At 71.4% G+C, this 57,671-nt stretch carries 48 protein-coding genes and 1 riboswitch (2 of these 49 cut by a window edge); of the genes, 27 read left to right on the top strand and 21 right to left on the bottom strand.

What is annotated here, in order from left to right; all coding sequences use genetic code 11:
* From ABZ406_RS16320 to ABZ406_RS16295, 6 genes are all read left to right on the top strand, one after another.
* Positions 1-876, top strand: the 3' portion of a protein-coding gene (locus tag ABZ406_RS16320) for a pyridoxal-phosphate dependent enzyme (RefSeq protein WP_357761623.1). 9 nt of this gene lie to the left of the window's left edge; the window shows 876 of its 885 coding nt (coding positions 10-885); the start codon falls outside the window, past its left edge; its stop codon occupies positions 874-876.
* 216 nt (positions 877-1,092) lie between these two features.
* Positions 1,093-1,722 (top strand): VOC family protein, encoded by a 630-nt coding sequence (locus tag ABZ406_RS16315; RefSeq protein ID WP_357761620.1) that lies wholly within the window; start codon positions 1,093-1,095, stop codon positions 1,720-1,722.
* Positions 1,723-1,987: 265 nt separating this feature from the next.
* Positions 1,988-2,749, top strand: coding sequence for an ABC transporter permease (locus ABZ406_RS16310; RefSeq protein ID WP_357761617.1), 762 nt, complete (start codon positions 1,988-1,990; stop codon positions 2,747-2,749).
* A 33-nt stretch (positions 2,750-2,782) separates the two neighbouring features.
* Positions 2,783-3,829: an ABC transporter substrate-binding protein gene (locus ABZ406_RS16305; RefSeq protein WP_357761614.1), complete on the top strand. Its 1,047-nt coding sequence runs from the start codon at positions 2,783-2,785 to the stop codon at positions 3,827-3,829.
* Positions 3,813-4,592 carry an ABC transporter ATP-binding protein gene (locus ABZ406_RS16300; protein ID WP_357761611.1) on the top strand — a complete coding sequence of 260 codons (780 nt, stop codon included), beginning with the start codon at positions 3,813-3,815 and terminating at the stop codon, positions 4,590-4,592. Before ABZ406_RS16305 ends, ABZ406_RS16300 begins: the two co-directional genes overlap by 17 nt.
* Before the next feature lie 19 nt (positions 4,593-4,611).
* Positions 4,612-5,493: a TauD/TfdA family dioxygenase gene (locus ABZ406_RS16295; protein WP_357761608.1), complete on the top strand. Its 882-nt coding sequence runs from the start codon at positions 4,612-4,614 to the stop codon at positions 5,491-5,493.
* Between the two features lie 11 nt (positions 5,494-5,504).
* Here ABZ406_RS16295 and ABZ406_RS16290 read toward each other — a convergent pair whose 3' ends face one another.
* Complete coding sequence (locus ABZ406_RS16290) at positions 5,505-6,113, bottom strand: TetR/AcrR family transcriptional regulator (protein WP_357761605.1); 609 nt, start codon at positions 6,111-6,113, stop codon at positions 5,505-5,507.
* 113 nt (positions 6,114-6,226) lie between these two features.
* On the opposite strand from ABZ406_RS16290, the gene ABZ406_RS16285 reads away from it, so the two are divergent.
* Positions 6,227-7,237 carry an aldo/keto reductase gene (locus ABZ406_RS16285; protein ID WP_357761602.1) on the top strand — a complete coding sequence of 337 codons (1,011 nt, stop codon included), beginning with the start codon at positions 6,227-6,229 and terminating at the stop codon, positions 7,235-7,237.
* 66 nt (positions 7,238-7,303) lie between these two features.
* On the opposite strand, the gene ABZ406_RS16280 is transcribed toward ABZ406_RS16285, so the two are convergent.
* Entirely contained in the window at positions 7,304-8,875 is a 1,572-nt protein-coding gene (locus ABZ406_RS16280; RefSeq protein ID WP_357761599.1) for a helix-turn-helix transcriptional regulator, read from the bottom strand.
* Between the two features lie 197 nt (positions 8,876-9,072).
* On the opposite strand from ABZ406_RS16280, the gene ABZ406_RS16275 reads away from it, so the two are divergent.
* A complete protein-coding gene (locus ABZ406_RS16275; RefSeq protein ID WP_357761596.1) occupies positions 9,073-9,333 on the top strand; it encodes a hypothetical protein in 261 nt (86 codons plus the stop codon).
* Positions 9,334-9,346: 13 nt separating this feature from the next.
* Positions 9,347-10,480, top strand: a complete 1,134-nt coding sequence (locus tag ABZ406_RS16270) for an oxalate decarboxylase family bicupin (protein ID WP_357761593.1) — start codon at positions 9,347-9,349, stop codon at positions 10,478-10,480.
* Between the two features lie 56 nt (positions 10,481-10,536).
* Here the strand turns inward: ABZ406_RS16270 and ABZ406_RS16265 are convergent, their stop codons facing one another.
* From ABZ406_RS16265 to ABZ406_RS16245, 5 genes are all read right to left on the bottom strand, one after another.
* Positions 10,537-12,012 carry a PepSY domain-containing protein gene (locus ABZ406_RS16265; RefSeq protein ID WP_357761590.1) on the bottom strand — a complete coding sequence of 492 codons (1,476 nt, stop codon included), beginning with the start codon at positions 12,010-12,012 and terminating at the stop codon, positions 10,537-10,539.
* A 137-nt stretch (positions 12,013-12,149) separates the two neighbouring features.
* Entirely contained in the window at positions 12,150-12,713 is a 564-nt protein-coding gene (locus ABZ406_RS16260) for a copper resistance CopC family protein (protein WP_357761587.1), read from the bottom strand.
* Between the two features lie 17 nt (positions 12,714-12,730).
* Positions 12,731-13,939 (bottom strand): Dyp-type peroxidase, encoded by a 1,209-nt coding sequence (locus ABZ406_RS16255; RefSeq protein ID WP_357761584.1) that lies wholly within the window; start codon positions 13,937-13,939, stop codon positions 12,731-12,733.
* A gap of 23 nt (positions 13,940-13,962) precedes the next feature.
* Positions 13,963-14,565 (bottom strand): copper chaperone PCu(A)C, encoded by a 603-nt coding sequence (locus ABZ406_RS16250; RefSeq protein ID WP_357761581.1) that lies wholly within the window; start codon positions 14,563-14,565, stop codon positions 13,963-13,965.
* A 65-nt stretch (positions 14,566-14,630) separates the two neighbouring features.
* Positions 14,631-16,727: a copper resistance protein CopC gene (locus ABZ406_RS16245; RefSeq protein WP_357761578.1), complete on the bottom strand. Its 2,097-nt coding sequence runs from the start codon at positions 16,725-16,727 to the stop codon at positions 14,631-14,633.
* Between the two features lie 123 nt (positions 16,728-16,850).
* Positions 16,851-17,066: riboswitch (cobalamin riboswitch) on the top strand.
* Positions 17,067-17,195: 129 nt separating this feature from the next.
* On the opposite strand from ABZ406_RS16245, the gene ABZ406_RS16240 reads away from it, so the two are divergent.
* Positions 17,196-17,714 (top strand): acyl-CoA thioesterase, encoded by a 519-nt coding sequence (locus ABZ406_RS16240; protein ID WP_357761575.1) that lies wholly within the window; start codon positions 17,196-17,198, stop codon positions 17,712-17,714.
* A gap of 93 nt (positions 17,715-17,807) precedes the next feature.
* Positions 17,808-18,707 carry an ABC transporter substrate-binding protein gene (locus ABZ406_RS16235; RefSeq protein WP_357761572.1) on the top strand — a complete coding sequence of 300 codons (900 nt, stop codon included), beginning with the start codon at positions 17,808-17,810 and terminating at the stop codon, positions 18,705-18,707.
* Here ABZ406_RS16235 and ABZ406_RS16230 read toward each other — a convergent pair.
* A complete protein-coding gene (locus ABZ406_RS16230) occupies positions 18,596-19,711 on the bottom strand; it encodes an AraC family transcriptional regulator (RefSeq protein WP_357761568.1) in 1,116 nt (371 codons plus the stop codon). The two genes, ABZ406_RS16235 and ABZ406_RS16230, sit on opposite strands and share 112 nt — an antisense overlap.
* Before the next feature lie 90 nt (positions 19,712-19,801).
* Between ABZ406_RS16230 and ABZ406_RS16225 the strand changes: the two genes are divergently transcribed.
* Positions 19,802-20,725 (top strand): NADP-dependent oxidoreductase, encoded by a 924-nt coding sequence (locus ABZ406_RS16225; protein ID WP_357761565.1) that lies wholly within the window; start codon positions 19,802-19,804, stop codon positions 20,723-20,725.
* Between the two features lie 83 nt (positions 20,726-20,808).
* On the top strand, positions 20,809-21,309 hold the full coding sequence (locus ABZ406_RS16220; RefSeq protein ID WP_357761562.1) for a signal peptidase II: 501 nt from the start codon (positions 20,809-20,811) through the stop codon (positions 21,307-21,309).
* Here ABZ406_RS16220 and ABZ406_RS16215 read toward each other — a convergent pair.
* The 4 genes from ABZ406_RS16215 to ABZ406_RS16200 are packed head-to-tail and all read right to left on the bottom strand — an operon-like array spanning position 21,298 to position 24,794.
* Positions 21,298-21,900, bottom strand: a complete 603-nt coding sequence (locus tag ABZ406_RS16215; RefSeq protein WP_357761559.1) for an LUD domain-containing protein — start codon at positions 21,898-21,900, stop codon at positions 21,298-21,300. The genes ABZ406_RS16220 and ABZ406_RS16215 overlap by 12 nt on opposite strands.
* On the bottom strand, positions 21,897-23,342 hold the full coding sequence (locus tag ABZ406_RS16210; protein WP_357761556.1) for a lactate utilization protein B: 1,446 nt from the start codon (positions 23,340-23,342) through the stop codon (positions 21,897-21,899). The genes ABZ406_RS16215 and ABZ406_RS16210 overlap by 4 nt, the downstream gene beginning before the upstream one ends.
* Complete coding sequence (locus ABZ406_RS16205; RefSeq protein ID WP_357761552.1) at positions 23,339-24,049, bottom strand: (Fe-S)-binding protein; 711 nt, start codon at positions 24,047-24,049, stop codon at positions 23,339-23,341. The genes ABZ406_RS16210 and ABZ406_RS16205 overlap by 4 nt, the downstream gene beginning before the upstream one ends.
* A 25-nt stretch (positions 24,050-24,074) precedes the next feature.
* Positions 24,075-24,794, bottom strand: a complete 720-nt coding sequence (locus tag ABZ406_RS16200; RefSeq protein ID WP_357761550.1) for a GntR family transcriptional regulator — start codon at positions 24,792-24,794, stop codon at positions 24,075-24,077.
* Positions 24,795-24,946: 152 nt separating this feature from the next.
* Between ABZ406_RS16200 and ABZ406_RS16195 the strand changes: the two genes are divergently transcribed.
* Both ABZ406_RS16195 and ABZ406_RS16190 read left to right on the top strand, forming a co-directional pair.
* Positions 24,947-25,786 (top strand): fumarylacetoacetate hydrolase family protein, encoded by an 840-nt coding sequence (locus ABZ406_RS16195; protein WP_357761547.1) that lies wholly within the window; start codon positions 24,947-24,949, stop codon positions 25,784-25,786.
* A complete protein-coding gene (locus tag ABZ406_RS16190) occupies positions 25,786-26,541 on the top strand; it encodes an SDR family oxidoreductase (protein WP_357761544.1) in 756 nt (251 codons plus the stop codon). The genes ABZ406_RS16195 and ABZ406_RS16190 overlap by 1 nt, the downstream gene beginning before the upstream one ends.
* 72 nt (positions 26,542-26,613) lie before the next feature.
* On the opposite strand, the gene ABZ406_RS16185 is transcribed toward ABZ406_RS16190, so the two are convergent.
* Entirely contained in the window at positions 26,614-27,657 is a 1,044-nt protein-coding gene (locus tag ABZ406_RS16185; protein WP_357761541.1) for a DUF4034 domain-containing protein, read from the bottom strand.
* 158 nt (positions 27,658-27,815) lie between these two features.
* Here ABZ406_RS16185 and ABZ406_RS16180 point away from each other — a divergent pair, with 158 nt between their 5' ends.
* The 9 genes from ABZ406_RS16180 (at position 27,816) to ABZ406_RS16140 (ending at position 37,970) form a co-directional block, all read left to right on the top strand.
* Complete coding sequence (locus ABZ406_RS16180) at positions 27,816-28,727, top strand: hypothetical protein (protein WP_357761539.1); 912 nt, start codon at positions 27,816-27,818, stop codon at positions 28,725-28,727.
* 275 nt (positions 28,728-29,002) lie between these two features.
* Entirely contained in the window at positions 29,003-30,001 is a 999-nt protein-coding gene (locus ABZ406_RS16175; RefSeq protein ID WP_357761536.1) for an RNA polymerase subunit sigma-70, read from the top strand.
* A gap of 7 nt (positions 30,002-30,008) precedes the next feature.
* Entirely contained in the window at positions 30,009-30,749 is a 741-nt protein-coding gene (locus ABZ406_RS16170) for a DUF6069 family protein (protein ID WP_357761533.1), read from the top strand.
* A 134-nt stretch (positions 30,750-30,883) separates the two neighbouring features.
* Positions 30,884-32,113 carry a D-mannonate dehydratase ManD gene (gene manD / locus ABZ406_RS16165; RefSeq protein ID WP_357761530.1) on the top strand — a complete coding sequence of 410 codons (1,230 nt, stop codon included), beginning with the start codon at positions 30,884-30,886 and terminating at the stop codon, positions 32,111-32,113.
* 108 nt (positions 32,114-32,221) lie between these two features.
* Entirely contained in the window at positions 32,222-33,928 is a 1,707-nt protein-coding gene (locus tag ABZ406_RS16160; RefSeq protein WP_357761527.1) for an ABC transporter ATP-binding protein, read from the top strand.
* Positions 33,925-35,751 carry an ABC transporter ATP-binding protein gene (locus tag ABZ406_RS16155; RefSeq protein ID WP_357761524.1) on the top strand — a complete coding sequence of 609 codons (1,827 nt, stop codon included), beginning with the start codon at positions 33,925-33,927 and terminating at the stop codon, positions 35,749-35,751. Before ABZ406_RS16160 ends, ABZ406_RS16155 begins: the two co-directional genes overlap by 4 nt.
* Before the next feature lie 167 nt (positions 35,752-35,918).
* Positions 35,919-36,497: a sigma-70 family RNA polymerase sigma factor gene (locus ABZ406_RS16150; RefSeq protein WP_357761520.1), complete on the top strand. Its 579-nt coding sequence runs from the start codon at positions 35,919-35,921 to the stop codon at positions 36,495-36,497.
* Between the two features lie 72 nt (positions 36,498-36,569).
* A complete protein-coding gene (locus ABZ406_RS16145; RefSeq protein ID WP_357761518.1) occupies positions 36,570-37,454 on the top strand; it encodes a peptidoglycan DD-metalloendopeptidase family protein in 885 nt (294 codons plus the stop codon).
* Between the two features lie 54 nt (positions 37,455-37,508).
* The gene (locus ABZ406_RS16140) at positions 37,509-37,970 is read left to right on the top strand and encodes a hypothetical protein (RefSeq protein ID WP_357761516.1); all 462 of its coding nucleotides are present in this window, start codon (positions 37,509-37,511) and stop codon (positions 37,968-37,970) included.
* Between the two features lie 83 nt (positions 37,971-38,053).
* Here the strand turns inward: ABZ406_RS16140 and ABZ406_RS16135 are convergent, their stop codons facing one another.
* Positions 38,054-43,513 carry a carboxyl transferase domain-containing protein gene (locus ABZ406_RS16135; RefSeq protein ID WP_357761513.1) on the bottom strand — a complete coding sequence of 1,820 codons (5,460 nt, stop codon included), beginning with the start codon at positions 43,511-43,513 and terminating at the stop codon, positions 38,054-38,056.
* Positions 43,514-43,834: 321 nt separating this feature from the next.
* Between ABZ406_RS16135 and ABZ406_RS16130 the strand changes: the two genes are divergently transcribed.
* On the top strand, positions 43,835-44,932 hold the full coding sequence (locus ABZ406_RS16130) for a winged helix DNA-binding domain-containing protein (RefSeq protein WP_357761510.1): 1,098 nt from the start codon (positions 43,835-43,837) through the stop codon (positions 44,930-44,932).
* 36 nt (positions 44,933-44,968) lie between these two features.
* Here ABZ406_RS16130 and ABZ406_RS16125 read toward each other — a convergent pair whose 3' ends face one another.
* Complete coding sequence (locus tag ABZ406_RS16125) at positions 44,969-46,030, bottom strand: hypothetical protein (protein ID WP_357761507.1); 1,062 nt, start codon at positions 46,028-46,030, stop codon at positions 44,969-44,971.
* 316 nt (positions 46,031-46,346) lie between these two features.
* Between ABZ406_RS16125 and ABZ406_RS16120 the strand changes: the two genes are divergently transcribed.
* On the top strand, positions 46,347-47,072 hold the full coding sequence (locus ABZ406_RS16120) for a cellulose binding domain-containing protein (protein WP_357761504.1): 726 nt from the start codon (positions 46,347-46,349) through the stop codon (positions 47,070-47,072).
* A 53-nt stretch (positions 47,073-47,125) separates the two neighbouring features.
* Here the strand turns inward: ABZ406_RS16120 and ABZ406_RS16115 are convergent, their stop codons facing one another.
* The 4 genes from ABZ406_RS16115 to ABZ406_RS16100 all read right to left on the bottom strand — a co-directional run bounded on the left by ABZ406_RS16115 (position 47,126) and on the right by ABZ406_RS16100 (position 52,068).
* Positions 47,126-47,923, bottom strand: coding sequence for an SAM-dependent methyltransferase (locus ABZ406_RS16115; RefSeq protein WP_357761501.1), 798 nt, complete (start codon positions 47,921-47,923; stop codon positions 47,126-47,128).
* Between the two features lie 123 nt (positions 47,924-48,046).
* Positions 48,047-48,703 carry a response regulator transcription factor gene (locus tag ABZ406_RS16110; RefSeq protein ID WP_357761498.1) on the bottom strand — a complete coding sequence of 219 codons (657 nt, stop codon included), beginning with the start codon at positions 48,701-48,703 and terminating at the stop codon, positions 48,047-48,049.
* Positions 48,700-49,995 carry a histidine kinase gene (locus ABZ406_RS16105; RefSeq protein WP_357761495.1) on the bottom strand — a complete coding sequence of 432 codons (1,296 nt, stop codon included), beginning with the start codon at positions 49,993-49,995 and terminating at the stop codon, positions 48,700-48,702. The genes ABZ406_RS16110 and ABZ406_RS16105 overlap by 4 nt, the downstream gene beginning before the upstream one ends.
* Positions 49,996-50,037: 42 nt before the next feature.
* The gene (locus tag ABZ406_RS16100) at positions 50,038-52,068 is read right to left on the bottom strand and encodes a serine hydrolase domain-containing protein (protein WP_357761492.1); all 2,031 of its coding nucleotides are present in this window, start codon (positions 52,066-52,068) and stop codon (positions 50,038-50,040) included.
* Positions 52,069-52,398: 330 nt separating this feature from the next.
* Between ABZ406_RS16100 and ABZ406_RS16095 the strand changes: the two genes are divergently transcribed.
* Complete coding sequence (locus ABZ406_RS16095) at positions 52,399-54,477, top strand: PQQ-dependent sugar dehydrogenase (protein WP_357761489.1); 2,079 nt, start codon at positions 52,399-52,401, stop codon at positions 54,475-54,477.
* 257 nt (positions 54,478-54,734) lie between these two features.
* On the opposite strand, the gene ABZ406_RS16090 is transcribed toward ABZ406_RS16095, so the two are convergent.
* Both ABZ406_RS16090 and ABZ406_RS16085 read right to left on the bottom strand, forming a co-directional pair.
* Positions 54,735-57,527: a BTAD domain-containing putative transcriptional regulator gene (locus tag ABZ406_RS16090; RefSeq protein WP_357761486.1), complete on the bottom strand. Its 2,793-nt coding sequence runs from the start codon at positions 57,525-57,527 to the stop codon at positions 54,735-54,737.
* Between the two features lie 85 nt (positions 57,528-57,612).
* Positions 57,613-57,671: the final stretch of a YccF domain-containing protein gene (locus ABZ406_RS16085; protein WP_328653641.1), read on the bottom strand. Its footprint extends 322 nt past the window's final position; the window shows 59 of its 381 coding nt (coding positions 323-381); its start codon lies beyond the right edge, outside the window — the gene reads right to left on this strand; the stop codon is at positions 57,613-57,615.

The following is a 57,671-nucleotide window of genomic DNA, read 5'->3' as shown; positions in this document are numbered from 1 at the left end:
CCCGTTTCCCTCGGTACCTGGCCGACGCCGCTGGAGGCCGCGCCCCGGCTCGCCGCCCGGCTGGGCCTGGCCGAGCTCTGGTTCAAGCGTGACGATCTCAACGGCCTCGGCGGGGGCGGCAACAAGATCCGCAAGCTCCAGTACACGTGCGGGCAGGCGATCGCCGTCGGTGCCACCACCGTCATCACCTCTGGGGCGCCGCAGAGCAACCACGCCCGGCTCACCGCGGCGGCGGCCGCGCGGCTCGGCCTGTCCTGCGTGCTGGTACTCGCCGGCCCGCCCCCGGAACGTCGACGAGGCAACCTGCTGCTCGACGGGCTCGCCGGCGCGGAGATCGTCTGGAGCGGGGAGCGTCCGCCCGCCGAGGTGGTGAAGGCCGAGGGCGAGCGACGTTCGGCGTACGTCATCCCGTTTGGTGGCACCTCCCCGACGTCCGTGCAGGGGTATGTGGACTGCGGCCGTGAGCTGCGGGCCCAGTTGGAGGACGCCGACGGCGTCGAGGTCGTGACGGCGCTCGGCTCCGGCGGGACGATGGCCGGCCTGGTGCGGGAGCTGGGCCCGCAGCGGGTGATCGGCGTGGACGTCGGGGCCGTGCCGGACCCACTGGCGACAGTCGCCGGGCTGCTCGTCGGTGAGGTCGAGCCGGGCGCGCTACGGATCGACGGCACGCAGGTGGGCGCGGGGTACCGCACGCTCACCGACGCCGCCCGTACGGCGCTGGAGGTGACAGCGCGTACCGAGGGGGTCTTCCTGGACCCGACGTACACCGGTCGGGCGATGGCGGCGTTGCTGGCCGGCAGCTTCCCGCGCGGCGACCGGGTCGTCTTCCTGCACAGCGGCGGGTTGCCGGGACTTTTCGGCCACCCCGAGGTGTAGGGGACGTGCCCGCGCGCCCGGCACCGGCCAGGACACCGGGGGCTGAGCGGGCATGCGCCGATGTCGAACGGGTACGCCGCCGTGGCCCCGGGGGCCGGCGGAACGCCCCGGCTGACCGCTCCTACGCAGCCGAGGAGCACCGACATGCCAATCGCGGGGCGGGCCCGACTCACACCGACGGTCTCCCTGGTGCTGATGATCAGAGAGGGAGGGGCGATGAGCCCGAAGGTGGCCCAGGGCGAGGCGAGCGCGACGGCGCGGATCGAGAGCCTCGACGTCAGGCTCGAGGTGATCGTCATTCCGGTGTCGGACGTCGACCGGGCGAAGGCGTTCTACGAACGGCTCGGGTGGCGGCCCGACCAGACGCCGCCCGGGATCGTCCAGTTGACGCCGCACGGCTCGCCGTGCTCCGTACAGTTCGGCGTCGGCCTCACGTCGGCGGCACCCGGCTCGGCCGTGGCGTACCTGGTCGTGTCCGACATTCAGGCGGCCCACGACGCGCTCGTCGCCGCCGGTGTCGAGGTCGGCGACGTCTTTCACGTCAGCCCGGACGGCCCGGCCGACGGGCTGGATCCGGAGCGGCGCAGCTACGTCTCGCGCGCCACACTGCGCGACCCGGACGGCAACACCTGGCTGATGCAGGAGATCACGACAAGGCTTCCCGGACGCATCGACAGCGGCCTCACCTCGTACGGCTCCACGAGCGACTTGGCGAGCGCCCTCCGGCGCGCGGCCGACGCGCACGGCGAGCACGAGAAACGTACGGGCGAGCATGACGACAACTGGCCCGACTGGTACGCGGCGTACATGGTCAGCGAGCAGTCGGGGGCCAAGCCGCCCGAGTGAGCCCTTGCTGATCGACGTGCTGCCGGTGAGTCGGACGATTCGCCGGCAGCACCGTTTCCGGGGCGGGCGATGTACCGAGGGATTCCACGCAGTGGACGATCCCTTGTATATACCCTACTAAGACTGTAGGAATAGTAGGTCATCTTCGTCGGGAGAAGCCGTGACAGTTGTTTCCGCAGTACAGACCGCGCCCGCCGACAGCGGTGTCGCACCACCGGCGCGCCCGGCGCGCGATCATCGGCGAGCCGGCCGGTGGCGACGCGTCGTGCTCCGCGTCGTCTCCCTTCTGGGCCTGCTGGCCCTGTGGCAGATCCTCGCGGTGCTGACCGACAACCCCACGTTCATACCGTCACCGGGGGCGGTGTGGGACCGTCTCGTGCAGACCTCCACCACCCATGACGGTGTCCGCGGCTACAGCGGGCACCTGCTCATCGAGCACCTTGGCGTCAGTCTGCGCCGCATCCTGATCGGCTCGGTGGTCGGCGTTGCGGCCGGGCTGGTGCTCGGCCTGGTGATGGGCACCGTCGCCTGGGTGCGGGTCGCTACCGAGCCCATCGTCACCTTCGTCCGCGCGCTGCCACCATTGGCGTACTTCAGCCTGTTCATCATCTGGTTCGGCATCGACGAGACGCCGAAGCTGTGGCTGTTGTCGATTGCCGCGCTCCCCCCGGTCGCGGTCGCCACCGCCTCCGCCGTCAAGGCCGCGCCCACCACCCTCGTCGAGGCGGCCAGGGCGCTGGGCGGCGGACGCTGGGCGGTCACGCGCGACGTCGTGCTGCCACACGCGCTGCCGGAGATCTTCACCGGCGTCCGCCTCGCGGTGGGCATCGCGTACTCGTCGGTGGTCGCGGCCGAGACCATCAACGGCGTTCCGGGCATCGGCGGCATGGTCCGCGACGCGCAACGGTACTCGCAGACCGACGTGGTGGTGCTCGGCCTGTTCGCCATCGGCCTCTCCGGCCTCCTCATCGACGCACTGCTGCGTACCGCTGAGGACCGGCTCGTTCCCTGGCGCGGTCGAAGCTGACCCGCTGATTCCCCTTCTCAGAACGGACGTCCCGTGCGTAGACCGATCATCAGAATCCTCATCGCGACCGCTCTGCTCGTGGCCGCCGTGCCCCTCACGGCGTGCGGCGACGGCGCCGCCAGCGGCGGCGGTGATCCGCAACGCAAGAGCCTCCGGCTCGCCTACCAGGCGTTCCCAAGCGGCGACCTGATCGTGAAGAACCAGCAACTGCTGGAGAAGGCACTACCGGGCTACAAGATCACCTGGACCAAGTTCGACTCCGGCGCGAGCATCAACACCGCATTCGCGGCCGGCAGCGTGGACATCGCCGCGATCGGCTCCAGCCCGGTCGCCCGGGGCCTGTCCGCGCCACTGAACCTGCCCTACCAGGTGGCCTTCGTCCTCGACGTCGCCGGTGACAACGAAGCGCTTGTGGCGCGCAACGGCACCAACGTCGCCACCATCGCCGACCTGCGGGGCAAGAAGATCGGCACCCCGTTCGCCTCGACCGCGCACTTCAGCCTGCTCGCCGCCCTGGAGCAGGCCGGAGTGAAGGAGAGCGAGGTGACCCTCGTCGACCTGGAGCCGCAGGACATCCTCGCCGCCTGGACCCGGGGTGACCTCGATGCCGCGTACTCCTGGCTGCCCTCCCTCGACGAGTTGAAGGAGACCGGCAAGGTGCTCGTGAGCAGCCGAGAGCTGGCCACTGCCGGCAAGCCCACACTGGATCTCGGCGTGGTCTCCACCGCCTTCGCCGACGCGCACCCGGAGGCCGTCGACGCCTGGCGCAAGGCCGAGGCGAAGGCCCTCGACCTCATCGCGAACGATCCGACCGCAGCGGCGACCGCCGTCGGTCGTGAGCTGAACCTGGACACCGCAGCGGCCCAGCACCAGCTGAGTCAGGGCGTGTTCCTCAAGCCCGCCGACCTGGCCAGCCCCGAGTGGTTGGGTTCGCCCGAAAAGGTCGGCGCGCTCGCCGACAACCTGTACAACGCGGCGGTCTTCCTCAAGGGGCAGAAGAAGATCGACGCCATCCCGGACCGGTCGGTGTTCGAGGCCGCGATCTACACCAAGGGTCTGCCGAATGTCCTCCAACCCTGACGCCGCGGTCGAGGTCCGCGACGTCACCCACGCCTACGGGAGCGGCTCGGCGGCGGTCACCGCCCTCGGCCCGGTCGACCTCCGCGTGCCGCCGGGCGCCTTCCTGGTCATCGTGGGCGCCTCCGGCTGCGGCAAGACGACGTTGCTGCGGCTGATCGCCGGTTTCGAGCGGCCGACAGTCGGCACGGTGACCGCGGCCGGCGGGTCACCGGTGCCGGGACGTAACGCGGGTCTGGTCTTCCAGCAACCACGGCTGCTGCCGTGGAAGACGGTCGGCGGCAACGTCGGGCTCGCGCTGCGCTACGCCGGTGTCTCCCGCCCGGAGCGGTCCCGCCGGGTTTCCGCGCTGCTGGACCGGGTCGGCCTGCCGCGCGTCGGGCACCGGCGCACCTGGCAGCTCTCCGGCGGTCAGCAGCAGCGGGTGGCCATCGCCCGGGCACTGGCCGTGGACAACCCGTTGCTGCTGCTCGACGAGCCGTTCGCGGCCCTCGACGCGCTGACCCGGGAGCGGTTGCAGGAGGACCTGCGTCAGGTCAGCGCGGAATCCGGCCGCACGTGTGTGTTCGTCACGCACAGCGTGGACGAGGCCGTGTTCCTCGGCAGCCGGGTGATCGTCCTGACCCGCCGGCCCGGTCGGGTGGCCCTCGACCTCGACGTCGATCTTCCACGCACCGGCGTCGAACCGGACGAGTTGCGTGGCTCGCCGGAGTACGCGGCCCTGCGCGCCACCATCGGCCACGCCGTACGTGCCGCCGCCACCTGACAACGAAAGGGGCACCGTCATGACCGACACGCTCGTGAAACTGGCACTGGAGCCACTCGGGCCGCACTTCGGGGCCGAAGTGCGGGACCTGGACCTGCACGGCGCGACCGACGAGGAACTCGCCGCGGTACGGGCGACGTTGGTGCGGCGCAAGGTGCTGTTCTTCGCCGACCAACGCCTCGACGACGACGGCCAGGTACGCCTCGGTCGCCGGCTCGGCGAGCTGACCGCCTCGCATCCCGTGGTCGGCGGCGTCGACGAGAAGCACCCCGAGGTGTACGCCCTGGACAGTGCGGACAACGGCTTCGCCGACGTGTGGCACACCGACGTCACCTTCGTCGCCCGTCCACCGCTCGGCTCGATCCTGCGCGCGGTGACCCTGCCCCCCACCGGTGGTGACACCACCTGGGCCGACAGCCAACTCGCGTACGACTCGCTCGCCGAGCCGGTGCGGCGGCTGGTGGACCAGTTGGTCGCCGTGCACGACGGCAACCGGGAGTTCGGCTACTACCTCGCGCAACGCCGTGGTGGCCGGGGCAACCTCTGGGAGGGGGAGGTGGTCACCCGACTGGACCCGGTGGAGCACCCGGTCGTGCGCGTACATCCGGAGACCGGTCGCCGGGGCATCTTCGTCAACCCCGGCTTCACCTCGCACATCGTCGGCGTGTCCGAGGCGGAAAGCCGGTCGCTCCTCGATCTCCTCTACGCCCACCTCACCAAGCCGGAGCACCTGGTGCGACACCGGTGGCGGCCGGGCGACGTGGTGATGTGGGACAACCGGAGCACCGCGCACTACGCCAACCGGGACTACGGCGGCGCGCGCCGGGTCGTACACCGGATCACCCTGCGTGGCGACCGCCCGCAGGGGCCGGTCGATCCGTGGCGTGGTGCGGTGGGCTGACCGCTGGCGGGTCAGCGCAGTCCGCGGATGAGGTTGTCGACGAGGGTGCGGGCGAAATCCTCGGTGAGCGGCAGGTCGGCGATGAGAAGCCGGTGGTAGCAGGCGCCCCAGAGTTGGTCGACGACGGATTCGGCGTCGATGTCGGCACGTAGCTGCCCACGGGCCACGGCCCGGGTGAGGGTTTCGACGGCGAGGGCCCGCCGAGGGCCGGAGTAGCGCTCGCGGTAGGCGGCGGCCAGTTCCGGGTCGGTCTGGGCCTGCCCGATGAGTTGGCTGATGACCCGTCCGGCGGTGGTGTCCCGTACGAGGTGGACGAAGGCGACGAGCTGGTTGGTCAGGTCGGCGACGATGTCGGCGGTGTCGGCGAAGGCCAGCGTGGGCGCGACGACTGTGAAGTAGCCGTCCAGGGCGAGTGCGCCCCTGGACGGCCACCACTTGTAGATGGTCATCCGGCTGGCTCCGGCGCGGGCCGCGACCTTCTCGATGGTGAAGCCGGCCATGCCCTCGGCCAGCAGGAGTTCACCGGCGGCCGTGAGGATCTCCGCACGTACCTGGTCGGCGGGGCGACGGCCGCGACCACGGCGCGTTGGCGTCTGGGCGTCCGGCGTGAGCTCGGCCACTGGTCCTCCCGTTTATATGGACACGCTGTCTACTTGCTGGTTATATGGACACAGCGTACACAGCGGTGTCCGGAACCACGACGCCGCGACGACGACCGAAGGAGACGAGGAACATGACGGCTCTACGACGGCGACTGCTGGGTTCCTCCGGGCCGGAGGTGTCGATCATCGGGCTCGGCGCGATGGGCATGTCCGACCTGTACGGGCCGGCCGACGAGGCGGAGAGCATCGCGACCCTGAACGCGGCGATCGACGCCGGTGTGAACCTGATCGACACCGCCGACTTCTACGGGTCGGGTCACAACGAGCTGTTGATCGGCCGGGTGCTGCGGGAGCGTCGCCGCGACGAAGTGGTGCTCAGCGTGAAGTTCGGCGCTCGCCGGACACCTGACGGCGGCTTCCAGGCGGCACCGTACGACGTGTCGGCGGCGGCGGTGAAGGACCGGCTGGCGTACTCCCTGCGCCGGTTGGGAACCGACCACATCGACATCTACCGGCCGTCGCGGCTGAACCCGCAGGTGCCGATCGAGGAAACCGTGGGCGCGCTCCTCGAGATGCAGCAGGCCGGCTACATCCGGCACATCGGGCTCTCCGAGGTGGGCGTGGACAGCATCCGCCGGGCCGCGGCGGTGGCACCGATCAGCGACGTCCAGATCGAGTATTCGCTGCTCTCCCGAGGGCCGGAGGCCACCATCCTGCCGACGCTGCGGGAGCTGGGTATCGGGCTGACCGCCTACGGGGTGCTGTCCCGAGGTCTGCTCAGCGGCCACTGGTCCGCGGACCGTGCGCTCACCGGCACGGACTTCCGGGCGAACAGCCCACGGTTCCAGGGCGAGCACCTGGCCGCCAACCTGCGCCTCGTGGACGCGCTCGGCCGGGTCGCGCAGCGCCTCGGGGCGACCACCAGCCAGGTGGCGATCGCCTGGGTGGCCGCGCAGGGCGAACACCTCGTGCCGTTGGTCGGGGCGCGGCGGCGGGACCGGCTGACCGAGTCGCTGGCCGCTGTCGACGTGGTGCTCGACCAGGACGCGTTGGACGAGATCGAGCTAGCCGTGCCAGCCGGCGCCGCCTCCGGCCAGCGGTACGCGACAGGGATGATGGCCCTCCTCGACAGCGAGAAGTGACGGCGGGGGAGTTCGCACTTTACGGCTTCGGCGAGCGCTGTCAGGTCGGCCGCGGCCATCGGCTGATCATCGTCTCGTCCGTTCCCAGGCCCGCACGAGCTGCATCCGGTTGTTGATGCCCAGCTTGTGATAGATGGAGCGGAGTTGGGTGTCCACTGTGTGGAAGGAGACGAAGAGGCTCCTGGCCGCCTCCTTCTTGGTGGCGCCGGCGGCCAGCATCTCCGCCACCCGCTCCTCGGCGGGGGTGAGCGCGTCGACGCCCCGGCGTGGCGGCTCGTCGACCGACGGTCGATGGCGCGGGGTCGCAGCGAGATCGGCGCACCGCCGGTCCGCGATCGCCTGGTCGCCTGGGGCGCCGATCCGCGCGTAGAGGGCAGCCGCCTCGTGCGCGGCGTCGCGCGCCTCCCCAGCTCGCGCCCGAGGGCAGGTAGCGAGGTCGAGCAACGCGTCGGCCAGCGCCGGCCGGGCGGCGGTGGTGCGCAGCTTGTCGACCGCCGACCGGAGCGCGTCCGGGTCACCGTCGCGCAACCCCCGGCTCTGGTCGGCCAGCGCGTGCCACAGCGGCACCGGAGTGCGGGTGGACACCACCTCGACCAGTTCGGTGACCCGGCGGGCGGCGTGGGTGTCGCCGGCGGCCATCGCCGCGCGTACCAGTCGGGGGCCGAAGTGCGGCACGGGCAGGAGCGACCGGACCGACCGGTGCAGGTCGGCGACGACAGTGGTGAGCAGGCCGGCCGGGGCACTGAGGGCGGGGTCGCGAACCGCCACGCAGAACGCGGGCGTCCACAACGTACGGTCGGGCCACCGGTCCTCGGCAAGGCAGCTGCGGAGGACGGCGCGCGCGTCGTCGTGTTCGCCGCGGCGGTAACGGACCTCACCGATCACCGCCACCAACAGGGCACGGACCTCCCTGCTGAGGCCCGCCGAGCCGGAGCTGAGTGTCGTGACGGCCAGCGCGGCCGCCTCGGGCAGCTCTCCCACCGCCACCATGCGCAGACAGTCCAGCGCGGTCAGCCCGGTGAGGGAGGCGTCGGGCGGCCGGTGGGTCGCTGCCCGTGCGTCCTGGTGCCGGCCCAGGCCGAGCTGCACGAGGATCCGTTCCGCCCGGATGGTCGGGGCGTCGCCGCGTGCCGCCCAGGTGTCCGGCTCCAGGGCCGCCAGCACGGCGTGGGCGCCCGGCAGATCACCGTGCGAGAGCGAGCGGGCGGCCCGGCCGAGGGCGAGGTGGCGGGCGGACGCCTGGTCACCCGAGGTGGCGTGCGCGGTGCCGGCGTCGCGGAGCAGGGCATCGGTGTCCGGATGTCCCGTGCGGGCCGCGACAGTGGCGACCAGGGCGAGCACTGTGCTGCGGCTGCGGGCGTCCAGTCGGAGGTTCAGCGCCTCCCGGAGGCCGGCGAGGGCGACTGTCGGCTGCTCCAGTGCCACGATCTGCGCCAGGCGCCCCAGCAGATGGGCGCGGTGACGCTCGTCGCCGCGACTCCGGGCGATTTCCGCCGCCAGGACGTGCAGCGCCTCCATCCCGCGTCCGGCGAGCCGGAGCTGGTCCGCCGTGGCGAACAGCCGGTGCCGTCGTTGCTCGGCGTCGGTGGCGATGTTGTCGGCCGGAAGAGTTCCGGCGTTGACTGGTGATTCGGACAAGGGCGTTCTCCCCGGTGGTAACCAGGCGCGTCAAAATGCCGTCCTGCGACCGAGCCTAGCCATGACGGCCGGTACGGGCGAGCGGATCGACCAACCGGCGAGATTGCGCCGATTGGCCCCAGCGTCCGGTATTTGACCTGCGGTAATGGCGCGATCACGTGATGCGACAGGCGGTGGTCGGCGCCGATCATCGAAGCATGGCCCAGCTCACCGAACTTCCCGGTCTGCACCGGCTCCGGGTCGTCCTGCTGACGTTCGTCCTCTATGCCGTCACCGGGGCCGGTGGCCACGCTCCGGTGTGGACCCGCCTGGTGCTGACGGCGACCGCGGCGGCGGTGCCGGTCGCGATCGCGATCCGGTACGGCTGGCCGGGAGTGCGGGCCCTGCTGGGGATCTCGACCCGGCTGCGGCTGCGAGCCGGATCGGTCTCCGCGCCCCGTCCGATTCAACCCGAGTGAGGAGACAGCGATCATGGCGAACAACGATCCTCAGCCGCGGCGCGGCGACCAGGGCGCCGCGCCCCTCGCGGGCCGTAACGTCGAGCTCGAGCGGCAGAACCCTGACCTCGTGGTCCCACCGACCACCGACAGCCGGCTGGTGCCCAATCTGAAGTTCTCCTTCTCGCAGGCGCACACCCGGGTGGAGAAGGGCGGCTGGACGCGGGAGGTCACCAGTCGCGACCTTCCGATCGCCACGCAGCTGTCCGGCGTCCAGTTCGGTCTGGAGCCGGGCGGCTACCGGGAGATCCACTGGCACCAGCAGTCGGAGTGGGCGTACATGCTCAGCGGCAGCTGCCGGATCAGCGCCGTCGACCACGAGGGCCGCAACTTCATCGAGGACGTGAGGGCCGGCGATCTGTGGTTCTTTCCGCAGGGAGTGCCGCACAACATCCAGGCGTTGGAGGACGGAGCGCAGTTCCTGCTGGTCTTCGACGACGGCATGTTCTCGGAGAACAACACGTTCCTGCTCAGCGACTTCTTCGCACACACACCTCGACACGTCCTGGCCAAGAACTTCGGCTGGACGCCGGAGCAGATGGAGAACCTGCCGGAGCGGGAGAAGTACATCTTCCAGGGCGACGTCCCACCGCCCCTGCAACAGGACCGGGTGGTCAGCCCGACCGGGGACATCCCCCGAAGCTTCAAGCACCGGATGCTCGCGCAGACCCCGCAGCGTTTCCGCGGCGGAACGGTCCGGATCACCGACTCGACGAACTTCGCCGCGTCGGTGACCACCGCCGCCGCCCTGGTGGAGGTCGAGCCGGGCGGGATGCGCGAGTTGCACTGGCATCCCACCACCGACGAGTGGCAGTACTACATCTCCGGCACCGGGCGGATGGGCGTCTTCGCCTCGCAGGCCGCCGCCCGGACGTTCGACTTCCAGGCCGGTGACGTCGGCTACGTCCCGTTCGCGTACGGCCACTACATCGAGAACACCGGCGACGAGCCGTTGGTGTTCCTGGAGATGTTCCGCCATCCCCGGTTCGAGGACATCTCGGTGATGCAGTGGATGGCCAACACTCCCCACGAGATCATCGCCGACACGATCAACGTGCAGAAGTCGATGGTCGACAGCCTGCCGAACACCAAACAGGTGGTGGTCTGAGCGAAGGTGGCGTCCTCCGGCCGTCCGTCGTTCGACGGACGGCCGGAGGGGGTGGATCAGCTCCCCGCCGGTGCCGGGGACGTGGGTGCGGCGGCAGGTCGTCGGCGTCGGGACACCGCACCCACCACGACGTCGATGACGAGGAAGGCGAGCATTGTGAGCCCGAACAGGGGCAGCGTCCAGCCGATCGCCACGGTCACCGGTACGCCGATCAGCAGCGCCCAGAGCGGCAGACCGTGTACGCCGCCCCGGGCCGGCGGGGTGCCCACGATGGCACGGCGGTCGACGCGGGTGGGTCGGCGTTGCCACCACATGCGGTAGCCCCAGAAGATGACGCACAGCAGCCCGAGGGCGAGCGCGGCGAGCAGGATCTGGTTGACCAGACCGAAGAGGATCCCCATGTGGGCCTGGATGCCGAGGCTGCTCAGTGTGGCCAGCAGCGGCCAGTCGGCGAAGTCGCTGCGGGCGGTGACACTGTCGGAGGCCGGGTCGACGGCGATGCGGTCCTTGTGGACCGGCCAGGTGTTGTCGACCTGCGTGACGGTCCAGGCGGAGCCCGGCTCCGCAGCCGGGGCGATCTCGACCGGCCCGGAGAGGCCCGCGTCGCGGGCGACCGTCAGGACCCGGTCGAAGGCCGCCGACTCGACGACACCGCCCGCCCCGGTGGCACCGTGCTCGTGACCGCCGCCGGTCTCGGCCGGGGCGGTGGACCCGACGGTGAGGCTTGTGGAGATCTCCGGAGTGCGAGCGCTCAGCGCGTCGAGGCCGGCGGTGAAGTTCGCTCCGGCGTATCGGGACCAGGTCAGACCGGTGACGGAGAGGAAGAGGAGCCCGACGGTGAGCCAGATCCCTGTGGTGGCGTGCCATCCTCGGGTACGGCGGACACCCTTACCCGTCGACAGGTCCGGCACGAACAGGTGCCGGGCGGCGGCTCGGGCCGCGCCGCGTCGCCGCCACCAGAGGACGACCCCACCGAGCGCCATGACCCACAGCCAGCTCGCCGCCAGCTCGGAGTAGTGCTCGCCCACCGTGCCCAGGTGCAGGTGGCGGTGCAGGTCGTCCAACCAGGTCGTGATCGGCGTCGACCCGAACCAGGTGGTGAGCTGCCCCTGTGACTCGCCGGTGTACGGGTTGATGTAGACCGTGTGCTGGTTCTCGCCGAGCTCGGGCAGCGAGAACACGACCCTCGTGGTCTGGTCGCCGGAACCGGGTTGCACTGTCGCGATGCTGCCGTCCGGGTGAGCGTTGCGCGCGGCCCCGATCTGCTCGGCCAACGGCAGTTGACGGTCGCCCACCCGGGCAACCGTCAACTGGTCGCCGTAGAGGATCGTGTCGAGTTGCGGTGTCGTGGTGTAGGCCAGGCCGGTCAGTGCGGCGACCACCAGGAACGGGGCGACGAGGATTCCGGCGTAGAAGTGCAGCCGCAGCAGGAGCGCGCCGAACGGTGACGTGCGCCGGGCGGCTCGGGCCGGGTTCTCGGCGGCCGTGGCCGGCTCCGGCGTCGGCGTGCCGGACAGTTCGGTAAGAGACATAGTTGTCCGATCGGAAGAGTCGGGAAACACGACGGTGTTTCCCGTACTGGTCTGGTCGCCCGGGTGAGGTGTCGCGTCGGCCCTGACTGGTAGTCGGGGGAGAGCCGCCTGCGGTTCCCGGGTAGGAGGCGGCCGGATCAGCGCCGGGTCGCCCTCCGCCACAGCAGCGCAGCCGTCGCCAGGACGAGGACTGCCAGCGCGGCACCCGCGACGAGCACACCGGCGCTCGGAACGCCGCCGGACTCCACGGCGGCGGCGGACGGGGTGGGCGCTGTCGCACTGACGACGGCGACCGGCGCGGCGCTGGAGGTGGGATCGGCCACTGTGAACGGGTACGACCCCTGAACCGGGTGCCCGTCGACGGAGACGACCCGGTAGGCAACCGTGTACGTCCCGTTCGGCAGTGCGCCGGTCACCTGGACCGTGCTCTTCGCTCCGGCGACCACAGGTTCGCCGGTGGGAATCTTCCGCTTGGCGGCGTCGGTGAGCACGATCGTGGTGAAGGCGGGGTCGAGCCGCTGCATGAATTCGAGCGTGACCTCTTTCGGGGCGCTCGGCACTGTCGCGTCCCGGGCGGGCGTCGCCGTCTTGAGCGAGTTGTGCGCCCAGGCCGGGCCGGCCGGGATGAGCACCGCCACGAGGACAGCGAACACCGCCGCGCCGAGGCGGACGGCGGTGCGGCGGGGCGACGGAACGGTCATGACAGGTCTCCGCGTGGTCATCCGAGCACCTGCTCGCCGATCCAACCGCCCGGTAGGCACCCGGGTGGGATGGCGAAGACGGCCGAGCCGATCGGCGTGGTCCATTCGTTGAGCAGGTCCCGGTCGGCCAGCCGGCGCTGGATGGGCAGGAACTGCCGGGCGATGTCGGCCTGGTACGAGGTGAAGATCAGTCCACTGTCGGCGTGACCCTCGGCTGTCGGCACCCCGTCGTAGTTGTAGGGCCGGCGCAGGATCCTCAGCCGGTCGTCGGTGACGTGCGCGCGGGTCATGTGGGAGAAGTCGGGGATGACGGTGAGGCCGTCCGGGCCGGTGGCGGCGAAGTCGGGTTCGTCGCGTTCGGCGGTGCCGGTCAGCGGGGCGCCGGTGTCGAGGCGCCGCCCGACGGCGAGTTCGCGGTCGGTGCGGCCGAGCAGGTCCCAGGTTTCCATGTTCATGCTGATCCGCCGGAGCACCAGTGTGGTGCTGTCGCGCAGCCACGCCGGGCCGTCCGGCACCCAGAGCGCGGTGTCCAGCGGTGTGCCCGGTCGAGGGTTGGCGGTGCCGTCGAGCTGACCGAACAGGTTGCGTTGGGTGTGGCCGCCCGGCTCGACACCGGGGCTGCGCCGGAAGCCCTGCTGAACCCACCGCACTGTGGCGAACGGTCGGCTGTCCTTGATCAGGACCCGCTGGGCGTGTGCGACGGAGATCGCGTCGTCCGCGCAGATCTGCAGCAGCAGGTCACCGCCGGACCAGGCCGGCTGGAGCCGGTCGATGCGGAACGACGGCAGGTCGCTCACCGATGCCGGCCGGCGGCTGTCGACGCCGGCCGCCCGGTAGAGGCCGGGCCCGAAGCCGAAGGTCACTGTCAACCGTGCCGGCAGCAGCCCGAGTTCGGCCTCGGTGTCGGCCAGCGCAGGTTGGCCCTGGGTGAGGCGGGCGGCGTCATCGGTGAGCAACCGCAGCATCCGGCCGAGCGCGGCCCGGTCGGTCCCGGACCGCAGCGTGAGTGCCACAAAGGACGCGTGCGCCTGCGGTTCGGTGGCCACCCCGGACTGCCGGGCCCCGTGGAACGGCTCGACCAGGCCGCCGACCGCCGCCACCGGAGTCGTGTCGGCAACGGCCGGTGGTTGCCCACTGCCGGTACGGGTCGCGGCGATCGCGGCACCACCGACCACCGCGCCGCCGGCGGCCAGGGCTCCGCCGGTGAGCAGGCCACGCCTGCTCACCGGGCGGACCTGTGGCGTCCGCGTCACGATGCCGGGCTCATGCTCATCTCCGGCGTGGCGCTCGTGCCGGGCATGGGCTGGCCGTGCCCGGGGGCGTAGCTCTCCTGCGCGCCGATGAACGGCTTGGCCACGGCGCGGAACTGCTGGGTCTTGCCGTCGGCGAAGGTCAGTGTGAAGGCCAACTCGTCGCCGGCCTGGACGGGCTTGGTGAGGTTCATCAGCATCAGGTGGTCACCGCCGGGCTCCAGCGCGTGCGTGCTCTTGGCCTTGATCACGATGCCGCCCTGCTTCTGTTGCATGACCATCTTGCCGTCCTTCATGGTCATCTCGTGCAGCTCCATCGGCGACAACGAGGTCGTGGCACCAGTCACCGTGACATCGGTGTCGCCGTCGTTCACCAGGGTCCCGAAGGCCGCCGTCATGCCCTTGTCGGCCGCCTTCACCCACGGGTCACGGATGCCGAGCACACCAGCGTCCGGGTTGGCCGAGGTCGACGTGGTCGGGCCCACCTGGGCCGTCGACGGCGAGTCGGTCGAGCCGCAGCCAGCGACCCCCACCGTCAGGATCGCGACGGCGACGATGGCGGCCGAGCGGCGGCGTGGAGCGTTTGGGCTGGTGGTGCGCATGTGTTCTTCCTCCGATGGTTGCTGCTGGGAGGTTGGTCGGCCGCAGCACGGAGAAAGTTCCGGAGTCACTGAACGTTGATCGTGAACTCCCCGGTGTGCACCGCCCCGGCGACCTGGAAGTCGAAGAAGGCCCGGTACCGGCCTGGACTCGGCGTGGTCAGCCAGAACTTGACCGTCCCGTCGACCAACTCCTGCTCGGGGTGCACGTGCACGTAGCCGAGGTCGCCCTCACGAACCACTACCAGATGCCCGTACGCGGCCAGGTATCGCTCCAGCTGCGCGGGCGTGGCCGTTTCGGTGTTCGTGACCTGGAAGTGGATCGGTGCCGTCACCCCGACCGTCGGGGTGCCGGTCATCGACACCGCGTACGGACCAGCGGTTGCCTGCGCCTGCGTCGGCGGCAGCGCGGTCGGGGTGTGCGCGCCGGGCACTGTGTGGTCGACGCCCAGCACGAGGGGCAGTGGGGTGCCGTTGGCCGCGGTGACGGAGAAGTCGGCGTAGACGCGGTAGCCGCCGGGTCGGGCCAGCGTCAGGGGGACACTCCAGGTGCCGTCGGCTGCCATCGTCGGATGCAGGTGCTGGTAGCCGGACAGGTCGCGGCCCACCACGATCAGGTGCAACGGCTTGTCGTGAACGACCGCGAAGCGCGTCGCCGGCTGCCGGTCGGTGCCGACGATGCGGAAGCGGTAGTCGGCGCGTACCCCGGCGGGTTGGGTTCGTTCCAGCGGTTGCAGCGTGTAGCCGCCGGCGCTGACTGTCGTGCCGGTGGCGAGTGCCTCGCCCGTTCCACCGTCGCCCCGGTGCGTGTGCGGTCCGGTGCCCGCCGGGTGTTGGTGTCCGTCGTTCGCGGCCCCCGGCGGGCCGGAGGCGGGCGGACCGCCGGCCGACTGCCGGGTGGTGTCGGCGGCCGGGCCACCGTTGCCGTTGACGCGTGCCAGACCGAAGCCGGCGAGCAGGGCCAGCACCAGGCCACCGACGAACAGTGCCAGGTGGGCGTTGCCCAGCCGGGAGGCGGGCGTCGCGGTGCCGAGATCCGGTTCCGGCGATGCTTTGTGCTCGACGGGCTGTCGACTGTCCGTCGTGGCGAGGTCCGTCGCGTCCGCGCCGGTCGGGGTCGGATCGACCGCAACGGCCGTCCGCGCCACGACGACCGCGGTGTCCCGACCCGCGGCCGGCACGGCGCCGGGTCGCCGCTTACCGCCCGGCGTCTGCGTACCGCTGCCGGCCGCCGCGTCGGTTCTGCCTGCATCGGCCCGGCCACTGACGGCTCCACCGCCAGTCCTGGCGCCGGTGGTCTTGCTCACGGCGGCCTTGGCACCGGCGGCCTTGGCGCCGGGAGTCCTGGTTCCGGGACGGGCGCCGCCGCCGCGTCGACCGGATCCCGCCGACGAGGGGCGGCCCCGGCCGGTGGGTCTGCCACTGGGGGCCGTCCGCCGACGCCAGACGACGAATCCGGCTGCCGCAGCCGCCGCCGCGACCACCGCCAGGCCGGTCCACAGGCCCGCTCCGGGCCCGCTCTCCTCAGTCGACCCGGTCGGCGCAGCCGCTGCCGCGGACGACGGAATCGCCGACTCGTCAGCGACCGTCGGCACCGCGGACACCTGCCCGGACGACCCGTGTTGCTCGGCGGTGGCCAACAGCGCCGGATCCGGCTGGGTCGACGGCGGGCTCCACCCCTTGGGCGCTGCCGTCACCCGCCCGTCGTAGCGGAAGGTGAGGGTGCCGCGTACGGGGTCGCCGTCCGAGGCGACCGACAGGTAGCTCACCGAGTACTCGCCCTTGGCCGGCAGGTGCGTCACAGCCACCGTCGCGGGGAACCCGGTCGTGTACTCACGTGGCTCGAACTGGCCATTGACCAGGAAATACTCGCGCACCGGCTTGTCCAGCGGCTTCGGCTCCCCGTACGACCAGCCATTGTCGACCCGGATGCCACCCGGCGCGGTGATCGTGAAGAACGCGTTGGCCGCGGCCTTCTCGGTGAAGAACAACTGCACCGACGTCAACGGCTCGCGCACCGTGGCGCCACTCGCCGGCAGGGACATCGCGAGAGTCCCGTGAGCTGCGGCGGGCTGAGCGGACGCGAGCAGAGCGACAGCCGAGACGAGGAGGAGCGCGAGGAGGCCCGAGACCATCCGCCCAGGAATCCGAGGGTGACGACGCATCTGGATATCCTCGCCGTCGCGAGACTTTTTTCAAGAGGTGCTGGACTTTTTCCTTACCCGGCAAAAGTCGAGCATCCGTCGGGGTGGTCGTCCGCGCTGAATGGGCGCCGACCCTGGCCAGCTATGCTCACCGGTGGCGTTGGTTCGCCCGGTCCTGAGCTGGCCGGGCGTCGTAAGAGGGAACCCGGTGAAAATCCGGGGCTGCCCCGCAGCGGTGAGTGGGAACGACAGCCGTCATCAGCACTGGGCCAGTGGCCTGGGAAGCGACGGCCAGTAGGGGACCGGCACGGCCGGTCGAGCCCGCGAGTCCGAAGACCTGCCCGCGCCGCGTACACGACCGTGTGCGCTGCCGTCGGCCTCGCGGGTGGGCTGAGCGGGTGACGTGCCGGGCGTTGCGCGCCGGTGCGTGCTCGTCAGTGTGCGTCCGTGAACCGGCGGTGTGGTTTCCCGAGGGACGGACCTACCGCTGTGCACGACACCAGCACGATCGCCGGCCGCGCGCCGTCGGCATCGCACCTGACCCTGTCGCAGATCATGGATCAGCACCACACCAACCTGATGGGTACGGTCCACGGCGGCCGGATCCTCAACCTCATCGACTCGGTCGCCGGGGTGGTCGCCGCCCGGCACTCCGACGGGCCGGCGGTCACCGCCGCCATCGACGAGACGGCGTTCCTGCGCGCGGTACGGGTCGGTGACGTCGTGCACGTCGACGCCCGGATCACCTGGGCGGGGCGCAGCTCGATGGAGGTGGCGGTCAAGGTGACCGCCGACCGGTGGGACCGGGCGGTGCCGCCCACCGACGTGGCCACCGCCCACCTGGTCATGGTCGCCATCGACGACGACGGCCAACCCCGCGCGGTGCCGCCGCTGCTGCCCGAGACCGACGGTGACCGACGGCGCTACCGCGAGGCGGAGATCCGCCGCGAACACCGTCTGGCGTTGCGGCGGGCGCTGCTCGACGGCGCCGAGGAGAGCGATGACTGACTGTCGCTGGTCGCGGCGCGGAAGCCTCTGACCGCCGCCGTGGTCGGCTCGCACAGTGGACGCGGCGTGGTCCTGCCTGGTAGGCAGGCGGGTGTGCGCATCGTTTCACTGCTGCCAGCCGCCACGGACATCGTGGCCATGCTCGGCCTGACCGGGCATCTGGTCGGCCGTACGCACGAGTGCGACTGGCCGCCGGGGGACCTGGTCGATGTCCCGGTGGTGACCGCCACGTCTCTGCCCGGGGCGTTGACGAGCCGGGAGATCTCAGCGGCGATCGCTGGTGACCCGCACCGAGGGTCGTCGTTGTACCAGCTCGACGTCACGATGCTGGAGGACCTGAAGCCGGATCTGATTCTGACCCAGGACCTGTGCGACGTGTGTGCGGTCTCCTATGCGCGGGTCAACGACGCGGTTCGGCTGATCGATCTCGACACCACCGTGGTGTCCCTGGAGGCGAGAACAATCGGCGGGATACTGGACACGGTCGACGCCGTGGCCGCCCTGACCGACACCGCGGGCAGGGCGGCCGAGATCCGGGCGGCCGCCGGGCGTCGACTCGCCGCGCTGCCTGGCCCCGGGACGGACGCGCCGACGGTGCTGTTCGTCGAGTGGCTCGACCCGTTGATGCCGGGCGGGCACTGGGTGCCCGAGCAGATCGCCGCCGCGGGAGGGCGGTCGCTGCTGCTCGGGCCGGGGGCGCACAGCACCCCGCACCTGTGGTCGGTGGTTGCCGACCTGGCTCCGGACGTCGTGGTGTTCGGGCCGTGCGGGTTCACACCCGAACGGACCGTCGACGAGCTGTCCGTGGCGGCCGGCCAACCCGGCTGGGCTGACCTGCCTGCGGTGCGTCGGGGGCAGGTGTGGGTGGTCGACGGGCCCGCCTACTTCAACCGCCCCGGCCCCAGGGTCGTTGACGGCGCGGAGATCCTCGCCGCCATCCTCGCCGGCCGCCCGGACTCCCGCGCTCGGCGGGTTTCCGTGGGCGCGGGTTGACCCGACCGCCCGACGTGGGCACCGGCCTGACCGCGCTTGATGTCTGCGGCCTGTCGGTGCGAATGCTGTCCGTCGCGGCGGTACCTGCCGGGGGCGGTTCCGTACCGGCGTTTGAACGCGGTCGAGAAGGCGAACTCGGAGGTGTAGCCGACTCGACTCGCGATGGCGCTCAGCGGGCGGTCGGACTGCCGGAGGAGTCGGGCGGCGATGGTCATCCGCCACCAGGTCAGGTAGGTCAACGGCGGCTGGCCGAGCAGCGCGGTGAAACGGCGGGCGAACGGCGCTCGGGACAGCTTCGCCTCGGCGGCGAGGGTCGCGACGGTCCACGGCCGCGCCGGGTCCCGGTGGATCGCGTGCAGTGCGGCGGCGGTGGCGGGATCGTTGAGTGCCACAGCCCAGCCCGGACGCACCGTTTCCGGAGCGGGGTGCTGGTCGAGCCAGGTCCGCAGGATGTGCAGCAGCAGGGTGTCGAGCAGCGCCGGGATGATGGCGTCGGTGCCGAGGCGGGGCCGTTTCAGCTCGGTGGCGAGCAGGTCCACTGTGGCGCGTAGCTCGGGATGCCGCCCGAGGTGCGCGGGGAGGTGGATGAGTTCGGGCAGGTCGTCGAGAAGCAGGTGCGCGTGGGTCGGGTCGAGTTGGTACGCGCCGCACAGGGTGACCGTCGTGGCGGCGTCGGTGTCGGCGGGAGTGCCGACCACGTCGTCGGCGTAGGGCTGGAGCGGTTCGTCGCTCGGCTCGCAGGCGGGTGCGTCGGGTGGTGTCGACGGGCTGTCGGCGAGCGTGTGCCCACGGCCGTGTGGCCGGAACACGACGTCCCCGGCCGCGAGCGGCACCGGGCCGGTGTCCGGGGCGACGAGCCAGCACGGCCCTTGCAGGACGATCTGGAAGCCGGCGGAGCCGGGGACCGAAGCGAACTGCTGCGCCCACGGAGCATGCCACGTGACCAGTGCCGAGCGTGGCTGGCCGGCTCGCATGACGGTGATCACGTCGCTGAGTACGTCCACGCGGGCAGCGTATCGGCGTGGAGACGATCACGCATGAATCGAGGAGTAGAGAGCATGGATCGTCTTCGACCGCGATCCTAGGTTCGAGTTATGCGAGCCATGCGAATTCATCGGTACGGTGCTGCCTCGGTCATCCGCGAGGAAGAGGTGCCGCGTCCGGCCCCGGGCCGGGGTGACGTCCTCATCCAGGTCGCCGCGACATCGTTCAACCCGTCCGACATCGGGCTGCGGCGCGGGCTACTGCGCACCGTGCTGCCAGTGAATCTGCCGTACACCCTCGGCGGGGACGTCGCCGGCACGATCGTCGCGCTCGGCGACGACGTGCACGCCCTCAACGTGGGTGACCGGGTGGTTGGACGGGTCGACACCGGCGGCGCTGCGGCCGAGTACGTCACCGCTGCGGCTGGCCTCCTTGTCGCGGCGCCCACCGCCATTCCCATCGCGCACGCCGCCGCCATTCCCATCGCCGGTCTCACCGCCTGGCAGGCGGTGTTCGAGCACGCGGGCGTCACCACTGGGCAGCGGGTCCTGGTCAATGGGGCCGGCGGTGGCGTCGGCGGGTTCGCGGTCCAGCTCGCCAAGCACGTCGGGGCCCACGTCATCGCCACGGCCAGCCCCCGCAGCACCGACGTCGTCCGTCAGCTCGGAGCCGACGAGACCGTCGACTACACGGCCGTCCGCCTCGCCGATGCGCTCGACGGCCCGGTCGACGTCATCCTCAATCTCGTCGCCCTCGGTGAACGGTCCGCGTCAGCACTGACGTCGCTGGTGCGGCCGGGCGGCATCGTGGTGTCCGCCACCGGCGCCCCGCCGGTGGCCGCCGGCTCGTCGGTGGCGGCGGTGAGCTTCGTGGCCCGCAACGACACTGGCCACCTTGCCGCGCTCGTCAAGCTCGTGGACGCGGGCGCCGCTCGGGTCGACATCGCCTCGACGCGTCCGCTCGCCGAGCTGGCCTCGGTGCACCTCGACGCCGAGGCCGGCCGGCTCCGGGGAAAGACGATCCTCGTGCCGTGAGGGCCACCGACAGATCCCGTCGCGCGCCGGCACCCCCGCTTTGCCGGTGGTGACGGTCGTGGCGGACCGGCTAGGGTTCCGGAATGTTCCGCGCCGTCGTGTTGATCGCTGCCGTGGTGCTCGCCGCCGATCAGGCCACGAAGTACTGGGCCGAGTCCGCGCTGTCCGACGGGCAGACCGTCACGCTCGTCGGTGAGCTGCTGCAACTGCGCCTCGTCTACAACCCGGGCGCGGCCTTCTCGATCGGCACGGCGTACACCTGGATCTTCGCGGTTTTCGCGGCGGTGGCGGTGGTCGGGGTGACGGTGGTGGCCCGGCGGGTCACGTCGCGTCAGTGGGCGGTGGCGTTGGGCCTGGTGCTCGGCGGGGCGGCGACGCACCTGCTGGACCGCCTCTTCCGGGAGCCCGGGTTCGCGCGGGGGCACGTGGTGGACTTCATCGACTACGCCGGGTTCTTCGTCGGCAACGTCGCGGACATCGCGCTGGTGGTCGGCGTCGGCATCGTCATGCTGCTCAACGTGCGCGACATCCCGCTGCGGGACACGGCGGGCGAGACCCGCGAGCAGGTGTCGTCAGACTCCTGAGCCGACCAGGACGACCTCCAGGCGGCGCGGGCCGTGCACGCCCTCGACCCGGTTCAGTTCGATGTCACTCGTCGCGGACGGGCCGGAGATCCAGGTGAGCGGCGCGCGCGGGTCAAGTCGGGTCAGCGCCTCCGGCAGCAGACCGACGACCTGATCGGTGCGGACGACGCAGATGTGCCGGTCGGGCACCAGGGTGAGCGCACGCCGACCCTGCGTCGGGCCGGCGTCGAGGATGATGGTGCCGCTGTCGGCGACCGCGACGGCGCAGCCGGTCAGGACCGCGTCCAGGCCGTCGAGGACGGCCGGTGAGAGCGGGGGCGCGTCGCGGTGCAGCTGCCCGGCGTACCCGGCCAGCCAGTCGGCGGGGACGTCGGTGGGGATGGCGAGCCGGTCGACCTCGCCGAGTAGTCGGGGCAGGGCGTCGATGCCCCGGTGGACGACGGCCCGGTAGTCCTCCAGGCGGTCGACGAGGGTGTCGATCAGGCCGGGGCGGTCGTCGACCCGGCGGTAGCGGCGGGGCACCTCCACCGGCGGCGGGTTGTCGGCCAGGGCCGTCCGGAGCCGCGCCAGGATCTCGTCACGTGCGCTCACTGCTTTCCCCACCATTCCCGGAAGGTCTGCGGCGCGGGCAGCGGCAGGTCTCGCGACCTTGTCCACGCCGACGCGGGCCAGGGCAGTCGCCGCAGCGTGCGGGCACCGGTGCGCCGCTGACGGTACGCCCCGAGCGGCCCCGCGCCGGCACGGGCCAGGCGCAGCGCGGCGGCCCAGCGACGGGGACTGCGCATGATCCAGGACAGGAGGCGCATGGTGGCCCGTTCCCCGGGCGGGTGCGGTGCCTGCTGGCGGAGGTGGACCAGGATCTCCGGAATGTTGATCTTCACGGGGCACACGTCGTAGCAGGCGCCGCAGAGGGTCGACGCGTACGGCAGTGAGGCGTTGTCGGCCACACCGGTCAGCTGCGGCGACAGGATCGCGCCGATCGGGCCCGGGTACACCGAGCCGTACGCGTGCCCGCCGGCCCGCTCGTACACGGGGCAGACGTTGAGGCACGCGGAGCAGCGGATGCAGGACAGCGCGGGTCGCCCGACCGGGTCGGCGAGCACCGCGGAGCGGCCGTTGTCGACGAGCACGACGTGCACGTCCTGCGGGCCGTCCCCGGGGGTGACACCGGTCCACATCGAGGTGTACGGGTTCATCCGCTCGCCGGTCGAGGACCGCGGCAGCAGTTGCAGGAAGACCTCCAGGTCGGTGAAGGTCGGCAGCAGCTTCTCGACGCCGACGACGCTGATCAGCGTCTCGGGGAGGGTGAGGCACATGCGCCCGTTGCCCTCGGACTCGACCACCACGAGGGTGCCGGTGTCGGCGACGGCGAAGTTGGCGCCGGAGACGGCGACCCGGGCCGAGAGGAAACGCCGTCGCAGGTGGGCGCGGGCCGCCTCGGCCAGCGCGGCCGGTTCGTCGCTCAGGTCGGCCGGCGCGTCGGCCATGCGACGCTGGAAGATCTCCCGAATCTGGGCCCGGTTGTAGTGGATCGCCGGCACCAGGATGTGCGACGGGGTGTCCTCGCCGAGCTGCACGATCAGCTCGGCGAGGTCGGTCTCGTACGCGGCGATCCCGGCGGCATCGAGGGCCTCGTTGAGTTCGATCTCCTGGGTCGCCATCGACTTGACCTTCACGACCTCGTCGGCCCCGGTGGCCCGGGTCAGCTCGACCACGATCTGGCACGCCTCGGCCGCGTCGCGGGCCCAGTGCACTGTGGCTCCGGCGGCGGTGGCGGACGCCTCGAACTGCTCCAGCAGCTCCGGTAACCGACGTTGGACGTCTGCCTTGATCGCCGATCCGGCGTCGCGCAGGGCCTCCCAGTCGGGTACCTCGTCGACGACCCGGGCCCGCTTGCCGCGGATGGTGCGGGTGGCCCGGTGCAGGTTGGCGCGCAGTTGCGGGTCGGCGACGGCTGGCCTGGCGGCGGTGGGGAAGGGCAGCGGGGTGCGGATCCGCCCGCTCCCGGTGGCGGGTGCGACCGGATGGTTCATGAGTTGGCTCCCATCTCGGCGAGAATCTCGGCGTAGTGCACGGCACGTACGCCGGAGCGGTGGCGGTCGAGGCCGCCGCCGATGTGCGCCAGGCAGGAGTTGTCGGCGGCGGCGAGCACCCGCGCGCCGGTGTCGCGGACCCGGGCGCACTTGTCGGTGAGCATCGCGGTGGAGACGTCCGGGTTCTTCAGGGCGAACGTGCCGCCGAAGCCGCAGCACTCCTCGGCGTCGCCCAACTCGACGAGGGTGATCCCGCGGACCTGGCGCAGCAGGGTCAGCGGCCGGTCGCCGAGCCGGAGCATCCGCAGACCGTGGCAGGTGGGGTGGTAGGTGACCGTCTCCGGGAACTGGGCGCCGACGTCGGTGACGCCGAGAACGTCGACGAGCAGCTCGGACAGCTCGTACGTGCGGGCGGCCACCGACGTGGCGGGCGGGTGCAGACGCGGGTACTGGTCGCGGATCATCGCGGTGCACGACCCGGACGGCACGACGACGGCGTCGTAGGAGTCGAAGACGTCGACGTAGTGGCGCACCATCGGCATCGCCTCGGCCCGGTAACCGGTGTTGGCGTGCATCTGCCCGCAGCAGGTCTGGGCGGTGGGGAAGTCGACGGTGTGGCCGAGCCGCCGCAGGATGCGGGTGACAGCGATGCCGGTGCCCGGGAACGCGAGGTCGTTGACGCAGGTGATGAACAGGGCGATCCGCATGGCGCTCCTCGGATCCGTGGGTGGGTCAGGCCGAGTCGCGCGGTGTCGCGGGGGTGGGAGGTTGGTCGAAGGCGGGCAGGTGGCGCTCGCGGGCGGCGCTGAGGTGGGCGCGCATCGCCTCGGTGGCGGCTGCCGCGTCGCCGGCGACGATGGCGGTGGCGATGCGCTGGTGCTCGGTGTTGGTGTCCGCCGCGCCGGCGACCGGGAAGTAGAGCCGGTGCAGGTGCAGGTGCGAGTGCAGCCGCGTGATGGTGTCCCGCAGCAGAGGGCTGCCGGAGACCTCGGCGATCACGTCGTGGAACTTCGCGTCGAGCGCGGTGAAGTCGGCATGGCGGCGATAGCCGTCGCCGGCCTCCACGTCGATGTTCGCCGCCGCCTCGACGTTGATCCGTTGGCGCGCGTCGGCGGAGGCGTGCGTGGCGGCCCGCCCGGCGGTGGCGCCCTCCAGCAGGTGCCGGACGTCGAACAGGTCGTCGAACTCGGCGCGGCTCAGCAGGGGCGTGGTGGTGTAGCCGGAGAGGGGGCGTTTGCGGACCAGACCGTCGGCCTCCAGCCGCGCGAGGGCCTCGCGGACGGGGGTGGGGGAGACGTCCAGCTCCCGGGCCAGCGCGTCGATGTTGACCCGCTCGCCGGGAGGAAGGACGTGGTCCATGACGAGCGTCTTGATCGACTCGTAGACGTCCTCGGCGAGGGTGAGTCGTCGGGCGGGACGGAGCCGACCCTCGCGAGGTTCCTGCTGGGTCATCTCGTCTCCTCAGCAACCCCTTGACGGTGCCGGTGTGAGCGAGTACACACTAGCAAGGCGACATCCTATAGGAAATAGGTTCTCTCGCCACCGTCTCAGCTCTCCTGTGGACCGCACTCGCCATTCCGTACCCCTGCACCGGAGGTTGGTTCGTGAAACTCATGCGCGTCGGGCCCGTGGGGCAGGAACGCCCCGTCCTCTACGTCGACGGGCGGCACATCGACCTCTCGTCGCTCACCGCCGACATCGACGGCGAGTTCCTCGCCGGCGACGGCGTCCGGCGGGTCCGCGAAGCCACCGACCTACCCGAGATCGACGTCACCGGGCTGCGGGTCGGCGCACCTGTCGCCCGGCCGGGGGTGGTGCTCTGCGTCGGGCAGAACTACGCCGCGCACGCCGCCGAGTCCGGTGCCGCGCCACCGACCGAGCCGATCATCTTCTACAAGGCGCCCAACACTGTCGTCGGCCCGTACGACGAGGTCCTGATCCCGCGCGGGTCGACGAAGACCGACTGGGAGGTGGAGTTGGCGGTGGTGATCGGCCGCCCGGCCCGCTACCTCGCCACACCGGCCGACGCCCTCGCGCACATCGCCGGGTACGTGCTGTCGAACGACGTCTCCGAACGGGACTTCCAACTCGCCGTCTCCGGCGGCCAGTGGTCCAAGGGCAAGTCCTGCGAGACGTTCCAACCGCTCGGCCCATGGCTGGTCACCGCCGACGAGATCGACGACCCGCAGGCGCTACGGCTGCGGTCCTGGGTCAACGGCGAGCCCCGCCAGGACTCCAGCACCAAGGACATGATCTTCGACGTGGCGTACCTGATCTGGCACCTGTCCCAGTACACCGTCCTGGACGCGGGCGACGTCATCAACACCGGCACCCCGCAGGGAGTGGCGCTCTCCGGCCGCTTCCCGTACCTGGCCGACGGCGACGTGATGGAGGTCGAGATCGACGGCCTCGGTCGGCAGCGCTGCACGCTCCGGGACGCCTGATGCGGTGTGACGGTCTCGTGGCGGTGGTGACCGGAGGTGGATCGGGGATCGGCCTCGCGTGCGTGCGGGCGTTCGCCGCCGCCGGCGCCCGGGTGGGTGTCCTTGACCTGGACCTGTCCGGCCTGCCGGAGGCCCCCGGGGTGCTCGGCGTCCGGGCGGACGTGGCCGACCGGGCCAGCCTCAGCTCGGCCGTTGCCTCGGTCGCGGAGGCGTTCGGCGGCATCGACATCCTGGTGAACAACGCCGCCATCTCAGCGGTGGGCGCGGTCGAGGACAACGACGACGAGCAGTGGAGCCGAGTGCTCGACGTCAACGTCTCCGGCGTGGCCCGGACCAGCGCCGTCGCCCTGCCGTACCTGCGCCGGTCGTCGTCCGCGGCGATCGTCAACATCTCCTCGATCGCGGCGACCACCGGTCTGCCCAAACGCGCCCTGTACTCGGCGTCGAAGGGTGCCGTGCACGCCCTCACCCTCGCCATGGCCGCCGACCTGGTGACGGAGGGCGTCCGGGTCAACTGTGTCGCCCCCGGCACCGTCGACACGCCCTGGGTGGCTCGCCTGCTCGCCGACGCGGCGGACCCGACTGCCGAGAAGCGGCAGCTGGCGTCCCGGCAGCCGACCGGCCGCCTGGTGACCGCCGACGAGGTGGCCGCCGCCGTCGTGTACCTCGCGTCTCCCGCGACCGGGTCGGTGACCGGTTCGTCGTTGCCGGTGGACGGCGGAATGTCCGGCCTGCGGTTGCCCGCCCCACGCTGATCGTGGGGATGCTCGACGACACCCGGGCCGACGAGCCGGACAACCACCCGGCCGGCATCCTCGCCGCAGCCGTCAGGCAGCGTGGCGGGCGCGGCGGCGTGCTCGGAAGAAGGCGGTGTCGCCGCGCATACGATCACCCCACCAGGACCACGGAACGCTTGTCACGTACCGGCCGATCGACGCGAAGACCGGCGCGGCGTCGGCGTCGCGGCCAGTGCGCGCCAGCCCGTACGCCAAGAAGTTCGCGTCGTTGAGCCAGTCGGCGTGCCGGGTGGCCGGCTGGTGAAACCACACTGACAACGCGTTGTCGAGATCGGATTGCATGATCGGATCCTGCCGCCATCGCTGGCCGATCTCGTCAGCGGTGCTGCCCGGCGACTCGCGATCCTGCTCCCACAACGCCCACTCGGCGGCGGCCAACACGGGCAGCACGTGCAACGGCGAGCCTGCGGGCGCTGCGGCGGCGACCGACCTGGCGAAGTCGAACATCGCCTCGTGAGAGCCGCCCCACTTGATGCAGTGGTAGGTCAGCTTGAGGGTGTGCCCGCGACGGTGCCAGGGGTCCAGCCGGGTCAGCTCACCCCACGTCTCCTCGACGTCCTCCGTCGACGCGCTCTGGTCGATCATGAGCTTCAACTGGTTTGCCCACGGCGTCGGGTCCTCGGGTGCCAGCCGCATGGCCAGGTCGTTCACCTGCCCGGCCAGTTGCTGTAGGCGGTGGAACTCAGCCCACTGTTCTGGACGGACTGCGGAGGCCCAGTCCCCGCCGCGTACCTCCCAGGCTCGGGCCATCAGGGAATGAGCACGTACGAGCTGGGCGTCCGGACAGGTGGGCGAGCGGGCCGCCCACTTGTCGGTCCAAGCGGCCGCCGTGTCGACCCGGCCGGTCGTGCTGTCGACTCGGGATCCCAGCCCACCGGCCGTCGATTCGGCCAGCACGCGGACGCATCGCGCCCGACGGTCGTAGTCACCCCGGGTGGCGGCCATGGCCTTGCGGGCCGGCTCGATGTCAGAGCCGTACCGCGCCTGTGTGCAGGCCTCGCGCAGCACGGTGTCGTCCTGAGCCTGGTTGGTGTCGATCTGGCGGGTGAGTAGCCGCCACACGGTCGAGATCACAATCGAAGAGGGTAGGCGTCGTTCGTGTGTGCGTCCGGCCCGGACCCGGTCTGGCGTGAGCCTGTCTCGCGGCCGTGCCGACCACGGTGCACCGGCAGGGGCCGACAGCCCGGCCACGGCTGCCGAACGCCGGATCACGTGCGTGACATGATTGCGCCATGGGGAAACAGCAGGACGTCGGCGCGGCCGACCGACACAGCCAGTCCGGCACCACCGCCCACCGCCCGATCGGTGGCAACGATGACGCCCGGCTCGCGCTCGCCCAGGACCCCACAACGCCACAAATGACCCTCATCGACCTGGCGTCCGACCCGTCGCCGGTGGTCCGCAAGGCGGTCGCCGCTCGGCCCGACGCCCCCGCGCAGGCCCTGCGACCGCTCACCCGCGACCATGATCGCCAGGTCCGGGAGGCCGTGGCGAGGAACCCCTCCACCTCGATCGCCAACCTGATGCGCCTGGTCAAGGACGCCGACCGGTGGGTCCGCTGGGCGGTCGCCGGCAACCCGGCGTGTGACGAGTCGATCCGCCAGGTCATGTCGCAGACCTCCGACAAGGAGCTTCGCGGTCTGCTCGCGGAGAGTCGGGAGTTGGAGCCGGAGCTGGCCGCCAAGCTGATCGCCGACGTGTCACCCGAAGTACGGGAACGGCTCGCCACCCACACCCACGACCCCGACGTGATCACCGCTCTGCTGGCCGATCGCACCGCACGCGTACGCAAGGGGGTTGCCCGCAACCCGCGGACCACCGCCGAGCAGCGCAGCGCGCTCGCGGCGGACCCGGTGGTCGACGTCCGTGCCGCGCTGGTGCGGGCCGTCGAGCTGGACGAGGCGGATCTGGCCCGCCTGGTCGACGACCGCGCGGTGCAGGTCCGACTGGCGATGGCGACGTCCGAGTTCGTCCCGGCGCACATCCGGCAGACGCTCACCCGCGACGCCGACGAGATGGTGGCCGGCGCGGCACGGGATTACCGCCCCGGCGCCGGCACCGCCTCCGCCGTGCGGGCACCCCGCATAGCGCACCGGCCCACCGCCACCGGCGCGGGACGATCGGGCGGCGACACCGCCCGCTAGGACCGCATTTGGCGCGTCACCGCTCAGTCCATGATCAGGTGATGAAAAGTAGGTTCCAGGACTCCACCTGACCTGTTTTTCATCACCGGATCATCCCGCTCCGGCGCGGCACCGGAAGTAACGACTTCCGGGACGACACCTGCTCCGCTGAGGCTGCTCCCAGGCCGACCCCGTGACGAGACGGTCGGGCCAGGCCGGCAGACCCGAGTGATGAGTTGTCGCGTCCGCGCCCGTCATACCCACGACAGGACATGACGGGGCGGAAGGATGACGTGATGAGTGCGGACACGCGGTTGGAGGAGCTGGGCGTGAGCGGTCTGGGGGAGGTCGACGAACCGGCGTTCTCGGGGCTGGCGCAGCGGCACCGGCGGGAACTGCACGTGCACTGCTACCGGATGCTCGGGTCGTTCGAGGATGCCGAGGACACCGTGCAGGAGACGTTCCTACGGGCCTGGCGGCGGCGGGAGACGTTCGAGGGACGGTCGACGTTCCGGGCCTGGCTGTACCGGATCGCCACGAACGCCTGCCTGGACCTGCTCGCCAAGCGCCGGCCGGAGCCGGCGACCGGCGGTGAGGTGCTGTGGTTGCAGCCCTACCCGGACCGGCTGCTCGACGAGTTGCCGGCGGGCGACGCGGACGAGCCGGAGACCCTCGCCGTCGCGCGGGAGACGATCGAGCTGGCGTACCTGGTCGCGGTCCAGCACCTCGCGCCGCGCCCGCGGGCCGTGCTGATCCTGCGGGACGTGCTCGGCTGGCCGGCGAAGGACGTCGCGGAGCTGCTCGGGGACTCGGTCAACTCGGTGAACAGCGCCCTGCAGCGGGCTCGCGCCGGCATGCGGGAGCACCTGCCCGCCGAGCGGCAGGACTGGACCGGCGGTGCGGAGGACGCCGGGACGCGCGAGCTGGTGCGCCGCTTCACCGACGCCAGCGTGGCCACGAACGTCGAGGTGCTCGCGGGGATGCTGCGCGATGACGTCCGCTACTCGATGCCGCCCACGCCGGGCCGGTACGTCGGCCGCGACGCGGTGGTGAACAGCTGGGTCGAGGACGGCTTCGATGGCATGACGGGCCTGCGCGCGGTCCCCACCTCGGTGAACCGACAGCCCGCCGTCGCCTTCTACCACTGGCGGAAGCAGGAGGGCGCGTACCTGCCGCTGACGATCGACGTCCTGCGTATCACCGGCGGCGCCATCACCGAGGTATTCATCTTCCACGACGACCAGTTCCCGCGGCTCGGGCTGCCGGAACGCCTGCCGGCGGACGGCACGGAGTAGCCCTCCGGTGCGGACGCTCACGCTGCCCGGCGGCGCGCGTGCCGAGGTCGTCGCGGCGGAGTGGCACGACGCGTTCGGCGTGGTCACCAGCGGGCGGGTGCAGTTGGAACTGCGCGACGGAGAGCCCGGGCCGGTGTTCGGACGCGATGCCGGCTTCTGGCTGCGCGGCACCGGCGTCCGCGCGTTGCGCAACCCCGACGGCCGCACGGCGAGAGTGCGTGTCTTCACGCCCGGGGCCGCCGCACGTCGGTCACCACATCCTCTACGCGAGCCTCACCCTGATGGAGACGACATGAACAGCACGAAGGACACCGAAATCGTCGCCGGCCCGGCATCGGAACAGCCCAGCCGCACCCGCCGGCTCGGCGGGCTCGCCGGCACCGGCTTGATCGCCACACTCGCGGCGATGGTGGCCACCACCCTCGGCGCCGCGCTGGCCCGGGTCGTTGGCGTCGACTTCGAGATCCCCGACGGTGGCGAGACGATCCCGTTGGCCGGCATCGCCGTGGTGACCGGCTTCTTCTCGGTAGTGGGCGTCGTCATCGCCGTGGCTCTGCTCCGGTGGAGCGCGCGGCCCGCCGACCGGTTCGTCCGGGTCGCAGTGGCGCTGACCGCGCTCTCACTGGTCCCGGCCCCCGTCTCCGGAGCGAACGCGGCCACCGTCGCCGTCCTCCTCGGGCTACACCTCGTCGCCGCCGCGGTGATGATCCCCGCCCTGACCCGGAGCCTCCGTAGCCGGACCGGGTGACGGTGCCGCCTCCGACCGCGGAGAGCCGGCCCGACGGGGGCCGGCTCTCCGATCATGGGCGCGGTCACGGCCGCGCCGATCGCCTGTCCCGGCCTAGAATCCACAGCCGGTTCTGACGGAACGAAAGGCACCCCGTGAAGATCGTCGCAGCAGACGTCATCGTGTCCAGCCCCGACCGGAACTTCGTCACCCTGAAGATCACCACCGACGAGGGCGTCACGGGTCTGGGCGACGCCACGCTCAACGGCCGTGAGCTGTCCGTCGCCTCGTACCTGCAAGACCACGTCGCCCCACTGCTGATGGGGCGCGACGCGCACCGGATCGAGGACACCTGGCAGTTCCTGTACCGGTCGGCGTACTGGCGACGTGGCCCGGTCACCATGGCGGCCATCGCCGCGGTGGACGTCGCGCTCTGGGACATCTTGGCCAAGGCCGCCGGCATGCCGCTGTACCAACTGCTGGGCGGCGCGTCCCGCAACGGCATCATGGCGTACGGGCACGCGTCGGGGCGGGACCTTCCGGAGCTGTTCGACTCGATCCGCCGTCACCTCGACGAGGGCTTCCGGTCGATCCGGGTGCAGACCTCGGTGCCGGGGATCAACGCCGTCTACGGTGTGGCCGCACAGCCCAGCGCCACGGGCCAGCGCTACGACTACGAGCCCGCACAGCGCACCCCGTTGCCCGCCGAGGAGGACTGGGACACCCGCGCGTACCTGCGCCATCTGCCGACTGTCTTCGAGGCGGTACGCAACGAGTTCGGCCCGGAGTTGCCGCTGCTGCACGACGGTCACCACCGGATGACCCCGATCCAGGCCGCCAAGCTCGGCAAGGCCCTTGAACCGTACGACCTGTTCTGGCTGGAGGACTGCACCCCGGCCGAGAACCAGGAGGCGCTGCGGCTGGTCCGCCAGCACACCACCACTCCGCTGGCCATCGGGGAGGTCTTCAACACGGTGTGGGACTACCAGACCCTGATCCGGGAGCAGCTGATCGACTACGTCCGGTCGGCTGTCACCCACACCGGTGGTATCACCGCCATGCGCAAGCTGCTCGACTTCGCCGCCCAGTACCAGATCAAGTCGGGTATCCACGGCCCCACCGACATCTCCCCGGTGGGCATGGCCGCGGCGCTGCACCTGGACCTGGCCATCCACAACTTCGGCATCCAGGAGTACATGAAGCACACCCCGCTGGCCAACGAGGTGTTCCGGCAGTCGTTCACCTTCACCGACGGTTACCTGCACCCGGGCGACCAGCCGGGCCTCGGGGTGGAACTCGACGAGGAGGCGGCGGCCCGGTTCCCGTACGAGCCGGCGTACCTGCCGTTCAACCGGCTTCAGGACGGCACGGTCCATGACTGGTGAGCCGGTTACCGCGCTGGACCGCCCATCCACCTCCGCTTCGAGGGCATGTTAGGTTAGCCTGCCCTAATCGTAAGTGGAGTCTGTCGCCGTGCCCTCATTGATCCGAGCATGACATTCACCGAGACCACCGGTGGTGTGGTGCTCCGTCGCGCGCTGCGTCGCCAGCGCGCCCGGGTGGCCGGCGGCATCGCGCTGCTCTGCACCCACCAGGCCACCGAAGCTCTCGTTCCGGTGGCCATCGGCGTGGTCATCGACAGTGCGGTGGCCACCGGCGACGTCCGCGCCCTGCTGCTCTCACTGGCCGGCCTGGCCGCCCTGTTCACAGTGCTCGCCTTCGCCTACCGGGCCGGGGCGCGACTGGCGTTCGCCGCCGTCGAACACGAGGCGCACGCCACCCGGGTCGAGATCGTCAGCAGCGCCCTCGACCCGCGCGGACGCCGATCGGGTTTGCGTGACGGCGAACTGCTCTCCGTGACGGCCTCCGACGCCGAGTTGTCGGCGCTCGTCGTGCGGGTCGCCGGACTCACCGCCGCGGCGCTCACCGCCATCGTGGTCGCCGCCGTCGCGCTGCTCGTCGTCGACATCCCGCTCGGCCTCGGCGTGCTCCTCGGCGTACCAGTGCTGGTCGTCGCCCTTCAGCGGATGGCGCCGCTGCTCACCCGGCGCAGCACGTCGCAGCAGGAGGCCCTCGCTGCCACCACCGCCCTCGCCGTCGACCTCGTCACCGGCCTGCGCGTCCTGCGCGGCATCGGCGCGCAGGACCACGCCGCCCGCCGGTACGCGGGAGCCAGCCGCCACGCCCTCGACGTCACCCTGCGCGCCGCCACCACCAAGGGTCTGCACCTCGGGCTCACCACCACCGTCAACGGTCTCTTCCTCGCCACCGTCGCCGGAGCCGCCGGCTGGCTCGCGCTGCAGGGGCGGCTCACCATCGGCGAACTCGTCGCCGTGGTGGGGCTGGCCCAGTTCATCGCCGAGCCGGTCCAGACGCTCGGGTACTGCGTCCAGATGTTCGCCATGGCCCGAGCCTCCGCCGGACGCGTCGCCCGGGTCCTCGGCGCGGCACCCGTCGTCCAGCCGGGTGAGGCCGGGCCGCCCGCCCCGAGCTCGTCCCGGCTCGTCCTCGACGGCGTCGCGTACGCGGGCCTCGACGACCTCAGCCTGCGCGTCCAGGCCGGTGAGATCCTGGGCGTGCTCGCCTACGACCCGGGTGAGGCCGAGGCGCTCGTCGCGCTGCTGGCCGGCCGCGTGCCCCACGCGGACCGCCGGGGGACCTTCCTCGTAGACGGCGTCCCCGCCGACGAGTTGCACATCGACACCGCGCGCGCCGTGCTCCTTGTCGAACAGCATGACGTGGCGCTGTTCGAGGGGACGCTACGCGCCAACCTCAGCTCCGGCGTCTCCGTCGACGACGACGTTCTGCGTGCCGCCGTGCGGGCCGCCGCTGCGGACGACGTGCTCGCCGCGCACCCGCACGGGATGGACCGCCTGCTCACCGAACGCGGGGCGAACCTCTCCGGTGGGCAGCGGCAACGCATCGGGCTGGCGAGGGCCCTCGTCGCCGACCCGCCGGTGCTGGTGCTGCACAACCCCACCACGGCTGTCGACGCGGTGACCGAAGGGTTGCTCGCCACCCGGCTGGCGCAGGCTCGCGGGGCGGGCACCCGCGGCACGGTGCTGATCACCACCAGCCCGGCGCTGCTGCGGATCACCGACCGGGTCGCGGTGATCGATCGGGGACGGGTCGTCGCCGACGGTCCGCACGAGCGGCTGCTCGCCAGTGACGCCCGCTACCGCGAGGAGACCCTGCGATGACGTCCGAGCCGATCACCCGGCAGCTCCTGCCGACGGCGACCGGCCGGCAGACCTGGGCGGCCCTGCGTACCGAGCTGGCCCTTCTGCCGGCGCTCAGCGCCCTCGCCGGCACGTTGCTTGTCGCCGCCGCCGCGACCGGGCTGGTAGCCCCCTGGGTGCTCGGCCGGCTCGTCGACGACGTCATGGCCGGGACCGACACGCCCCAGGTGGTGTCCTGGGCGGGTGTGATCGCCGGCGCCGCCGTGCTCGCGGGGCTCCTCACCGCGGTCGGAGCGGCGGTCGCCGCGCGCCTCGGCGAGACCGTGCTGGCCCGACTCCGGGAACGGGTCCTCGACCGCGCCCTGCACCTGCCGTCGGCCACCCTGGAGCGGGCCGGGACCGGCGACCTGGTGGCCCGTGCCGGTGACGACGTGGCAGTGGTGACGAACGTGATCGCCACCAGCGGCCCCGCCTTCCTCGGCGCGGTGCTGTCCGTCGTGCTGACCGCGGCGGGACTCTTCGCCCTCGACTGGCGGCTCGGCATCGCCGGGTTGGTAGCGGCCCCGGCGTACGCGGTGGCGCTGCGCTGGTACCTCAAACGGTCGGTGCCGTACTACGCCCGGGAGCGGGTGGCGACGGGCGAGCGCGCACAGGCGACGGCCGAGGCGCTGCGGGGCGCGGCGACAGTACGCGCCTACCGGATGGAGAACGCCCACGTCGCCCGGATCGCGGAGCGCTCCGCCGTCGCCCGCGACCTGTCGCTGGAGATCTTCGGTCTCTACACCCGCTTCGGGCTGCGCATCAACCGTTCGGAGTTCGTGGGGCTCGCCGCCGTACTGCTCGCCGGTTTCCTCCTGGTGCGCGGCGACCTGGCCAGCGTCGGCGCCGCCACCACTGCCGCGCTCTACTTCCACCGCCTCTTCAACCCCATCGGCCTGCTGCTGTTCGAGTCGGACTCGGTGTTGCAGGCCGGGGCCAGCCTCGCCCGACTCGTCGGGGTCACCACGCTGCCGGACGCGGCGTCCCCCGCCGGCACCGAGTCCGCCCGCGGCGATCGGGGCGTACCGGCGGCACTGGAGGTGACAGTCGCCCGACACCACTACGACGACGGGCCGGTGGTGCTGCGCGACGTCGCCCTGCGCCTCGCGCCGGGGGAGCGCGTCGCCCTGGTCGGCGCGAGCGGCGCGGGCAAGAGCACCCTCGCCGGGATCATCGCCGGCATCATCGCGCCCACCGACGGTGCGGTGACCCTGCGCGGCGTACCGCTGACACAGCTCGACGAGCGCCGCCTCCGTCGCGAGATCGCCCTGATCAGCCAGGAGGTGCACGTCTTCGCCGGTGCGCTCGCCGACGACCTGCGCCTGGCCGACCCGGACGCCACCGACACCGAGATCGCCGCCGCCCTGGACCTCGTCGGGGCCACCGAGTGGGTGCGCACCCTGCCGGACGGTCTCGCCACAGCGGTGGGGGAGGGTGGGCGGCACCTCACCTCGGCCCAGGCCCAGCAGCTCGCACTGGCCCGCCTCATCCTCGCCGATCCGGCTGTCGCGGTCCTCGACGAGGCCACCGCCGAGGCGGGCAGCGCGGGCGCACGTGACCTCGACCGCGCCGCTGTGGCGGCCACCGAGGGCCGCACCACTCTCGTCGTCGCGCACCGACTCAGCCAGGCGGCCACCGCGGACCGCATCGTCGTCCTCGACCAGGGACGCGTCACCGAGCACGGCACGCACGCCGAGCTGCTCGGGGCCGGGGGCGGGTACAGCCAGCTGTGGCGCTCGTGGAGCATGCCCGACCCGGTGGTCCCGAGAGAACGCGAGAGCGCGGACCAACCCGTCCCGAGCTGAGCGGCCCGGCTCCCGCCACGTCGGACATCCGCGAAATCAGTCGGATCCGGGAACCCCGGGAACTTTTCCGGACCGGCCGGCGACCACCAGAGTGCGCGGCCGACCGGCGGCGTTCCGGCGACGGCATCGGCATGAGGGAGCGCCCGTGGCACACAGGACGGTGGTCTGTGCGGAACGGCGTCGCTGACGACGACCAGGTGACCCGGTGGGCGCGAGAGGCGGGCCAGGGTGACCGGCAGGCCGCCACGGCGTTCATCCGGGCACTACAGGACCAGGTCTGGCGGTTCCTGTCGCACCTGGCCGGGCCGGGGGAGGCCGACGACCTGACCCAGGAGACGTTCCTGCGGGCCATCCGCAACCTGCCCGGGTTCGCCGGGCGCTCGTCGGCCCGTACCTGGGTGTTCACCATCGCCCGACGCGTCGCCGTGGACCACGTCCGGACGGCGGTGGCCCGGCCGAGGATGGCGTCGGTGCCGGACTGGCAGGCGGCGGCCGAAGCGGCCGGTGCGATCACCGTCGGCGCCGACGAGGGCGTGACCCTGCACCAGATGATCGCCGGCCTGACCCGGGAGCGCCGCGAGGCGTTCGTCGCCACCCAGGTCCTCGGCCTGTCCTACGCCGAGGCGGCGGACGTCTGTCAGTGCCCGGTCGGCACCATCCGTTCCCGGGTCGCCCGGGCGCGGGAGGATCTGGTCGCCGCCTGGCAGGCCGACACCGACCCGAGCCACGAGCGACGAACCGGCTGACATTGATCCGTGCCACTGCGGCGGCTACCCTCGGCTGGTCCATGGTCAACTCGGACCGTACGGAGGCCGGCGATGAACCACGAATACCCGCCCGTGTGCTGTGGCGACGGGGAACGGCCGCCGAACGGGTTGAGCCGTCGTCGGCTGCTGCGCGGCACCGTCCTGACCACAGGTGCCCTCGCCGTCGGCGGTGTCGTCGGACTGCCGGGGACCGCGTCTGCCGCACCAGCGATCTACAACCCGTTCGCCGGCTACCGGATCACCGGGACCTGGCAGGACCACCTCAACAGCGGTTCACTGGGCGGCATCGACTTCGGGATGGGCGTCGGGACCGACCTGCCGGCCTGCGGCGCCGGCACGATCCAGAACATCCCGAACAACGGTACGGGCGGGCACACCGTCACGATCCAGCACGCGGACGGCTACCGCAGCCAGTACCTGCACCTGTCCCAGTTCCTGCTGGCCAACGGCACTGTGGTGGGCGCCGGTGCGATCGTCGGACGGTCGGGCGGGGCGGTGGGCGCGCCTGGTTCCGGTAGCTCCACCGGCCCGCACCTGCACTGGCACATGATCAACCCGAGCGGTGTCCGCATCAACCCGCTCACCTACGTCGGCCAGAACCCGGGCGGCGGTGGCTTGCCGAAGACGTCCACCGAGCAGGACGGCATTCCCGGCACCGTCTTCTACCAGCGGATGCAGAACTGGTTGCGGATCACCTCCGGTTACACCGGCCCGATCGACGGCGTGCCGGGCACGCGGACCTACGCCGCGCTGCAACAGGCACTGCGCGGCTACGGCTACGGCGGGCCGATTGACGGCGTGCCGGGGACGAACACCTGGAAGGCCGTTCAGCGACTCGCCTCCGGCTGGGGTTACGCAGGCCCGATCGACGGGGTGATGGGGCCGAACTCGTGGCGGGGCTTCGCCCGGTTCCTCAACCAGAACCAGTGGGACTGACCCGCTCGATCAACGAAATGGACGAGGCGTGGCGCACTTCCTAAGATCACGCCGGTGAACACCGAACCTCTCCATGTCGCGGGCGTAGCTGGCCCGATCGTCGTCACCACCAAAGCCTTCGGGGGTCGCCCTACCCTCACCGTCGCCGGAGTGCCGGCCGCCAGGACAGGCAAACGCTACGCGTTGCCGACAGCGGACGGCGGTGTCGTCCAGGCCACGTTACGCACCGCCTTCGCCGATCCTTACCCGGTCGTGGCGGTCAACGGCGTACAGCACCGGACCGGGCCCTCGATACCGGTCTTCCTGCGCATCCTGGCTCTGCTACCGATCCTGCTGTTCACCGTCGGCGGTGTCATCGGTGGACTGGTCGGGGCGTTCGGCGTCCTGGCGAACCTGACAGTTGCCCGCACCCAACTGGCACCCGCCGTCAAGGCGCTCGTCATGGTCGGCGTCGGTATCGCCACGGCCATCGTCTGGCTCGCCATCGCCGTCGCGCTGAACGCGGCGGTCAGCTAACCTCGCCGCACGCCACCCCCGTACGGTCAGCACCACCGGTCGGCGACCGGTGGTGCTGACGTGGTGCGGGTGTCTCGGTCGTGCTAGGCCAGGCGGGCCTCGATGGCCTCGATGATGCGCGGACGCAACTCGGCGGCGCGGATGACGGCGTCCACCGAGCCGACCTCGACGGCGCGGTGGATGTTGTGCACCCGGTCGAACTCCGCGGCCACCTCGCTGAGTTTCTCCGCGCGCACCGACGAGCGCAGCTCGTCGAGTTCCGCGGTCAGCGCGGCGCGTTCGGTGCCCGCCGAGGCCGCGGTGCGGGCCTCCAGGTCCCGCACCCGCGGGTCGGCCGCGGTACGGGCGTTGACGTCGGCGGAGAACACCACAGCGGCGGCGGGTGCGCCACCGAGCACCGAGGCGAACGAGCCCTCCAGCGCCAGCACCGTCATGTTCGGGTTCAGTGCCTTGGAGAACACCACGAACGCGCCGCCGTGGTAGCGCGAGATCACGCAGAAGACGATGGGACCCTGGAAGTTCACGATCGCCCGACCGATCTCGGCGCCGTACTCCAGTTGCAGCTTGCGCATCGACTCGGGTGAGCCGTCGAAGCCGGACAGGTTCGCCAGCACGACGAGCGGGCGGTTGCCGCTTGCCGTGTTGATCGCCCGTGCGGCCTTCTTCGACGAGCGGGGGAACAGGGTGCCCGCCGTGTAGGTGTCCGGGCCGTCGGTGGGCGGGAAGCCGTGCCGTGGCACCGACCGGGACTCGATGCCGAGCAGGCAGACCGGGATGCCGCCGAGGTGGACGTCCTGCACGACTGCGGTGTCCGCGTCCGCCATGCCCGCCCAACGCTCCAGCACCGGGTGGTCCTGGTCGGAGAGGGCCCGCATCACCGTACGGATGTCGAACGGCTTCTTGCGGTCCGGGTTGGACTCGACGGAGAAGATCTGCCCGACCGTGGCGAAGGCGCTGCCCGCCACGTCGTGCGGGAAGTCGGAGATGTCGCGGTCGACCGGGTCGGTGGTGACCGCCCGTCGGGGGGCGTCCTCGCCCGGCGCGACGTACGTGTGGTCGTAGTGCGCCATCACCACGTCCCGCGCGGCCGTCAGGTTCGGCGCCCAGTACTGCGCCTGCCCGTTCGGCCCCATCACCCGGTCGTAGCCGCCGATGCCGAAGTTGTCCTCAGCCGACACGCCGCCGGAGAAGTCGAGCGACTGCTTACCGGTGAGCACCATCGCCGAGTCGGGCGTCATCACCAGGATGCCCTTTGTGTGCATGAGCATCGTCGCCTCGGCGTTCCAGTACGGCTGCGCGCCGACGTTGATCCCCGCGACCACGATGTTGATCTCACCGCCGGCCTGTGTGAACTCGACGATCCGCTTGAGCGCCGATGCCACCCAGTCCATGTTCTCCGTACCGGAGGTCATCGAGATCCGGGCCCCGGCGGACAGCGCCCACCACTCCAGCGGCACCTGCATCCGCTCGGCCAGGTCCAGTGCGGCGATCACGCGCCGGCACTCCGGCTCGGACAGGGCGCCCAGCGACTTCGTCGGGTCGCCGAGCAGCACCACCCGGGTGACACCCTGCGGGTAGCGCTCGGTAGGCGTGGTGACCACCCCGGCGACGATGGCGGCGCTGTTGCGCCCCTTCGGCCGGTCCACCGGCACCAACACGTGCGCGTCGTCGAGGTCGTGCTCCACGAAGTCGCCGAGCCGGCCGGTCAACTCGTACGGGTACACGGTGTTGCGGCTGCTGGCCCGCAGCACCTTGAGCCGGTACTCGTCGAGGGGCTCGATCGGCTCGACCGGCGGCTCCCCGACGGCCAGCTCGGCACCGCCGGCGGCGTCGAACGAGATCCGTACGGCGATTCTGGTCAGCTCGCCGGTCCGGCGGTCGCGCTGGCGCGCGATGAACAGGATCTCCTCCAGGCCGGCGCCCGCTGTCGTCGGGCGGACCCGCCCGGCGATCATTTCCATCTCCTCGCGGGTCAACTCGCTCGGCGGCCACACGTAGACGACGATGCGGTTGGTGTTGAAGCGCGTCTTCGACGGCCGCCGCGACTGGGCGCGGCGGATCGAGTCGAGGCAGGCCGCGATGGCGTCCTCGGTCGTCGGCAGCGCGACCAGGCGGCCGTCCTGCTCGCGAAGCTCGGTGAGGTCACGCACCTGCGCGAACGCGACGAGACGCTCGTCGGCCCGGTTCTCCCGCGCCACGCACTGGAAGAGGTAGACCTCCTCGTCCGACGACGGCAGCCGGGTCAGGTCGAACCTGTGCAACCGCTCCAGTTGCATCCGCTGCGCGATGTACGGGTGCAGCCCGCGGATCAGCCGGTCCTCGGTCAACTGGGCGCCCGACGGGCGGAAGGTGAAGTGGTGGTGCATCACCGCCCCGCCGCGACCCGCGACGGTGGTGGTGACCCGACGCACCTGCGGCGGCAGTGGGTGCGCGGCGATGACCTCGGCCAGCGCCGCCGCCATCGCGTCGAAGTCCTCCGGCTGGTTCTCCCAGCCGAGGTAGATGTCGGCGTCCACGGCGTCCTCGCCGGTGGCCAACTCGGCCAGCCCGCGCAGGGCGCTGCCCAGCGCGTCGAAACTCACCGCGGCGGAGACGACGCTCGAGTCGGCGCGCTCGGCGACCACGAACGTGCAGTCCGCGACCCCACGGGTACGCACGCTGGTGAGCGACCTGTTGCCGTAGTACCGCCGGGTCAGAACCTCCAACATGACCGCGTTGTCGAGGTGGTGACGGACGAGCCGCTGGCCGAGCAGCCGGACCAGCGGCTCGGTGCTGCGTACCATCTCGGCGATGCGCTCGGCGCGGTCCGGCGCGTCCGGGTGCGCGTCCAGGTGCCGCAGGTGCCCACGGACCGTGGCGTAGACGCGGGCGCGGTTGCGGCGCAGCAGCGGCTGGGCGAACCAGGCGAACACCACGCCGCGGGCGAGGTCGGCGACCACCGGGAAGCGGACCTGCGTCGCGGCGATCAACCGTTCCAGGGCGAGACCGGCCGGCTCGCGCAACGCCTCGTCCGGCGGGGTCTCCAGCAGCCAGGCGCGCAGCAGCGCCGCGACGACCTGCGCGTCCGCGGAGGCACGCTGCTGGGCCAGGAAGATTCGGAAGACGGCGGCTTCGAGGGCGGGGGTGCGGTCCAGTTCGGTGACGCCGTAGCGGCCGAGCGCCTTGGCGAGCCGGGTCTGGAAGGCGTCCGGCAGCCCGGCCCGCTCGACGTCGAGGCTCTGCAGGTAGGTGTGGAAGTACTCCCGGGCGCTGTGCACGTGCGCGGCGCCGCCGTCCTCGCCCGTCGGCCGGTTCCGGCTCAGTTCGGCGAGGTCGGCGAACACCTCGATGAGGTCGAGTTCGGCGGCCAGGGGCCGCTTGCCGGCCTCGGTGGCCGCCCGTCGTGCCATCAGGTAGCCGTCGAGGACCCGGCGGTCGTCGTGCGGGTCGACGTCGAAGCCGAGCAGCAGACCCCGCAGGTCCTCCTGACCGCGCCGGCTGCGCTCGTCCGCCGGGATGTCGGCGGCGGTGGGCAGGTCCAGTTCAACGGTCTCGGTGCTCGGGTCGTCCGGGGTCTCTTCGGCGTCGTCCGCGAGCGGTTCGAGGCGCAGCAGGGGCGCACCCGCCTCCACCTGGCTGCCGACCGAGACGGCGCACTCCTTGAGCCGTGCCTTGAACGGCGCCCGGAGCACCGTCTCCATCTTCATGGCTTCCAGCACCAGCACCGGTGCGCCCGCCTCGACCTCCGCGCCGACCTCCAGCGGCGTGGCGACGACGAGCGCGGGCATCGGGGAGCGAAGGACGCCGCCCTCGTCCCGGCTGACCCGGTGCGTCACGCCGTCCACCTCCACCAGGTGGGTCGGCCCGTACGTGCCGGTGAGCAGGCGATAGCGGATGCCGTTGACGACGATCTGACCGGTGTGCCGGTCGAAGCGGTCGAGGTCGACGTCGGCGGTGCGGACGACGGGGCCGGTCTCGATGCCGACCCGGAACCGGTGCGCGCCGACGCGCGCCACCCGCGTGCGGTAGCCGACGCCGCGCAGCTTGAGGTCCAACGGCCGACCGCTGGCGTGCTGCACCTGCGGGCGCCCGCCGGCGGCTGTGGACAGCAGCCGCTGCCGTTCGACGCGCTCCTCCTCCTCGTACGCCTCGATCGCGGCTGCGGCCAGGGCGACAGCGGAGTGGCGGTGCGTGACGAGCCGGCCCTCGCCGCGGACGCGGTCGATCCAGCCGGTGTCGGCGCTGGCGTCGATCACCTCGGGCTGGTCGAGCAGGTCGAGCACGAAGCTCTTGTTCGTCGCCCCACCCTCGATGATCACGGTGGTGTTCGCCATCGCCCGGCGCAGTCTGCCGAGCGCCTCGTCGCGGTCGCGGCCGTACGCGATGATCTTCGCGATCATCGAGTCGAAGTCGGCCGGGATGGTGTCGCCCTCGCTGACGCCGGTGTCGACCCGGATGCCGGGCCCACTGGGCAGGTCCAGCCGGGCGATGCGGCCGGGGGACGGCGCGAAGTCGCGGTCGGGGTCCTCGGCGTTGAGCCGCGCCTCGATGGCGTGCCCCCGTTCGGCCGGTGGATCACCGTCGAGTCGCCCGCCGCCGGCGACGTGCAGCTGGGCCTTGACCAGGTCGAACCCGGTGGTCAACTCGGTGATCGGGTGCTCGACCTGGAGGCGGGTGTTGACCTCGAGGAACGCGAACAACCGGTCGCCCGGGTGGTAGAGGAACTCGACCGTCGCGGCGCCGCGGTAACCGACCGCCACGGCCAGCCGCTCGGCCGACGTCTTGAGCTCGGCGGCCTGCTCCGGGTTGAGCACCGGCGACGCCGATTCCTCGATGACCTTCTGGTTGCGTCGCTGCACTGAGCAGTCGCGGACGCCGAGCGCCCACGCGGTGCCCTGCCCGTCGGCGATCACCTGGACCTCGACGTGCCGGGCCCCGGTGACCAGGCGCTCCAGGAAGACGATGCCGCTGCCGAACGCCCGTGCCGCCTCCTGGCTGGTGCGCTCGTACGCGTCGTCGAGCTCAGCCTCGTTCCTGATCACGCGGATGCCGCGCCCGCCACCGCCGGCGGTCGCCTTCAGCATCAGCGGGTAGCCGACCTCGGCTGCCGAGGCCCGGGCGGCGGCGAGGGTCTCGACGGCGCCGCGGCTCCACGGCGCGACCGGCACGCCGACCTTCTCGGCGATCAGCTTCGAGCCGATCTTGTCGCCGAGCTGGCGCATGGCGTCCGCGCTCGGCCCGACGAAGGTGACGCCGATCTTCTCGCACAGCTCCGCGAACGCCGGGTCCTCGGCGACGAAGCCCCAGCCGACCCAGGCGGCGTCGGCCCCGGTCTCGGTCAGGGCGCGCTCCAGCACCGCCAGGTTGAGGTAGGGGCGAGCGGACGCGGGGCCGAGATCGTAGGCGATGTCTGCTTCGCGGACGAATGTGGCGTTGCGGTCGACATCGGTGTAGAGGGCTACGGTTTCGAGCTGGATGCCGGTCTCCGCGGCCAGCTCGCGGACCGCGTGGATGAGCCGCATGGCGGCTTCACCACGGTTGACGATGGCGACACGGTTGAACACCCGAAGAACCCCTTAGCTAGACCTCGACCTGCGTGCCGGGAGACGACGGCTCCCAGCAGTGATCACCTTTCCGTCTGACGGCGGCTGGCGCTATGGCGCAACCACTGAACCCACAGTCCCTCATTTGTAGGAAGTGCACAAAACTTTTTGGCACCCACGAAGATGCGCGCGTCTCCGTCGGCCCGCCCCGGCCGCTCCGACAATCGATCATCGGGGTGATCGGCTGACCAGGAAGATCGCCACGGTACCCGCGACGGGCACCTCGATCACCATCGGACTGTCGGCCCCGGGTCGGATAATCAGGCGGGCCGGAAGGACCTGATGACAGTTCTCGACACCCAGGCGCTCAACCGCGCGACGCTCGCCCGACAGTTGCTGCTCGACCGTGCCGACCTGCCGACGCTCGACGCCGTCGCCCACCTCGGCGGCCTCCAGGCCCAGGAGCCGCAGGAGCCGTTCGTCGGGCTGTGGTCGCGGCTGCTCGCGTTCGACCCGACGGTGCTCTCGACCCTGCTGACCGAGCGACAGGTGGTACGCACCCATCTCATGCGCCGGACGGTCCACCTGCTCGTCGCCGACGACGCAGTGGCCTGGCGCGGCCGCCACGACGCCATGCTGCGCCAACGAGTGCTCGGGGTCTACCGCGGCGAGTTGGACGGCGTCGACCTCGACGACCTCGCCACCGCCGCCCGGGAGGTGCTGGCCGACGGTGAACCGCGCTCGATGCCGGAGATCGGGCGCGCGCTCGCCGAGCGCTGGCCGGCGGCGGGGTCACGGGCGCTGGGCGAGATGGCTGTCGCGCTCGTCCCGCTGATCCAACTGCCACCGCGCGGCGTGTGGCGGGCGAAGGGCGGCGTGCGGTACGCCCCGCTCGCCGCGTGGCCGGGCCGGGACGCTCCCGTGCCGACCACGGGGGGCGCCGATCCGGTCGGCCAGGTGCTCGTCCGCCGATATCTGGCCGCGTTCGGCCCGGCGGCCACCGCCGACCTGCGTGCCTGGTGCGGTCTCGCCGGGCTGCCGGCAGTGGTGACCGCCCTGCGCGACGAGCTGGTGACCTTCCGCGACGAGCGTGGCCGGAAGCTGATCGACCTCGCCGACGCGCCTCGCCCCGACCCGGACACACCCGCCCCGGTGCGGTTCCTGCCGGCGTTCGACAACGCGATCCTCGGCTACGACGACCGCAGCCGGATCATCGACGACGCGCACCGTTTCCTCTCGGTGGCCGGCGAGCGCGTGGTGCTCGTCGACGGCCGGGTCGCGGCGACCTGGGGCGTCGAGTCGGGCACTGTGACAGTCAGCCCGCTGCGCGGCTTCTCCCGGGCGGATCGGGCCGCCGTCACCGAGCAGGGGCAGGCGCTGGCGGCTTTCCTCTCCGATGACGAGAGCGACCGGGTGCGGGTCGAGTCGTCTCCCCGGTGACGGACCAGACGGTCCGACCCCGGGGAGACGAAGGCGTCAGTCGACTGTCGGCGGTGCCGTCCGTGCCGCCTCGGCGAGCGCCGCCGCCGCACCGGCGTACGGGTTGTAGCTGTAGGTGCGGGCCAGACCGCTCGGCACCGTGAAGTAGGCGACCGCCAGCTTCGCCGGGTCGCTGGCGATCTCGCCCCGCGCGGGGGTGTCGTTGCCGTCGTCCCAGCCCCACGGCGCGTTGGCCGAGTTGGTGGAACAGCTCCAGGTGCCCACGCCGCAGTCGCCGGACGTGTCACCGGCGAACGTGCCCAGGCTGGCGAACAGGCTGGCGTTGGACCGCTGCGCCCAGAGACCGCCGGCGGCGAAGATGTCGATCAGTTGATAGCGCACGTCGCGGTCGTTGCCGCTGCTCGGTGTCTCGGCGACGGTCGACGGGTAGTAGACGATGCCGTCGCCGTTGATGTCGTACTGCGGGTGTGCCTTGAGGCCGTGACCCTGGGCCTCCTGCGCGGTCACCGGGTGCTGGAACGTGTCGTGCGGTGACGCCTGCAGGCGCAGGGTGCCGTCGATGCTCTCCCCGCCGCTGGTCCAGGTGCTACCGGTCGGCGTGTAGGAGTAGAAGTCACTGTGCGCGACAGTGACGGCCGAGCGGAGAACACCGTACGTGGAGCCGTCGCGCTCGATCGCGAACAGCGCGCCCTCACCGTCGTTCTCGTGTTCGGTCTCGAAAAACGGGTGGTCGGTCCAGTCGCGGGGGTGGAAGAAGAAGTACGTGATGTACCAGTGGGTGCTCGTCTCGACGACGGAGTAGTACACGTGGGCGGCCAGCGCGGTGCCTGCCTGTCCGGTCCGTTCCCAGTTGTTGCGTCCGTCCAGGTCGCCGTCGAAGTCGACGCGGGTGAGGTAGTCCGACTGCCCGCTGAGGGCGTGGCTGCCGGTGGCGTCGACATCCTGGTAGTGGATGGGCGCCCAGCGGAGGGCCAGTTCGGCCCGGCTGACGGCGGCGCCGGCGGGGGTCGGTGCGGCCAGCGCGGAGGCCGTCAGCACCACCGCGATCAGTGCCCTCACTCCCCACCGGCGCCGGGGCGTGCTGCTTGCGTCGATCATGCTGTACTCCCGTGTCCGAATGAATAGACCACCATGGATCATTGTCGGTGCGGGCACCCGGCGGGTGTCCCTGCGGCGACGAGAAGACGGACGACGTTCGACGGGAGCGGGATCGGGTTGTATCGATTCCTCTCGACTGTCATGCTGTGATCCGGTCGTGCTCGGGGAGCCAGCGCGCACCAGAACTCCTCCGGTCCACGGGGCGCACGCGGCGACCAGGTCGCCAGTGCCGGGCAGCCCTCGTCGTCGACCGGAACCCGAGCGCGGCACCGACCACCACCTCAGCCACGGTGCCCCGCCAAGCACGGAGGTACCGATGCTTCGCATGTTCCTCGCCGTCACCACTTTGGCGCTGGCCACCTGGGCCGGGTCGACGACCACCGCCGCCGAAGCGACACCCACGCCAACGCCGTCGGCCACGCCGACACCGACCTGCCCGCCGGCTCTGCCGATCAGCGCGAGCGTCGCCAGCGTCACCACCACGAGCGTGACCATCTCGTACTCGCTCTTCTTCCGGCCGCCCTGCGGCTACGACCCGCCGATGACCATCACCCTCTTCGCCAGCCGCGAGGACGCCCAGCAGTGGCGGACGCCGGTGGCCGAGGCCGTCTCCGGGCCGGAGCGCAGCGGCACCGTGACCATCGGTGGCCTCACGCCCGACACGGAATACTGGTACCGGTTCAGCGACCCCGACGGCAAGCGCGATCCCTACGTGATCTGGCCGGCCCGGACCGCCTCGCTGACCTCGTGCCGGGCCACGGCCACCATCGACACCCACTGGGGTGGCGGCTTCGTCGCGACCGTCACCGTCCGCAACACCGGGACGTTGCCGGTGGACCGGTGGCGCGTCTCCTGGCGGTGGTCCGGTGACGAGCGGATCCAGACGGTCTGGGGCGGGGTGCCCGAGACGGCCGGTGCCGACGTCACCGTTCGCAACGCCTCCTACAACGGGACGCTCGCGCTGGACGGCGCGACGACGTTCGGTCTGCTCGTGACGACCAGCGCGGTCCCCGACGGTCTGACAGTGACCTGCGCACGGTGAAAGGTCCGCCCCGCTCCCGGCGACAGTGGGAGCGGGGGGGGACATCGTGTCGGTCAGGGCTTGCGGGCCACCGCGCCGTACGCGTCGATCCCCACGGCGTCGGGATCCTCGGGCCGCCACAGCGGAATCGGCACCAGGCCCGGCTCCACCATCGTCAGCCCTTCGAAGCAACTTTCGAGATCCGCCGGGCTGCGCAGGATGTACGGAACTCCGCCGCTCTGCGCCAACCGTTCGGCGCCGGAGACCACAGCCGGGCTGGTGTCGGTGCCGTCCCAGAGCACCAGGTGAGAGCCGGACGGCACCGCGTCCATCGTGCGCCCGACGATCGAGCGCACCACGTCCAGGTCGGGCTCGTAGCCCATCACGCCCATGTACATCACGGCGATGGGCTTGTCGAAGTCGAGCGTCCGCGCCGCCTCGGCGAGGATCTTCTCCGGGTCGTGGTAGTCGGCCGGGACGTAGGTGGTGACCCCCTCCGACGTCGTGCTGGCCAGCAGCGCCCGCGCGTGCACCAGCACCATCGGGTCGTTGTCCACGTAGACGATCCGCGAGTCGGGCGCCACGCCCTGGGCGACCGCGTGCGTGTTCTGCATGGTGGGCAGGCCGGTGCCGATGTCCAGGAACTGCCGGATGCCTGCCTCCGCCGCGAGGTACCGCACGGCCCGCACCAGGAACACGCGCGACTGCTGCGCCATGAGGACGATCTCCGGGTAGACCTCGGCGACCGCGTCGCCCGCCGCCCGGTCGGACTGGAAGTTGTCCTTGCCGCCCATCCAGTAGTTCCAGATCCGTGCCGCGTGCGGCACGTCGGGCTGAAGCTTCGCAGCGAGTTCGGGGTCCGGGCCGGCCATGCCTGGCTCCTATCGAGGGGTCGTCAGCTGGAGATCACCACAGCGGTACGCCGGGATCGTACTCCGGCGGTGTCCACTCTCGAGCGGGGGTGACCCGCCGGTGCGCGGGTGATCGGGCGGCTGTCACCTCCGGACCACCCCGTTCTGGTACGCCCACACGACGGTCTGGAGCCGGTCCCGCGCGCCGATCTTCGCCATCGCACGCCCGAGGTGCGACTTGACAGTGCTGGTCTCGATGAAGAGCCGCTCGGCGATCTCGACGTTCGACAGGCCCTGCGCGAGCAACTCCACGATCTCGGTCTCCCGCGCGGTCAGTTGGTGGGCCGCTGCCGCGTCCGAGCGGGGAGCGGGGGTACGCCTGGCGAATTCCGAGATCACCCGCCGAGTGACGGACTGGTCGACGAGCCCGTAGCCGCTCGCCAGGCGGCGGATCGCCTCGATCAGGTCCTCGGGCTCACAGTCCTTGAGGATGAACCCGCTGGCGCCGGACTCCAAGGCGCCGAAGACGTACTCGTCGAGGTCGAAGGTCGTCACGACGAGCACCGCCGGTGGCGTCCCGGTCGCCTCGGTGACGATCTGCCGGGTCGCGGTGAGCCCGTCGCCGTGCGGCATCCGGACGTCCATGCAGATGACGTCCGGTTGCAGCCGGCGGGCCAGCTCGACGGCGGCGGTCCCGCTCGACGCCTCCGCCACGACCTCGATCTCGCCGGACTGCTCCAGGATCACGCGGAAGCCGGCCCGGACGACAGCCTGGTCGTCGACGAGCATCACTCTGATCATGCTGGTGCCTCTTCCTTCGACCGGGACGCTGCGGGACCGTTCGTGGGAAGTGTCGCGGCGACCGACCAGCCACCGGCCGCCGTCGGCCCGGCGGTGAACGTCGCCCCGATCAGCTCGGCGCGCTCGCGCATGCCCACCAGGCCGACGCCACCGGTCCGTGCCGTCGGTACGCCTCGCGTCGCGCCGGCGTCGTTCACCACTTCCAGCGACACCGAGCGGGGCTCGAAGCGGAGCACCACCCGCGCCGCGGCGCCCGGGGCGTGCTGGCGGGCGTTGCTGAGCGACTCCTGTGCGATCCGGTAGAGCGCGACGTCGGCGATCGGCGACACCTCGCGCTGCTCGCCCTCCCTGACGAACTCCACCGGACCGGCGAGGTCGCCCACGGTGCGGACGAGGTCGTCGAGCATGCCCAGCCCGGGAACCGGAGCGGCACTGTCGCCGCCGTCGTGCCCCGGCCGCCCGCGCAGCACACCGACGACGAGCCGCAGGTTGTCCAGGGTCTCCTTGCCCTGGCTGCGAATCCAGACCACCCCGGCCTTCGCCGCCGCCGGGTCCCGGTCGATGAGCCGCTCGACCGCCGCCGCCTGCACGACCATGCCGGACAGGTGGTGCGCCGCCACGTCGTGCAACTCCCGGGCCATTCGGGAACGCTCCGCGCCGATCGCCGCCTGGACCTTCGTGCGTTGCTCCCGGATCGCCTCGTCCGCCCGTACCCGGACCAACTCGACGTAGCGCCGGTAGGTGGCCACGTAGCCGCCGACGACTGTCGCGCCGCCGTAGGTCAGGGCGCTCGCCGAGACGTACGCGACGGCGGTCAGCAGATCCGGCGTCACCACGACGGCCGCCCCGATCGACTCCACCACCACGACCGCACCGACGGCCAGCAGCGCACGCCGAACCGGTAGCAACGACCCGACGGTGTACGCCACGACGAACGGCGCGATGCCCCGGATGGTCGCCTCGGGCAGCGAGAAGCCGATGATGGGCAGTTGAAGGCCGACGACGAGCGCGAGGCAGAGCAGTGGCCGGACCCGCCGCAGGCACAGCAGCGTCGCCTGCGCGCAGCAGATGGCGACGAGCAGCCAGGTGCGCGCCGGGTCGAACGACACGCCGTCCTCTGGCGCCACGAACCAGAACAGCGAGGTCAGCAGTACGAACGTCAGGACGGTGAGCGCCGCGGCCAGCAGGCAGTCCCGGGGGAACACACCTGTCACCCGGAGCCGGGTGAGCCGGCCGTCGAGCCATTTCGTCGGTCGCGGTGCGCCGGATTCGGTGTCGGCGTGGTCCCTCATACGGTGCGCATCCTTGCTCCGGATCGTCCCGGGTCGGGTGGGTCAGTAGGAGATGCTAGGTGCCAGCAGGTGGAACTCCACCGCGAACCAGCCGGCGCCGACGAGCGCCAACAGGATCAGTCCACTGCCGGCGACCCGCCGCCAGCCGATGTGGCGTCGCACGTCGTCGACCAGCCGGACCGTGGCGGGCAGCACTCCGAGCAGACCGACCAGTTGCAGCACCTGAATGGTGCGCAGGACGGGCCCGGGAACGTCCTGGAGGCTCATGATGCTGCCGATGCTCAGCACCCAACCGGCGAACGCGAGCAGCGTGCCGCCGACGGCGATGCGGCTCAGGATCCGGGCGGTACGCCCCGCCCGCTCCCGCGCGGCACGGCCCAGCCGACGGCGGACGACCGCGCCGACCGGCCACGACAGCACGGTGAGCAGCAGCACGACCGTCGACAGGATCAGCACCGGAACGGCCACCGCCGAGGCGCGGGCCGGCTCGACGGGCAGCAACGCGAACGCGGAGTCGAAACTGATCGCCTCGACCCGGTCGTCGGTCGCCCGCATGGCGATCGTGCGCTGCCCGCCGACCTCCCGCCAGACCCAGGGCGCCACCTCCTCGTAGAGGGCGGGGGAGTCCGAGAGCGGGCCCGGCTCCACCAGCAACCGGTCACCGTCGGCGACGCTGACAGTGGTCCGACCGACCAGACCGATCGCCGTCAGGAAGTTACTCCGTATCGTTCGCGAGGACTCGTACGTCCCGGCGGCCAGTGCGGCGTGTTCGGCGGTGGTCGCCGGGTCCGGGCCGGCGGTGGGCTGGTCGTCGCGGGCGGGGAAGTAGCGGTCGGCGAAGCCGTTCACCACCGACTCGCGAAGCTCGTGGCTGTCGAGGGCGCCGGCGCCGTTGCTGTTGAGGGAGAGAAAGATGCCGGCCCGGTCATCGGGGTAGATCTGCAGGTGGGAGTGGAAGTACTTGGTGTCACCGCCGTGGCCGAGGATCCGGTGGCCGTTGCGGTCCTCGGCGAAGAATCCGAGGGTCATCCGGGGCCCGTCCGCGAGGGTGCCCAACGACGTCGCGTCGAGGGCCGGCCGCCGCATCAGCTCCCGGGTCGGTGCATCCAGCAGGGGTGCGAAGCCCACCTGCTCGCCGAGCTGGGCGAGCATGAATCGCGCCATGTCCGTCGCCGGGGCGCTCAGCGCACCAGGCGGGGGCGTGCCGACGATCTCGAACGGCGCGGCGGGTCCGTCGGAGGTGTCGTACCCGTGGGACATCCGGTCGCGCAGGGCAGCCGGGAGGGGCTGCTCGAAGGTCGACGACGGCATGCCCGCGCGGTCCAGGATGTTGCGCTGGACGTACTCCTCGAACCGCGTCCCACTGACGCGTTCGACGATGTAGCCGGCGAGCGCGTTGCCGTAGTTGGAGTACGCGGGGACGGTGCCGGGCTGGTAGATCTGCTCCGGTGGCTCGGTCATCAGCGCCCTGCGCAGGTTGAGGTCGTCGGCGTCGGTGCCGATGAGGCCGGCGATCCGCTCCTCGAAGCCGGCGGTGTGCGTCAGCAGGTGCCGCAGGGTGACGGCCCGGTCGTAGCGCAGGGGCAGATCGAAGTCGAGGTACGTCTTCACGTCCGCGTCGAGGTCGAGCTTCCCGCTCTGCACGAGTTGCAGCACCGCGGTGGCGGTGACCAGCTTCGACACCGATCCCATCCGGAACAGGTGCCGGTCCGGGTCGACAGGTACGGCCTCCTTTCCGCCCGCTCCGGTATCGGCGTACCCGTACCCCCGGGTGGTGATGATCCTGCCGTTGTTCACGACGGCGACGGTGGCCCCGGCGATGCCGGTCCGGTCGAGTGCGGCCGGCAGCAGGCCGTCGAGCCAGGCGTTGACGTCGGCGCCGGTCAGCGCGGAACCGCTCGCGGCGGTGGGTGCCGCCGGGGCGTCGACCGGCGGCGCGGGGTCGTGCTGCGGAGCGCCGCAACCGGCGGCGCTCACGGCGATGACCACCGCGGTCGCCAGCAGCGCGCCGAGTCGGACGACCGGTCGGGCGGGTCGGGGTGACCCGGGTGCGAGGAGGGGAAGAAAGCGCATCGTCTGCCAGTGCCTTTCCTGGCGACCGGGTGTCCGGAGCAGGTCCGTACGGCGTCACCCGATGCCATGGGAACAAGCCTGTTCGAACGACCGCCGAGAACCATCTGGCGCGGGACGGCACTACGCCTACGACCTGAGGAGGAGAAGCGGGTGCACCGATAGTGGGCAGAGGTGACGCCTCGTACACCGATCTGCGGGTTTGCCCCTGATCGAGGGACATCGTTTGACATGGGCGCCACGCACATCTTTGATGGTCGATGTGCATGTTCGGCCTGGTCGGGCGCTTCGTCGTCCCGGTGGGTCGTTCGATGCCCTCAACCTGGAGGATGGATGCGAATCATCGCGCGGAGAAACACACGCCCACGACGGCGGCTGTTGCCGGTGGCAGTGGCGGCGGTGACGCTGCTGAGCCTGGCCGTCGGTGTGCCGGCGGCCGCCGCGGCACCGTCGACGGTCGTCGGTGTGGCAAGCGGTCGGTGCCTGGACGTGGTCGGCAACGTCAGGACCGCCGGTGCCGGTATCAACATCTACGACTGCAACGGCCAGGCCAACCAGGCGTGGACCTTCACCTCGAGTGGTGAGCTGCGGGTCTACGACGACACGATGTGTCTGGACGTGGTCGGCCAGGACACCACCGCCCCGGCCGCGCTACAGATCAACAACTGCAACGGTGCCGCCAACCAGCGCTGGCGGATCACCACCTCCGGGACCATCGTCGGGGTCCAGTCCAGCCTGTGCCTGGACGTGTCCGGCGCCGGCACCGCGAACAGCACCACCGTCGGTCTCTGGACCTGCAACGGGCAGTCCAACCAGCGGTGGACGACGTCGCTCGGCAGCGCCGACAGTCAGCCGCCGACGGCGCCGGGCAGCGCACGGGTGAGCAACCTGACCTGCAACTCGGTGACGTTCGCGTGGAACGCCTCGACGGACAACGTCGCGGTGGCCTTCTACGACATCTACCACGACGGCCAGCTGATGACGTCGGTGAGCGGCACGACGCTCTCCACCAGCCTCACCGTGGTGGCCGGGGCGACCTGGGGCCTGTACGTCAACGCCCGGGACGCCGCCGGCAACGTGTCCCAGGCGAGTGCCACCGTGTCGATCACTCCGCCGGCGTGCCAGGCCGACAGCCAGGCGCCGACCGCACCGCAACAGCTCACCGGCACCGCGTCGGGCACCACTGTGACGCTGCGCTGGACCGCGTCAACCGACAACATCGGGGTACGGGCGTACGACATCTACCGGGCCGGGGCGAAGGTGGGCACTGTCACCGGTGCGCCGCCCGCGACCACGTTCACCGACAGCGGCCTGGCGGCGAACACCTCCTACCAGTACTACGTGGTGGCTCGGGACGCACAGGACAACACCTCGTCACGCAGTGGCACCGCGACGGTGACCACCGGTGCGGCGTGCGCCAACCCGGTGTGCGGGGTGCGACAGGTCACCACCGACACCGACATCCCGTGGGGTCTGGTGACGCTGCCCGACGGCAGCGTCCTCTACAACCGCCGCGACGCGCACGACATCATCCAGCTCAACCCGACCACCGGAGCCAAGACCAACCTGGGCACGGTGCCGAACGTGCAGAGCACCGACGGTGAGGGTGGCCTGCTCGGGCTCGCCATCTCGGCCAGCTACGCCAGCGACCGCTGGCTGTACATCATGCACACCTCGCCGAGCGACAACCGCATCGTGCGGATCCGGCTGGAGAACGGGCAACTCAACACCGCCAGCGAACAGGTCCTCCTCAGCGGCATCCGGCGCAACAAGTACCACGACGGTGGTCGCCTGCGGTTCGGCCCGGACGGCAAGCTGTACGCGAGCACCGGCGACGCGCAGAACGGCAACTACGCCCAGGACCGGTCCAGCCTCGAAGGGAAGATCCTACGGCTCAACCCGGACGGCACCGTCCCCTCGGACAACCCGTTCGGCAACTACGTGTGGAGCTACGGCCACCGCAACCCGCAGGGGCTGGCGTTCGACTCGCAGGGCCGGTTGTGGGAGCAGGAGTTCGGCAACTCGGTCATGGACGAGACGAACCTGATCACCAAGGGCGGAAACTACGGCTGGCCGGCGTGCGAGGGCACGAGTGGCACCTGCGGAACGGCCGGGTTCATCGCACCGGCGCGTACCTATCCGACCGCCGACGGGTCCTGCTCCGGCATCGCGATCGTGCGCGACGCGCTCTACGTGGCCTGCGCCCGGGGCGCGCGGATGTACCGCGCGGTCATCAGCGGCAGCAGTCTGACGAACGTGCAGACGTACTTCAGCGGCACCTACGGCCGGTTGCGGACCGTGGAGCCGGCTCCCGACGGGGGGCTGTGGCTGACCACCACGACAGTCGGCGACAAGGACAGCACCCCGAACAACAGCAACGAGAAGATCCTGCACGTCACGCTCGGCAACTAGGTACAGCGTCTCCGCAGGGCCACCCCCGTGTTGGCCCTGCGGAGACGGTTCGTGCTCGCGCGGCCTCGGGTCACCAGTGCTACGACGGATCGGAGATCGCGGCAACGCTGCCGCCGCACCACGCGATGATCGATGGCAGGTTCCTGAGCATCGCCCACCCCTCTGGGTCCACCCGGCCCGTCGATCCACGCCGGCTCTACCGAGAGACTGACGGGGCGATCTGACCAAACCCTTACCAAGCCGACCGACCGGCTGGATCAGGCCGGATCGAGCGGTACCGGGTGGCCGGCCCGCGCGAGGGCGGCGGCGGGATACTCGGCGTCGCCGCTGCCGATGTCGGTCATCAACGCGAGGGACTCCCGCCAGCTGTCGACCGCTTCCTCGGTGGCCCCGAGGCCGTCGAGCCCCACGCCCAGCCAGTAGAGCCCGCGAGCGGTGCTGAGATGGTCGCCGAGCTGCCGCAGGGCCACCGCGGCCCGCGCGTGCCGAACCGTCGACTCGTACCGCGCGAGGTTCGCGTTCTGGTGCGCGAGATGCACCTCGAGCGGGGCAACCTGCTGCCGAATGTCGTGGTCGACGGCGATCCGCAGCGCCTCCTCGAGGAGGGTGAGGGATTCCTGCGCCCGACCCTGCTCGGTCAGGAGCCACCCGAGATTGCTCAGGCAGACACACAGGATGAAGACGTCGTCCAACTGCCGGGCACTGGTCAGGGCCAGACGCAGGTGCTCCTCGGACTCGGCCCAGTCGCCCTTCTGCCCGTAGGCGTTGCCGATGTTCATGTGGCTGACGACCTCGTCGCGGGGGGAACTCTGCTCCAGGTTCAACTGCGCGGCGATCTTCATCCACCTGATGGCCTCGTCGAAGTTCCGCCCCAGTGCGTAGGCGACACCGAGCCCGCTGGCCATCTGCCGCTCGGCGTCCGGCCGGTCGTCGAGGCGCGCGGCCACCACCCCCAGCTCGTGGGTCTCCCGCAGTGTCGTCAGGGCGTGGGCCCGGACCAGCAGGCGGTACTGGCAGTCGGCGAGCTGCCAGGTCTCTCGCGCCATTGCGAGGTTGTCGCAGATCCGGACCAACGCCACGAGGTTGCCGCCCTCCGCCTGGAACCAGGCGCTCGCGGTGCTCATCGAGTCGAATGTGGGTGCCTGCGCGAGGGGGTGCGTAATGCGCATGGGCAGGGGCGGACGTAGGCGCTGGAACACGCTCTGGGCGGCCACACCCTGCTGGACGTACGCGTCGGCGAGCCGCCCCACCGCCACGAGCCGATCGTGGTCGGAGTCCTCCCGCTCGGCCCGCTCGGCGCCGTAGAGCCGGAGCAGGTCGTGCATCTGGTAGCGACCCGTGCCATCGTCGTCGAGGAGGTGCCGGTCCACCAGTTCGTCGATGTGCTCCTGGACCTCGTTCTCGGTCTGAGCCGCGAGGACCGCCACCGCGGCGGCCGACAGTGCCGTGTTCGGGACGAGACCCAACAGCCGGAACACGCGCGCCGCGGCGGCCGGCAGGGCGCGATAGGACACCGCGAAGACCCCGCGTACCGCGCTGTCGCCCTCGATGGCCAGCCCGGACAGCCGCTCCCGGGCGTTCGCCAGCTCCAGCAGCAGATCCGCGACGGTCAGACGTTCGTCCACGACGATCCGTGCGGCGGCGACACGCAGGGCCAGTGGAAGGTTTCCGCAGAGCGCCGCCAGTTGCAGGATCTCGTCCCGGCCCACCGCCGCGCGATTCGCCCCGATCATCGTGGCGACGAGCTGGTACGCCTCCTCGTCGGACAGCAGGCCCAGCCGCAGGCTCTGCGCCCCGTCGTGGGCCACCAGCCCGTCGAGGCGGTTGCGGCTGGTGACGACAGTCAGGCAGTACCCCGACCCGGGAAGCAGCGGACGCACCTGCTCGGAGGAGATGGCGTTGTCGAGCAGGACCAGCACCCGCCGGTCCGCGAGCGTCGACCGGTACAGGGCGGCCGCCTCGTCGACGTCGAGGGGAATCCGCTCCGGTGGCACGCCCAGCGCCCGCAGGAGCTGGCCAAGTGCGTCGATCGGACGGGTCGGCGAACCGGTGCCGTGGCCGCGAAGATTGACGAACACCTGGCCGTCCGGGAATCGCGGGGCCACCCGGTGCGCCCAGTGCACTGCCAGTGCCGTCTTGCCGAGCCCGCCGATTCCGCCGATCGTGCAGATCGGGGCGAAACCGGAGGACGTCTCGTCGTCGTCGAGAGCGTTGTCAAGGGCCACGAGATCCACGTCGCGGCCGATGAATCCCGGAATGTCACGCGGAAGGTGGCGTGGCGCGGCCGGGTTGTCGGCACCGCCGGGCGTCGGGGATGCGAGATCCGGGTCGTCGGCGAGGATCTGCCGGTGCAGGCGCTGGAGATCCTGGCCGGGCTCGACACCGAACTCCTCGACAAGCGTCCGCCGCGCGACCCGGTAGACCTCCAGAGCTTCGGCACGCCGACCGGCCCGACTCAGCGCCAGCATGAACAGCTCGATGCCGTGCTCCCTGGTCGGGAACTCCCGCACCAGGTCGGCCAGCAGCCCGACCACCCGGACGTGCTCACCCGCCGCCAGTTCGGCCTCCACCCGCCGCTCGAACGCGGCCAACCGTTGCTCCTCGAGACCACTCCCGAGCCGCTGACGCAGTGCCTCGTCCGCCACGCCGGCCAGCAGCGGACCACGCCACAGATCGAGGGCCGCGGCCAGGGCCTGAGCGCGGACCGCGGGATCGGTGATGGTGCGCGTCCGGTCCACCTCGGCCGTGAACCGGTGCAGATCGACGGTCGCGGGGTCCACGTCGATCAGGTAACCCGCGCCGCGTGTGACGATGCGAACCCCGTACGGGGCGAGTCTGCGCCGCAACCGGGCCACGTACGTGTGCAGGGTGGACCGACGATCAGCGGCGTCGACGTCACTCCAGAGCAACTCGATCAGACGCTCCGTCAGCAGCACCCGGCCGGGCTCCAGCAACAGCAACCCCAACAGGCAGCGCTCCTGCCGTCGACCCAGTTCAACCGGGTTGCCCCGGTGGCTGGCCGCGACATCTCCGAGCACCTGGAACTCCACAGGGCGCAGCGTAGCCGCTGTCGATTTCCGCAAACGCGGCGCGAACCCGGGCCCGGTGGGGTGCTGTGGACCTACCGGGAGCGGGTCAGGGTGCCTCGACGACCTCGCGGCCGAGGGGCCAGAACGCGGCCGGAACGAGCTTGA

It is taken from the genome of Micromonospora sp. NPDC005710 (genome assembly GCF_040630995.1).
In the GTDB taxonomy this organism is placed as follows: domain Bacteria; phylum Actinomycetota; class Actinomycetes; order Mycobacteriales; family Micromonosporaceae; genus Micromonospora.
Note: the sequence above shows the minus strand (reverse complement) of the source record. Positions and strands in the feature narration are given on the sequence as shown.

Bases quoted from the DNA above. Each gene is read 5' to 3' on its own strand.
- ABZ406_RS16315 (WP_357761620.1), top strand. From the start codon at position 1,093: ATGAGCCCGAAGGTGGCCCAGGGCGAGGCGAGCGCGACGGCGCGGATC.
- ABZ406_RS16300 (WP_357761611.1), top strand. From the start codon at position 3,813: ATGTCCTCCAACCCTGACGCCGCGGTCGAGGTCCGCGACGTCACCCAC.
- ABZ406_RS16295 (WP_357761608.1), top strand. From the start codon at position 4,612: ATGACCGACACGCTCGTGAAACTGGCACTGGAGCCACTCGGGCCGCAC.
- ABZ406_RS16285 (WP_357761602.1), top strand. From the start codon at position 6,227: ATGACGGCTCTACGACGGCGACTGCTGGGTTCCTCCGGGCCGGAGGTG.
- ABZ406_RS16275 (WP_357761596.1), top strand. From the start codon at position 9,073: ATGGCCCAGCTCACCGAACTTCCCGGTCTGCACCGGCTCCGGGTCGTC.
- ABZ406_RS16270 (WP_357761593.1), top strand. From the start codon at position 9,347: ATGGCGAACAACGATCCTCAGCCGCGGCGCGGCGACCAGGGCGCCGCG.
- ABZ406_RS16265 (WP_357761590.1), bottom strand. From the start codon at position 12,012: ATGTCTCTTACCGAACTGTCCGGCACGCCGACGCCGGAGCCGGCCACG.
- ABZ406_RS16260 (WP_357761587.1), bottom strand. From the start codon at position 12,713: ATGACCGTTCCGTCGCCCCGCCGCACCGCCGTCCGCCTCGGCGCGGCG.
- ABZ406_RS16250 (WP_357761581.1), bottom strand. From the start codon at position 14,565: ATGCGCACCACCAGCCCAAACGCTCCACGCCGCCGCTCGGCCGCCATC.
- ABZ406_RS16245 (WP_357761578.1), bottom strand. From the start codon at position 16,727: ATGCGTCGTCACCCTCGGATTCCTGGGCGGATGGTCTCGGGCCTCCTC.
- ABZ406_RS16225 (WP_357761565.1), top strand. From the start codon at position 19,802: ATGCGAGCCATGCGAATTCATCGGTACGGTGCTGCCTCGGTCATCCGC.
- ABZ406_RS16220 (WP_357761562.1), top strand. From the start codon at position 20,809: ATGTTCCGCGCCGTCGTGTTGATCGCTGCCGTGGTGCTCGCCGCCGAT.
- ABZ406_RS16210 (WP_357761556.1), bottom strand. From the start codon at position 23,342: ATGAACCATCCGGTCGCACCCGCCACCGGGAGCGGGCGGATCCGCACC.
- ABZ406_RS16205 (WP_357761552.1), bottom strand. From the start codon at position 24,049: ATGCGGATCGCCCTGTTCATCACCTGCGTCAACGACCTCGCGTTCCCG.
- ABZ406_RS16200 (WP_357761550.1), bottom strand. From the start codon at position 24,794: ATGACCCAGCAGGAACCTCGCGAGGGTCGGCTCCGTCCCGCCCGACGA.
- ABZ406_RS16190 (WP_357761544.1), top strand. From the start codon at position 25,786: ATGCGGTGTGACGGTCTCGTGGCGGTGGTGACCGGAGGTGGATCGGGG.
- ABZ406_RS16180 (WP_357761539.1), top strand. From the start codon at position 27,816: ATGGGGAAACAGCAGGACGTCGGCGCGGCCGACCGACACAGCCAGTCC.
- ABZ406_RS16175 (WP_357761536.1), top strand. From the start codon at position 29,003: ATGAGTGCGGACACGCGGTTGGAGGAGCTGGGCGTGAGCGGTCTGGGG.
- ABZ406_RS16160 (WP_357761527.1), top strand. From the start codon at position 32,222: ATGACATTCACCGAGACCACCGGTGGTGTGGTGCTCCGTCGCGCGCTG.
- ABZ406_RS16155 (WP_357761524.1), top strand. From the start codon at position 33,925: ATGACGTCCGAGCCGATCACCCGGCAGCTCCTGCCGACGGCGACCGGC.
- ABZ406_RS16145 (WP_357761518.1), top strand. From the start codon at position 36,570: ATGAACCACGAATACCCGCCCGTGTGCTGTGGCGACGGGGAACGGCCG.
- ABZ406_RS16130 (WP_357761510.1), top strand. From the start codon at position 43,835: ATGACAGTTCTCGACACCCAGGCGCTCAACCGCGCGACGCTCGCCCGA.
- ABZ406_RS16125 (WP_357761507.1), bottom strand. From the start codon at position 46,030: ATGATCGACGCAAGCAGCACGCCCCGGCGCCGGTGGGGAGTGAGGGCA.
- ABZ406_RS16120 (WP_357761504.1), top strand. From the start codon at position 46,347: ATGCTTCGCATGTTCCTCGCCGTCACCACTTTGGCGCTGGCCACCTGG.
- ABZ406_RS16115 (WP_357761501.1), bottom strand. From the start codon at position 47,923: ATGGCCGGCCCGGACCCCGAACTCGCTGCGAAGCTTCAGCCCGACGTG.
- ABZ406_RS16110 (WP_357761498.1), bottom strand. From the start codon at position 48,703: ATGATCAGAGTGATGCTCGTCGACGACCAGGCTGTCGTCCGGGCCGGC.
- ABZ406_RS16105 (WP_357761495.1), bottom strand. From the start codon at position 49,995: ATGAGGGACCACGCCGACACCGAATCCGGCGCACCGCGACCGACGAAA.
- ABZ406_RS16100 (WP_357761492.1), bottom strand. From the start codon at position 52,068: ATGCGCTTTCTTCCCCTCCTCGCACCCGGGTCACCCCGACCCGCCCGA.
- ABZ406_RS16095 (WP_357761489.1), top strand. From the start codon at position 52,399: ATGCGAATCATCGCGCGGAGAAACACACGCCCACGACGGCGGCTGTTG.